General features: G+C 63.9%; 47 protein-coding genes, 1 other RNA gene and 1 pseudogene (1 of these 49 only partly in view). 28 read left to right on the top strand and 21 right to left on the bottom strand.

Going from position 1 to position 46,201, the window contains the following annotated elements:
- The 4 genes from ligA to AC0L16_RS03035 form a co-directional block, all read left to right on the top strand.
- A protein-coding gene (gene ligA, locus AC0L16_RS03020) for an NAD-dependent DNA ligase LigA (protein WP_473618919.1) crosses the window boundary here: on the top strand, positions 1-1,584 show its 3' portion. The gene continues 621 nt to the left of window position 1, outside the view; the window shows 1,584 of its 2,205 coding nt (coding positions 622-2,205); its start codon lies beyond the left edge, outside the window; it ends in the stop codon at positions 1,582-1,584.
- On the top strand, positions 1,584-2,276 hold the full coding sequence (locus AC0L16_RS03025) for a DUF2461 domain-containing protein (RefSeq protein WP_473619137.1): 693 nt from the start codon (positions 1,584-1,586) through the stop codon (positions 2,274-2,276). The genes ligA and AC0L16_RS03025 overlap by 1 nt, the downstream gene beginning before the upstream one ends.
- A gap of 229 nt (positions 2,277-2,505) precedes the next feature.
- The gene (locus AC0L16_RS03030) at positions 2,506-3,234 is read left to right on the top strand and encodes an AzlC family ABC transporter permease (RefSeq protein ID WP_128167158.1); all 729 of its coding nucleotides are present in this window, start codon (positions 2,506-2,508) and stop codon (positions 3,232-3,234) included.
- Positions 3,231-3,527 (top strand): AzlD family protein, encoded by a 297-nt coding sequence (locus tag AC0L16_RS03035; protein WP_287175268.1) that lies wholly within the window; start codon positions 3,231-3,233, stop codon positions 3,525-3,527. The genes AC0L16_RS03030 and AC0L16_RS03035 overlap by 4 nt, the downstream gene beginning before the upstream one ends.
- Before the next feature lie 24 nt (positions 3,528-3,551).
- Here the strand turns inward: AC0L16_RS03035 and AC0L16_RS03040 are convergent, their stop codons facing one another.
- The 6 genes and pseudogenes from AC0L16_RS03040 to AC0L16_RS03065 form a co-directional block, all read right to left on the bottom strand.
- The gene (locus AC0L16_RS03040; RefSeq protein WP_473618920.1) at positions 3,552-4,700 is read right to left on the bottom strand and encodes a DUF1501 domain-containing protein; all 1,149 of its coding nucleotides are present in this window, start codon (positions 4,698-4,700) and stop codon (positions 3,552-3,554) included.
- Positions 4,701-4,875: 175 nt separating this feature from the next.
- Positions 4,876-6,096 (bottom strand): annotated as a pseudogene (locus AC0L16_RS03045) (DUF1800 domain-containing protein); the annotation flags it as partial.
- A gap of 54 nt (positions 6,097-6,150) precedes the next feature.
- Entirely contained in the window at positions 6,151-6,618 is a 468-nt protein-coding gene (locus AC0L16_RS03050) for a periplasmic heavy metal sensor (protein ID WP_473618921.1), read from the bottom strand.
- On the bottom strand, positions 6,615-7,019 hold the full coding sequence (locus tag AC0L16_RS03055; RefSeq protein ID WP_473618922.1) for a hypothetical protein: 405 nt from the start codon (positions 7,017-7,019) through the stop codon (positions 6,615-6,617). The genes AC0L16_RS03050 and AC0L16_RS03055 overlap by 4 nt, the downstream gene beginning before the upstream one ends.
- Positions 7,016-7,564, bottom strand: coding sequence for an RNA polymerase sigma factor (locus tag AC0L16_RS03060; RefSeq protein ID WP_473618923.1), 549 nt, complete (start codon positions 7,562-7,564; stop codon positions 7,016-7,018). The genes AC0L16_RS03055 and AC0L16_RS03060 overlap by 4 nt, the downstream gene beginning before the upstream one ends.
- Before the next feature lie 202 nt (positions 7,565-7,766).
- The gene (locus tag AC0L16_RS03065) at positions 7,767-9,614 is read right to left on the bottom strand and encodes an aminopeptidase P family protein (RefSeq protein WP_473618924.1); all 1,848 of its coding nucleotides are present in this window, start codon (positions 9,612-9,614) and stop codon (positions 7,767-7,769) included.
- Positions 9,615-9,674: 60 nt separating this feature from the next.
- On the opposite strand from AC0L16_RS03065, the gene AC0L16_RS03070 reads away from it, so the two are divergent.
- Positions 9,675-10,049 carry a hypothetical protein gene (locus AC0L16_RS03070; RefSeq protein ID WP_473618925.1) on the top strand — a complete coding sequence of 125 codons (375 nt, stop codon included), beginning with the start codon at positions 9,675-9,677 and terminating at the stop codon, positions 10,047-10,049.
- Between the two features lie 35 nt (positions 10,050-10,084).
- Here the strand turns inward: AC0L16_RS03070 and AC0L16_RS03075 are convergent, their stop codons facing one another.
- Both AC0L16_RS03075 and AC0L16_RS03080 read right to left on the bottom strand, forming a co-directional pair.
- A complete protein-coding gene (locus tag AC0L16_RS03075) occupies positions 10,085-10,957 on the bottom strand; it encodes a 50S ribosomal protein L11 methyltransferase (RefSeq protein ID WP_473618926.1) in 873 nt (290 codons plus the stop codon).
- A gap of 86 nt (positions 10,958-11,043) precedes the next feature.
- Entirely contained in the window at positions 11,044-11,619 is a 576-nt protein-coding gene (locus AC0L16_RS03080; RefSeq protein ID WP_473618928.1) for an SCO family protein, read from the bottom strand.
- Between the two features lie 258 nt (positions 11,620-11,877).
- On the opposite strand from AC0L16_RS03080, the gene AC0L16_RS03085 reads away from it, so the two are divergent.
- The 3 genes from AC0L16_RS03085 to AC0L16_RS03095 all read left to right on the top strand — a co-directional run bounded on the left by AC0L16_RS03085 (position 11,878) and on the right by AC0L16_RS03095 (position 13,571).
- Positions 11,878-12,372, top strand: a complete 495-nt coding sequence (locus AC0L16_RS03085; protein WP_473619138.1) for a CreA family protein — start codon at positions 11,878-11,880, stop codon at positions 12,370-12,372.
- Between the two features lie 70 nt (positions 12,373-12,442).
- Positions 12,443-13,084 carry an LbetaH domain-containing protein gene (locus AC0L16_RS03090; RefSeq protein ID WP_473619139.1) on the top strand — a complete coding sequence of 214 codons (642 nt, stop codon included), beginning with the start codon at positions 12,443-12,445 and terminating at the stop codon, positions 13,082-13,084.
- A 73-nt stretch (positions 13,085-13,157) separates the two neighbouring features.
- Complete coding sequence (locus AC0L16_RS03095) at positions 13,158-13,571, top strand: low affinity iron permease family protein (protein ID WP_473618929.1); 414 nt, start codon at positions 13,158-13,160, stop codon at positions 13,569-13,571.
- 3 nt (positions 13,572-13,574) lie between these two features.
- Here AC0L16_RS03095 and AC0L16_RS03100 read toward each other — a convergent pair whose 3' ends face one another.
- Positions 13,575-14,441 carry an SDR family NAD(P)-dependent oxidoreductase gene (locus tag AC0L16_RS03100; protein ID WP_473618930.1) on the bottom strand — a complete coding sequence of 289 codons (867 nt, stop codon included), beginning with the start codon at positions 14,439-14,441 and terminating at the stop codon, positions 13,575-13,577.
- Between the two features lie 132 nt (positions 14,442-14,573).
- Between AC0L16_RS03100 and AC0L16_RS03105 the strand changes: the two genes are divergently transcribed.
- Positions 14,574-14,855: a hypothetical protein gene (locus tag AC0L16_RS03105; protein ID WP_128167136.1), complete on the top strand. Its 282-nt coding sequence runs from the start codon at positions 14,574-14,576 to the stop codon at positions 14,853-14,855.
- Positions 14,856-14,862: 7 nt separating this feature from the next.
- Here AC0L16_RS03105 and AC0L16_RS03110 read toward each other — a convergent pair whose 3' ends face one another.
- Positions 14,863-15,438, bottom strand: coding sequence for a TMEM175 family protein (locus AC0L16_RS03110; protein WP_077383227.1), 576 nt, complete (start codon positions 15,436-15,438; stop codon positions 14,863-14,865).
- Between the two features lie 137 nt (positions 15,439-15,575).
- Entirely contained in the window at positions 15,576-16,601 is a 1,026-nt protein-coding gene (locus AC0L16_RS03115) for a LacI family DNA-binding transcriptional regulator (RefSeq protein ID WP_473618931.1), read from the bottom strand.
- A 187-nt stretch (positions 16,602-16,788) separates the two neighbouring features.
- Between AC0L16_RS03115 and AC0L16_RS03120 the strand changes: the two genes are divergently transcribed.
- The 5 genes from AC0L16_RS03120 (at position 16,789) to AC0L16_RS03140 (ending at position 21,791) form a co-directional block, all read left to right on the top strand.
- Complete coding sequence (locus tag AC0L16_RS03120; protein ID WP_473618932.1) at positions 16,789-17,817, top strand: Gfo/Idh/MocA family protein; 1,029 nt, start codon at positions 16,789-16,791, stop codon at positions 17,815-17,817.
- A 2-nt stretch (positions 17,818-17,819) separates the two neighbouring features.
- A complete protein-coding gene (locus AC0L16_RS03125; RefSeq protein ID WP_473618934.1) occupies positions 17,820-18,725 on the top strand; it encodes a sugar phosphate isomerase/epimerase family protein in 906 nt (301 codons plus the stop codon).
- A gap of 149 nt (positions 18,726-18,874) precedes the next feature.
- Entirely contained in the window at positions 18,875-19,888 is a 1,014-nt protein-coding gene (locus tag AC0L16_RS03130) for a substrate-binding domain-containing protein (RefSeq protein ID WP_473618935.1), read from the top strand.
- Between the two features lie 56 nt (positions 19,889-19,944).
- On the top strand, positions 19,945-20,742 hold the full coding sequence (locus AC0L16_RS03135) for an ATP-binding cassette domain-containing protein (RefSeq protein WP_473618936.1): 798 nt from the start codon (positions 19,945-19,947) through the stop codon (positions 20,740-20,742).
- Positions 20,739-21,791 (top strand): ABC transporter permease, encoded by a 1,053-nt coding sequence (locus tag AC0L16_RS03140; protein ID WP_473618937.1) that lies wholly within the window; start codon positions 20,739-20,741, stop codon positions 21,789-21,791. The genes AC0L16_RS03135 and AC0L16_RS03140 overlap by 4 nt, the downstream gene beginning before the upstream one ends.
- A 9-nt stretch (positions 21,792-21,800) precedes the next feature.
- On the opposite strand, the gene AC0L16_RS03145 is transcribed toward AC0L16_RS03140, so the two are convergent.
- Positions 21,801-24,497: an ATP-dependent helicase gene (locus AC0L16_RS03145; RefSeq protein ID WP_473618938.1), complete on the bottom strand. Its 2,697-nt coding sequence runs from the start codon at positions 24,495-24,497 to the stop codon at positions 21,801-21,803.
- A 335-nt stretch (positions 24,498-24,832) separates the two neighbouring features.
- Between AC0L16_RS03145 and AC0L16_RS03150 the strand changes: the two genes are divergently transcribed.
- A complete protein-coding gene (locus AC0L16_RS03150) occupies positions 24,833-25,738 on the top strand; it encodes a dienelactone hydrolase family protein (RefSeq protein WP_473618939.1) in 906 nt (301 codons plus the stop codon).
- On the opposite strand, the gene AC0L16_RS03155 is transcribed toward AC0L16_RS03150, so the two are convergent.
- Positions 25,739-26,644 carry an EamA family transporter gene (locus tag AC0L16_RS03155; protein ID WP_473618941.1) on the bottom strand — a complete coding sequence of 302 codons (906 nt, stop codon included), beginning with the start codon at positions 26,642-26,644 and terminating at the stop codon, positions 25,739-25,741. It abuts the gene before it with no gap.
- An 89-nt stretch (positions 26,645-26,733) separates the two neighbouring features.
- Between AC0L16_RS03155 and AC0L16_RS03160 the strand changes: the two genes are divergently transcribed.
- Positions 26,734-27,213, top strand: coding sequence for an Lrp/AsnC family transcriptional regulator (locus AC0L16_RS03160; RefSeq protein WP_473619141.1), 480 nt, complete (start codon positions 26,734-26,736; stop codon positions 27,211-27,213).
- Between the two features lie 273 nt (positions 27,214-27,486).
- Here AC0L16_RS03160 and AC0L16_RS03165 read toward each other — a convergent pair whose 3' ends face one another.
- Entirely contained in the window at positions 27,487-27,684 is a 198-nt protein-coding gene (locus AC0L16_RS03165) for a hypothetical protein (protein WP_077383251.1), read from the bottom strand.
- Positions 27,685-27,800: 116 nt separating this feature from the next.
- Positions 27,801-28,307 carry a thioesterase family protein gene (locus AC0L16_RS03170; protein ID WP_473618942.1) on the bottom strand — a complete coding sequence of 169 codons (507 nt, stop codon included), beginning with the start codon at positions 28,305-28,307 and terminating at the stop codon, positions 27,801-27,803.
- Positions 28,308-28,507: 200 nt separating this feature from the next.
- On the opposite strand from AC0L16_RS03170, the gene AC0L16_RS03175 reads away from it, so the two are divergent.
- Positions 28,508-29,920, top strand: coding sequence for an FAD-binding oxidoreductase (locus tag AC0L16_RS03175; RefSeq protein WP_473618944.1), 1,413 nt, complete (start codon positions 28,508-28,510; stop codon positions 29,918-29,920).
- Positions 29,921-30,014: 94 nt separating this feature from the next.
- A complete protein-coding gene (locus AC0L16_RS03180) occupies positions 30,015-33,971 on the top strand; it encodes an AsmA family protein (RefSeq protein WP_473618945.1) in 3,957 nt (1,318 codons plus the stop codon).
- A gap of 19 nt (positions 33,972-33,990) precedes the next feature.
- Here the strand turns inward: AC0L16_RS03180 and AC0L16_RS03185 are convergent, their stop codons facing one another.
- The 4 genes from AC0L16_RS03185 to AC0L16_RS03200 form a co-directional block, all read right to left on the bottom strand.
- The gene (locus tag AC0L16_RS03185) at positions 33,991-34,218 is read right to left on the bottom strand and encodes a ribbon-helix-helix domain-containing protein (RefSeq protein ID WP_023798778.1); all 228 of its coding nucleotides are present in this window, start codon (positions 34,216-34,218) and stop codon (positions 33,991-33,993) included.
- 20 nt (positions 34,219-34,238) lie between these two features.
- Positions 34,239-34,484: a DUF4169 family protein gene (locus tag AC0L16_RS03190; protein WP_473618946.1), complete on the bottom strand. Its 246-nt coding sequence runs from the start codon at positions 34,482-34,484 to the stop codon at positions 34,239-34,241.
- Positions 34,485-34,503: 19 nt separating this feature from the next.
- Entirely contained in the window at positions 34,504-35,037 is a 534-nt protein-coding gene (locus AC0L16_RS03195; protein WP_473619142.1) for an SspB family protein, read from the bottom strand.
- A gap of 119 nt (positions 35,038-35,156) precedes the next feature.
- Positions 35,157-35,846: a TetR/AcrR family transcriptional regulator gene (locus tag AC0L16_RS03200; protein WP_473618947.1), complete on the bottom strand. Its 690-nt coding sequence runs from the start codon at positions 35,844-35,846 to the stop codon at positions 35,157-35,159.
- Positions 35,847-36,007: 161 nt separating this feature from the next.
- On the opposite strand from AC0L16_RS03200, the gene AC0L16_RS03205 reads away from it, so the two are divergent.
- Positions 36,008-37,213, top strand: coding sequence for a multidrug effflux MFS transporter (locus AC0L16_RS03205; protein ID WP_473618948.1), 1,206 nt, complete (start codon positions 36,008-36,010; stop codon positions 37,211-37,213).
- Between the two features lie 140 nt (positions 37,214-37,353).
- On the opposite strand, the gene ssrA is transcribed toward AC0L16_RS03205, so the two are convergent.
- Positions 37,354-37,710: a transfer-messenger RNA gene (gene ssrA / locus AC0L16_RS03210) on the bottom strand.
- A gap of 171 nt (positions 37,711-37,881) precedes the next feature.
- Between ssrA and AC0L16_RS03215 the strand changes: the two genes are divergently transcribed.
- From AC0L16_RS03215 to AC0L16_RS03240, 6 genes are all read left to right on the top strand, one after another.
- Positions 37,882-38,193, top strand: a complete 312-nt coding sequence (locus AC0L16_RS03215) for a DUF2853 family protein (protein ID WP_473618950.1) — start codon at positions 37,882-37,884, stop codon at positions 38,191-38,193.
- A gap of 157 nt (positions 38,194-38,350) precedes the next feature.
- Entirely contained in the window at positions 38,351-39,145 is a 795-nt protein-coding gene (locus AC0L16_RS03220) for a thymidylate synthase (protein WP_473618951.1), read from the top strand.
- 200 nt (positions 39,146-39,345) lie between these two features.
- Entirely contained in the window at positions 39,346-40,140 is a 795-nt protein-coding gene (gene modA / locus AC0L16_RS03225) for a molybdate ABC transporter substrate-binding protein (protein WP_473618952.1), read from the top strand.
- Between the two features lie 13 nt (positions 40,141-40,153).
- Positions 40,154-40,858 (top strand): molybdate ABC transporter permease subunit, encoded by a 705-nt coding sequence (gene modB, locus AC0L16_RS03230; protein ID WP_473618953.1) that lies wholly within the window; start codon positions 40,154-40,156, stop codon positions 40,856-40,858.
- Positions 40,855-41,967, top strand: a complete 1,113-nt coding sequence (gene modC, locus AC0L16_RS03235; RefSeq protein ID WP_473618954.1) for a molybdenum ABC transporter ATP-binding protein — start codon at positions 40,855-40,857, stop codon at positions 41,965-41,967. Before modB ends, modC begins: the two co-directional genes overlap by 4 nt.
- An 83-nt stretch (positions 41,968-42,050) precedes the next feature.
- Positions 42,051-42,392 (top strand): winged helix-turn-helix domain-containing protein, encoded by a 342-nt coding sequence (locus AC0L16_RS03240; protein WP_023798788.1) that lies wholly within the window; start codon positions 42,051-42,053, stop codon positions 42,390-42,392.
- Positions 42,393-42,420: 28 nt separating this feature from the next.
- On the opposite strand, the gene cobF is transcribed toward AC0L16_RS03240, so the two are convergent.
- Positions 42,421-43,194, bottom strand: a complete 774-nt coding sequence (gene cobF / locus AC0L16_RS03245) for a precorrin-6A synthase (deacetylating) (RefSeq protein ID WP_473618955.1) — start codon at positions 43,192-43,194, stop codon at positions 42,421-42,423.
- Positions 43,195-43,336: 142 nt separating this feature from the next.
- Between cobF and AC0L16_RS03250 the strand changes: the two genes are divergently transcribed.
- The 3 genes from AC0L16_RS03250 to hflK all read left to right on the top strand — a co-directional run bounded on the left by AC0L16_RS03250 (position 43,337) and on the right by hflK (position 46,150).
- Complete coding sequence (locus AC0L16_RS03250; protein WP_473618956.1) at positions 43,337-44,350, top strand: DUF4424 domain-containing protein; 1,014 nt, start codon at positions 43,337-43,339, stop codon at positions 44,348-44,350.
- Complete coding sequence (locus AC0L16_RS03255) at positions 44,350-44,868, top strand: dihydrofolate reductase (RefSeq protein ID WP_473618957.1); 519 nt, start codon at positions 44,350-44,352, stop codon at positions 44,866-44,868. The genes AC0L16_RS03250 and AC0L16_RS03255 overlap by 1 nt, the downstream gene beginning before the upstream one ends.
- 142 nt (positions 44,869-45,010) lie before the next feature.
- Positions 45,011-46,150 (top strand): FtsH protease activity modulator HflK, encoded by a 1,140-nt coding sequence (hflK, locus tag AC0L16_RS03260; protein WP_473618958.1) that lies wholly within the window; start codon positions 45,011-45,013, stop codon positions 46,148-46,150.
- Positions 46,151-46,201: the final 51 nt, after the last annotated feature.

Below are 46,201 nucleotides of genomic sequence, written 5' to 3' on the forward strand. Positions count from 1 at the left end.
TACGTCAATCCGCGCAATACGGCGGCCGGATCCTTGCGCCAGAAGGATCCGTCCGTTACCGCCAGCCGCAAACTCAAGTTCTTTGCCTACGCATGGGGCTATACATCCGAGGACCCAGCTCCGACCCAATACGATTCAGTGCAAAGATTCGCGGAGTGGGGGTTCAAGATCAGTCCGCTGATGGTGCGGGCGAAGTCGGTCGAGGAACTGGTCGCGCACTATCACCTTATCGAGGCCCAGCGCTCATCGCTTGGCTACGACATCGACGGCGTCGTCTACAAGATCGACCAGTTGGAGTTGCAGCGCAGATGGGGTTTCGTCACCGGCGAACCACGCTGGGCCATCGCCCACAAATTTCCGGCTGAACAGGCGATGACGACCGTGCTTAGGATCGACATTCAGGTCGGCCGTACCGGCACGCTGGCGCCCGTTGCACGGCTAGCTCCCGTCACCGTTGGCGGCGTGGTGGTCGAAAATGTCACGCTTCACAACGAAGACTACATCAAGGGTCTGGACAGCAACGGCCAGCCGATCCGCGACGGTTATGACGTACGTATCGGCGACACAGTCGTGATCCAGCGGGCAGGGGACGTTATTCCGCAGATCGTCAGCGTCGTTATCGACAAGCGTCCGCCTGATGCCGTGCCCTACGAATTCCCGCACAAGTGTCCGATCTGCGGCTCACCCGCAACGCGCGAGATCAACGAAAAGACTGGCAAGGAAGATTCCCGTCGACGCTGCACCGGCGAACTGATCTGTCCCGCGCAGGCCGTGGAAGGATTGCGCCACTTTGTGTCACGCGGCGCCATGGATATCGAAGGCCTGGGCGCTGAAAACATAGACCTGTTCTTCAATGCGGGGTTGATCAAAACAGCCGCCGATATCTTTACTCTCAGGGATCGCCGTCCCGCCGTCACCAAGGCTCTGGCTGAGCGGCGCGAGGAGCAGGCCAGACAGCGCGAGGCCGCATCGGGCAAGACGCGCAAGAATGTACGCGGTGTCGATGAACGCAACTACGAAGGTCTCGACAAGCTCTTCGCGGCCATCGACGCTCGTCGCGAACCGGAACTCGATCGCTTTATTTTTGCGCTAGGCATCCGCCATATCGGCGAAACCACGGCCGCTGTGCTTGCTCGAACCTTCTCGACCATCGAGGAGTTGATCCGCGTCAGCAAAGAGACAGCTGCGGCGGACGATCCACACACGGTTTTTCCATCGGTCAATGGCATCGGCGACACGGTGATAGGCGCGCTTCGCGATTTCTTCGGCAATGAACGTAATGACGACGTGCTTGCAGCGCTGCTCGCGCAGGTCCGGCCGAAGCCGTACATTGTCAACGTCTCAGCCGGCAGCGTGGTTGCCGGCAAGACGATCGTGTTTACAGGCACCCTGGAAAAGATGACGCGCCCTGAAGCCAAGGCGATGGCCGAACGTCTCGGCGCGAAGGTCGCGGGCTCGGTTTCCGCGAAGACCGATCTCGTGGTGGCGGGCCCAGGTGCTGGCTCCAAGCTCAAGCTTGCCACCGAACTCGACATCGAGGTGATCGACGAAGACGCTTGGTTGGCGCGGATCGGCAAGGCGTGATGGAAGGCGCGTTCACCGGTTTCGGCCAAAAGGCAATTCCCTTCCTCAAGGCGCTCGATTTTCATCAAAGCCGGGAGTGGTTTCTGGAAAACCGCGATCTCTTCGATGGCGAGTTGCGCGAGCCCTTCGGCGATCTGGTCGAAACGCTGTCCGAGCGCTTCGCGGCGGCAGGGCTGGGCTTGCGCGGCGACCGCAAGAAGTCGCTGTTCCGGATCAATCGCGACGTGCGTTTCGCCAGGGACAAACGACCCTACAACCGGCATTTGTCGGCAATCCTCTCGCCTGACGGCACCAAGATGGAACAGGGCGTGTTCTTCATCTATATCGGGCTTGAGCGGTGTTTTGCCGGCGTCGCCTGGTGGCAGCCCGGACCGGCGCTGCTGCTGGCAATGCGCAACGCCATCGCGACGCGGCCGGGTGAATTCCGGGCGCTGATCGAGGCGCTGAAGCAAAACCGCCTCGAACTCGATGCGGAAGGCTGCATGAAGCGCGCGCCACGCGGCTTCGAGCATGTCACGGCGGCCGATCTCGCGGCGGCCATCCGCAACCGGCATTTCGCCGTCCGGCACGAAATCGACCCTGCGGGAATCCACGGGCCGGCGCTGGTCGACGAGCTGGTCGATTTCGCCTTGCGGGCCAAGCCGCTGCTCGACTGGGGCAGGGCGATCGAAGCCAAGGTCCCGGTGGACTGAGCACTGGCCGAAACGCGCACGCCTGAACCTGCGACGAGGATCACTTCCGCTGATCGTTGGCTCAAGCGAATTGGTGTGACAAGGCTGACAGCGCTCCCTACATACCAGCTTTCCCCCGCATCGGCCCGAAAATCGGGATCGATTTTCGGATGGCCCGACGCGTGGATTCAAAGTGTTAGAGCGTCCTTTGCTCGTCCAAAAGGACGAGCGGCGCTCCGAGGAGTGGCTGATGTCGGCGGAAGCAATCTCCGAAAACCGCGCAAAAAGCGATTTCTGGCAAGGCGTGCGGCTCAGCATGCCCGTCGTGGTGGCGGCGGCGCCGTTTGGACTGCTGTTTGGGGCGCTCGCCGTCGACAACGGATTTTCGGTGCTTGAAGCCTTGCTGATGAGCGCCATGGTTTTCGGCGGCGCCAGCCAGATGGTCGGCATCGAATTGTTCGGGCAGCATGTCGCGCCATGGCTGATCGTGCTGTCGATCTTCGCCGTGAATTTCCGCCATGTGCTTTACTCCGCGGGCATCGGCCGGCGCATCGCGCACTGGCCGCCGGTGCAGCAGGCGGTCGGCTATTTCCTGCTCACCGATCCGCAGTTCGCCGTGGCCGAGCGCAAGGCGGAGGCTGGCGAGACGGTCGGCTTCGCCTGGTATATGGGGCTTGGCCTGCCGGTCTATGTGTTCTGGGTGACCGAAAGCGCGCTTGGCGCGGTATTCGGCAGGCTTATTCCCGATACCCATGCGCTGGGCATCGATTTTTTGCTGCCGATCTATTTCCTCGGACTGGTCATGGGCTTTCGCAAACGGCCACTGTGGCTGCCGGTGGTCGTCGCCAGTGCTGCTGCCTCCATCATCGCCTACAAGACGGTGGGCTCGCCCTGGCACGTCTCGATTGGCGCCGTGGCCGGCGTGCTGCTCGCGGTCATTCTGCCGCCGCGCCACAGCGGCGTGGAGGCGCGGCCATGAGCACGACCTTGTGGATCATCATCGCCGGCGCGATCGCGACCTATCTGACCCGCATCGGCGGCCATCTGGTGATCTCGCGCTTCGAAAACATCCATCCGCGCGTCGAGGCCGGGCTGAACGCCGTGCCTGCCGCGGTACTGACGACGCTTGTGGCGCCGGCAGCACTTGGCGCCGGGCCGGCGGAATGGGCGGCGTTGATCGTTGCCGGGCTGGTCTCGCTGCGCGGCGGGCTGATGGCGATGTTTTTGGCCGGCGCCGTCGTGCTGGTGCTGGCCCGGCAGTTCGTCGGGTAACCGGACCGGCTGAGTACGCCAGTCCTACTTGCGCACGATGTTGGAGATCGCGGGATCGAATCGACCTCCTGCAAAGAGCCTGCGCATCGTCTCTTGCGGATCGAGACCAAACGTTTCGGCTGATGTCACCGCAATCAGCGCGCCGAGGTCGAGCGTCGGTGCGAGGTCGCGTCCCTGGTAGAGCGCACCGGCAGACAGTCCCAGCCAGTCGGCCAGCACCCGCCCGCCATTCACCGCTCCGCCAGCGATCATCGCAGCCGATGCCGTACCGTGGTCGGTGCCGCCAGTGCCGTTGACGGCGACGGTGCGGCCGAACTCGGTGGCGACCAGCACGGTCGTATCCTTCCAGATATCGCCGAGGCCAACGTGCAACCCATCGATGAGCGCGTCGAGCGCTCTGAGCTGGTTGGCCAGCCTGGCTTGCTGGCCGCTATGCGTGTCCCAGCCGCTGGTTTCGATCATGGCAACGCGCGGTCCGTCGGCCTTGGCGAGGAAGCCCGCAGCGGTGCGGCCGACGCTCGCCGCGTCCTTGCGCTGCGTGTTCACCGCGACCAGCGCCCGTGTCTCCATCGCGCTGCTCCACAGCGCATGCAGCTGTTCGTCGGCGTCATAGAGCTTGCCGACGCGCATCGTCAGGTCGTCCGGCACCTCCGGCAGGGCGGACGGCGCATAGGAGGTGACGTCCGCCTGGCCTCGCAGCGCCAGCGGGACGGTCGGTGCAAAAGCGATTGCTTCGCCGCGGGACTTTGGCAGCATGCCGACCAGCCGGTTCAGCCAACCGTCCTTGCGCTCATAGGGCGAGGTGCCGCCGCTTTCGAGCACATTTTGACCGTCGAAATGCGAGCGCTCGCGATAGGGCGAAGCGACCGCGTGGACGAACAGCGCCTGCTTGTCCTGATGCAGCTTGCGGAGCCCGGTGAGCGAAGGATGCAGGCCAAACGTGCCGTCGAGCTTTATCGGATCGTCGATGGCCAATGAGCCGCGCAGGGTGCGGTATGCCGGCTCGGCATAGGGAACGATGGTGTCCAGCCCGTCCGCGGCGCCGCGCTGGATGATGAACACGAAGCGGCGGTCGGTTTCCACATTGGCGAAGACGATGCGCGGCGCGATCAGCATCGAGCCGAGGCCGGCGCCGGCAAGCGTAAGGAATTGACGGCGTTTCATGTTGGTCATCTCCTCTGAAAGTCATCTTCGCTGGAAATCGGGCGACACGAGCAGCAGCGCGATGCCGGTGCGCCGGCTCTCGGCGCGGCCGATTTCGGCCATTGTCAGGTCGCCGAGTGAGCCGGCAAAGAGTTTTTGCGCGAGATCTCGCGGATCGGTCACTCTGCGCGGCGAGGCGCTGCGCCGCCTCGACCCGGCGGACCAGTGCGTCGGGTGCGGCCCAGCTCCCCGCAACGTCGTCATAGCCGGCCGGCGAACGCGGCCGCCATACCGGTTGGCCGAGCTGGTTGAGCAGTTGCGCCAGGCGCGGCTTGCCGATATCGCTGCGGCCCAGGCCGCGCAGCGCCGAGATCGTCCATTCCCACGGCGTCTTGAACTTTGCCGCCGCTGGTTGCCAGGCTTCTGGACTGTCGAGGAGCGCGCGGTAGACGGCGACGAGATCGCCGTTCGACCGGCGAAAGGCTTCGGCGAGCCGCGTCACGACCGCAGCCGGCGGCTCGTCGGCAATGAAGTGGCGCGCCAGCTTGGTTGCGATGTGCGTTGCGGTCGCCTCGGCCGCCGCGAGGTCGCCGAGCACGGCAAGCGCCTGTTTCTCGCCGCGCTGGTCGTAGGTCTTGCCCATGATCATGCGTTGGCCCGGTTCGTGCAGCCCGGGTCGAAAGGTGAAGGCGCCGGCCTGGCCCCGCTCTTTAGCCCGTCCAGTGCTGAAACCGGTCAGCGCCAGTGCGAATTCGGTCACGTCGGCCTGGCTGTAGCCGGAGCGTGCACCGAGTGTGTGCAGCTCCATGATTTCGCGGGCCAGGTTCTCGTTGATGCCGGGCTTGCGCTTGGCGTTGCGTTTTGCGGGGCGGTTGGCAAATCTCGAGTTGGGGCCGACCGAGCGCACCTGGTCGAGATAGAACAGCATCGCCGGGTGGCGCTCGGCGGCGAGCAGCATATCCTCGAATCGGCCGAGCACATGTGGGCGGATCGCCTCGCGCTCAAAAGCGCCGGCGGTCAAGGTCACCTGCGGTTTCTCCGCCGAGATGGCGAAATGGTTCGACCAGAAATGCACGAGCCGTTCGACGAAGGGGGTCGATGTTTCGAGCGCCGCGCGTGCCCGCATGTCGACCTCGTCGCGATAGAGCGCTTGAGCCTCCTGGCGCGCCGCCTTGCGGGAGGCCATCTTTGCGGCCGTGTCGGCGTCCTTGGCCTCGAGCATCGCCTCGGCATAGCCGGCGCCGAGTGTGGCCGAGTCCTGCGCGCCGGAAAGCACCGCCGGGTTTGCGTCGTAGCTTTCGAACTGCGCTATCAGCCAGGATTTCGGGTCGGCCGGCGCCGCGTCGTCGGGCCGGGCGCCCAGGCCGAAGCGGTTGAGCGCAATCGCGACATCGCTCGGACTTGCCAATCGTGCCTCCATCAGCATTGCTTTTGGAGGCTTCAACGCCGCAGCGACTGGAATCCGTCGCTGTTTCCAGCTCTATTTTTCGCCCGCTCGGCGCAGCATGTTGCTGCGGCCGCGCAGACCGTCGACAAGTCGCGCCCTGTCGGCTGGCGTCAGTCCCGTCGCGAAGGTCACGATTGCCTGTTCGAGCCGGCCGCGCAGCGCCATATCGGCTTGCCGGACCGAGGCGAGCGTCTGATTGACCGCCGCTGCGTCGATCGGCTCAGCCTCGATCAGGCGCGCCACCGCCTCGCGGCCGGCCCGAGCCGCTTCGATGTCGGCAGCCGACTGGCGCCGCGCTTCAGCGAGCGCCTGGCGGAACGCCTTGCGCTGGTCGGGCGACAGGCCGGCCGCGGCGAAGCGCAGGCCGCGCTGGTCGCCCGCTCCGTCGCGCTGCCCCTGCTGCGCTTGCCATATGTAGCCGGCGCCGGCGGCGGCGCCGAGCACGAAGACGTTCAGTGCCAGCGAGACGGCAAGCAGGATCCTGATGCTGCGCTCGCTCATTGCACGTCCCCCTGCATGTCGCCGAATGCGGTCAGCGCATAGCTGTCGCCATCGTCAGGGGCGCTGTTGGGTGGCAGCAGCACGGCGACTGTCAGCACCCCGGCCAGCGCGCCCGCCAGTCCAATGCCGACCAATCCGGCACACCGCCAGACGAGCTGGGTGCGGCGCCACAGCGCAGACGGCGCCGTGGCGATGATCCTTCGCGCGAGCGCGCGGTCCGGAGCTGCGACCCGATGGCGCGACAGCAGATCGTCGAGCTCCGCCGCCGGTGCAAGTGCGACTTCGGCTTGAGCCGGATTGGCGGCGATGAAGTCCAGCGCCGCCGCGCGCTCGTTTTCAGGCCAGCGCTGCGGCGACCCGCCATAGGCGGCAACGAGCTCGGAAATCCTCTCTGGAGTCATATCATTTCGTCCCTGTCTCGTCCGAGCCTGGAGCGCAACTGCCGCCGCGCCCGCGACAACAGGCTTTCAAATGCCTCGATGCTGATCCCCATGACCTCTGCCGCATCGCTGTTCGAAAGCTCCTGATAATACTGCAGCACGATCGCCTCGCGCTGGCGCTCCGGCAGCTCGGCCAGCGCGCGCCGCACCTGGTGCTGATCGTCGGCCGCGAGCATATCCGCTTCCGCGCCCGGGCGCTCGTCGGGGCGATCGGGAAGTTCCGCCACCGGCGTCTCCCGCCGCCTGCGCAGCCGGTCGTAGCAGAGATTGAGCGCGACGCGATGCAGCCAGGTGTCGAACTTCGCCTCGCCGGCGCGCCAGCCCGGAGCCGCCCGCCAGATGCGCAAGAACGTCTCCTGCGTGACATCCTCGGCCTCGCCGCGGTCGCCCAGCATTCGCGTGGCGAGACGGATCAGCCGCGGCAGCTTGCGCTCGACCATGGCTTCCACCGCAGCCGCATTGTTCTGAGCGATCAGCGCCAGCAGCCGCTCGTCGGTTTCGCCCACGCTCTGCCTTCTCGTTCCACCACGCCAGACCTTGTGCCGACACAACCGTCATCCTGCACCCGTCATATGCCTTCAACGGGGTTTCGCTGCGAAATCCGTCGGCGACCCCGGGCTGAGGCGTTAGAAGGCAGTGATAAGGCTGCAGGCCATTCCCGGCAGACGGCATCCCGCGTCGATAGCTGAGCCGCCGTCTTGCCGAAAATCAGGACTTCTGGTCGTGCGGCAGCGGTGCGGTTGCGTTCTCCAGCCAGGCCAGCGTCTCGCCGTCGAGCATCGGTCCGATCTCGGCCAGCACGCGGGCGTGGTATGTGTCGAGCCAATGCAGCTCGTCGCGCGTCAAAAGGTCAGACCGCACCAGCCTGGTGTCGATCGGCGCCAGCGTTAGTGTCTCGAAACCGTGCATGGCGATGTCGCCGCCCTCTATCGGCTCGGCCGGCGTCACCAGGATGAGATTCTCGATGCGAATGCCGTAAGAACCCTCCTTGTAGTAGCCCGGCTCGTTGGAGACGATCATGCCCGCCAGCAGCTTTTCGGTGCCGGTCCTGGCGATGCGTTGCGGGCCCTCGTGCACGGCCAGATAGGAGCCGACGCCATGGCCGGTGCCATGGGCGAAATCGCAACCGTGTTTCCACAGGGCAAGGCGCGCCACGGCGTCGATCTCGGAGCCGCGCGTGCCCGGGGGAAAGCGCAGCATGGAAATGCCGATCATGCCCTTCAGCACCAGCGTGAAGCGTTCGCGCATTTCCTCGGTCGGTGTGCCGATCGGCACGGTGCGGGTGATGTCGGTGGTGCCGTCCTGATACTGCCCGCCCGAATCGAGCAGGAACAGTTCGCCAGACTGAAGCTTTCGGCTGGTGGCGCGGGAAACGCGGTAGTGCATGATGGCGCCGTTCGGGCCGGCGCCGGCGATGGTGTCGAAGGACACGTCGCGCAGCGGCATCTGCGTTTCCTCGCCGGTGCTGCGGCGGCACTCCTCAAGCTTGGTGACGACCGCGATCTCGTCGAGCTTGCCGGGTTCCTGGCGGTCGAGCCAGCAAAGCAGCCTGGCAACGGCGGCGCCATCGCGGCGATGCGCGGCGCGGGCGCCGTTGATCTCGGCCTGGTTTTTCGTCGCGCGCGGAATGCGGGCAGGGTCTGGCGCGGTGATGACGGTGCCGCCATTGTCCTCGACCAGCATCCTGAGCTTCTCCGCCGCCAGCACTGGATCCAGCGCGATCTTCGCGCCGCCCTTGGCCAGGGCTGCGATAAGAGCTTCGAATTCATCGGGTTCGTGCAATTCGGCGAGCTGCGTCAGATAGGCCGAGACGGTGCGTGAAAACTTACGCTGATCCATGAAAAGCAGATGCGACCGATCGGCGGCGAGCACGGCGAAGCCGAGCGCCAGCGGCGTGTGCGGCACGTCGCCACCGCGGATGTCGAAGGTCCAGGCGATGGAGGACGGGTCGGTCAGCACGGCATGAGTGGCGCCATCCCTGCCGATGGCCTCGGCCAGCCGCGCCAGCTTGTCCTTGGCCAATTCGCCGGCAAAGCCGATCGGATGGATTTCGACCGGCGCCAGCGGCGGTTCGGGCTGATCCTCCCAGATCGCGTCGATCGGATTCTTATCGAGCGGCACCAATGTCGCCCCCGATTTTTCGGCCGACGCTTTCAACGCTTTCACGTCGCCGATCGTCTGCAGCCACGGATCGAAGCCAAGCCGCACGCCCTTGCCGAGATTGTCCTTGATCCAGGTGGCGGGCGGATTGTCGACCAGGCTTTCGATCGAAAAGATGTCGAGATCGACCTCGTGGCGCGCCTGCAGCGTATAGCGGCCGTCGACGAACACGACGGCGCGGTCACCGCGCACGATGGCGACGCCGGCCGAACCGCTGAAGCCGGTCAGCCATTTCAGCCGCGCCGAGCGGTCGGCGACATATTCGCCCTGATGCTCGTCGGCACGAGGCACGATGAAGCCATCCAGCCCGTTGGCCGCCAGCCATTGACGCAGCAACGCCACACGCGGCTTGCCAACGGCGGGGTCGCCTGCGGAATCAAAGGTCTGGAACATCATGGCCTCTCCTTGGATGCTGGCGCGACCGTAGCGCATGACCCCGAAAATCGGAATCGACTTTTGCTGCGCCGAGCTTCGGCCGGATTCGATCCAACAGGGCAGAGGGGCGGCGCCGCCATCGACAGCGGCCATCGACGTGCGCTTTTGCGCATGGACGCCATGCAGAATCAGCGATTTAAAAAAAGGTCAGTAGACCTTACCTTTTCGACGTGGAGGAACGAGTCTTACTGCCCTGCGAAGGAGACCATCATGTCCACGATTTCAGCCAGACGCGGATTTTTCAGAAGCGCCGTGAACGCTCTCATCGAAGCGCGCCAGCGCGAAGCGAGCCGCTATGTGAGCGGCGTTTTGCTTGGCTTTGACGACGAAACGCTGAAAGCGCACGGCTACGATCGCGAAGAACTGAAGAAGGCGGCAAGGTCGCGCTACGTCTGAGCGATTTTGCGGCGTGCGATTGAAGGCGCTGCGCGTCACCGCTTGAGGTGGATCGTCACCCAGCCTTCGCGATGCAACGTCCTGACATGGCGGAACTGCTGGCCGACATAGGCCGAGATCACCGCGTCGCGTTGCCGGTCGAGGATGCCTGACAGCACGATCGAGCCGCCCAAACCGATATGCCCGGCCATTTCGGGCGCCAGCCGCATCAGCGGCCGCGCCAGTATATTGGCGACGATGAGGCCAAAAGGGCCGCGCGCGGCAAAAATCGGATGGTGGAAGCCCGGCGCCGTCACCGTTTCGACGAGCGCCTTGACGTGGTTGAGCCGCGCGTTGGCAGCGGCGACTTTTGTGGCGACCGGATCGATGTCGGTCGCCAGCACCGGAATATGGGCGAGCTTGGCCAGCGCGATGGCCAGCACCGCGCTGCCGGTACCGAGGTCGAGCGCGTTGCGCGGGCGCTCGCGCCGCACGACCTGTTCCAGCATTTCGAGGCAGCCGGCGGTGGTGCCGTGATGGCCGGTGCCGAAAGCCAGGCCCGCTTCGATCTCGATGGCGAGCTCGCCGCTGTGGCGCTTCCTGCGATCATGCGCGCCGTGGACGAAGAAACGGCCGGCGCGCACCGGCTTCAGTCCCTCCAAAGAACGCGTCACCCAATCGATATCAGGCACGGGCTCGCGCGCAATCGGCCTCGACAGGGCAAGCCCGGCAAGAATCTCCTTCAGGCGCGCCTCGACGGCCTCGACATCGCCGTCGGCATAGAGCGACACTTCATGGATATCGCGGTCCTCGTCGACTTCGACCAGGCCAATCGGCAGGCCCTCATCTTCGAATGCCGCTTCGAACGCCGCGAAGATACGGTCGGCCTCGATCTTTCCAGTGCTGAAATAAAGCCGCGTTTGGGTCATCAAACGATTTTCTTGGTGAGCATGATCTTGCCCGAAAACCGGTTCCCACTTTTCGCAGGCGCGGACCTTCGGTTCGGGATCATGCGCTAGCCTGCCGCCAGCCGCTTGAGCTTGGCGATGGCGGCGTCCGGGCTTTCGCCATACGCGATGGTGCCGGCGAAATCGCCCCTGGCGTTGAGCAGCAGCACCGAAGCGGTGTGGTCCATCGTGTAGTCGCCGTCGCCGGTATCGACCTTTTTCGAATAGATGCCGAAGGATTTGGCCATGGCGCGGACCTTGTCCGGGTCGCCGGTGATACCGAGGATGCGGTCGGAGAAGTTGCTGATATAGGCGTTCATGATTTCGGGCGTGTCGCGCTCCGGGTCGACCGTCACGAAATAGGCGCGCAGGTTCTTGCCATCGTCACCCATCGTCTTCAGCCACCCGGCCAGTTCGAACAGCGTGGTCGGGCAGACTTCCGGGCAATGGGTGAAGCCGAAGAAGACGACGCTGGGCTGGCCGCGAAAGGCAGCCTCGGTGATCGGAGCGCCCTTCTGGTCGACCAGCGTGAACGGTGCGCCGAACGGCTCGCCGCCATAGTGCCCACGGTACCACTCGAAGGTGAGCCAGCCGATGCCCGCCGCCATCAGGACGAGAATGCCGACCAGTATTGAACGCATCATCAATTGGGTGTCCGTCGCGATTTTCATCGGCGCCGTATCGGCGCCTTTGGAGCTTGTTGGGCGACACTCTTAACGGTTTGATCTCGCTCGCGCAAAGATGTCGCGTTGCCGCAACCGGCTTTCCCTTAAAAAATTGATCCGCTTGCAAAGTGCTGTCGCCCGTCCCACCTGAGGTCGGCAAAACTCGAACGGCAGGAGGCTTTGTTGCAACGTCTGATTGGGCGACGACTGATTGGGCAACGATTGATTGGGCAAGGACTGATTGGGCGAAAATTGATCGGCGGCGCTTTGGCCGCGTGCCTTGTCATCGGTGCTGGTGCGGCTGTCGCCCAGGAGGTCGGCAAGGTCGGCGTCGACTGGCTAGGCAACGACATCATCGTCGAGGCGATCAAGGACCCGAAGGTCGAAGGCGTGACCTGCCATGTCTCCTATTTCGACCGTGGCGTGATCGATCGCCTGCAAAAGGGCAACTGGTTCGAGGACCCGTCCGATTCCTCGATCGCCTGCCGCCAAACCGGGCCGATCACCATCGGCGACATCGACATGAGCGATGCCGGCGAGGAGGTGTTCAAGCAAGGCATCAGCCTGATCTGGAAGAAACAGGTGGTGAACCGCATCTACGATAAAGCCAACGAGACCCTGATCTATCTGTCGCATTCGCGCCAGGTGCAGGACGGTTCAGCGAAAATGTCGGTCACCACGGTGCCGCTCTATGGCCAGAACGTGGTGTGGACCAACGGCAAGCCGAAATAGGCTCTGGAAACAGGTGACGGACGACTGCTGCCGCTTGCGGGACCAGTCGCTCGGGCGTAAAGCCGCCGGCATGGACCGTCCCGAAAATCTTGTCCTGAAGGACCCCGAGCCGCGCATCCACCCGACCGCGGAATTGAAGGCATGCAAGCTTGGGCGCTACGCCTCGATCGGCGAGCGGGTCATCTTGCGCGAAGTCATAGTGGGTGACTTCTCCTATTTCGAGCGCCACGCCGAGGCGATCTACACGACAACAGGCAAGTTCTGTTCGATCGCCGCCAACAGCCGTATCAACGCGCTCGAGCATCCGATCGAGCGGTTGACCCAGCACAAGGTCAGCTACCGGCCAAACGAGTATTTTCGCTGGCTCGGCGTCGACGCGGCGTTCCGCGAACGGCGGCGGGCGACGTCCGTCACCATCGGCCACGACGTCTGGATCGGGCATGGCGCGGTGATCATGCCTGATGTGACCATCGGCAATGGCGCGATCGTCGGTGCCAATGCGGTGGTGACGCGCGATGTACCGGCTTATGCGATTGTCGCCGGGGTTCCAGCCAAGCCGCTGCGCCAGCGTTTTGCCGAGAAAACCGCTGCGCGGATTGAAAGCCTCGGCTGGTGGGACTGGTCGGTCGAAAAACTGGCCAAGGCAGTCCCCGACATGCAGGCAATGCCGATCGAGGCCTTTCTCGATCGCTGGGAGCACGAAATCCCCTGAGCTTTGCGGGTCTCTGAACGGCTACGTCGGTGAAAGGAGGGAACCTCAGCGGATGCTGGTTGTTTCTCCTGCCATGATAGAGAAGCTTTTCACCAGGATCGCCAACTATGTTGCGCATCTAGCTGGTCTGCCGTCGACATTCGCCGTCTGTTTCCTGATCATTGTTGCGTGGGGGGCAAGCGGACCGATGTTCGGGTTTTCCGATACGTGGCAGCTCATCATCAACACCGGCACGACGATCGTCACCTTCCTGATGGTGTTCCTCATCCAGAACACCCAGAACCGCGATGGCACGGCGATTCAGACGAAACTCGACGAGTTGATCCGGGTCGGCAAAGCTCACAATACGTTTATCGGCATCGAGCACCTGACCGAATCCGAGGTCGAGGAGATCCGCAAAAAATGTGAACAGGCGGCGAAACGGCACGATACAGCGGTCAAGAAAGCCACTGCGCAAAAGCGCGGCTCGAAGACACATGCGGCGTGAGCGTCAGCTTTCCATGAACGCCGCGAAAGCGTCCTTGTGGTCCGGGTGCCAGCGCGACAGAGCAGGGCGGTTCTCGATGATGTCGCCGATCGCCCAGGCCATGCGCTTTTCGTCCATGGGCCGCGTCGCTTCGTTGTCAGGACAAAGAATGTAGAAATCGCCACGCACCAGCGCGGCCAGCATGAAGTCGATCACCTGCTCGCCGGTCCAGGCGCCGGCGGGCTTTTCGGTCGCACCTTCGGTCAGGCCGGTAAAAGTGAACCCCGGAATGAGCAGATGCGCTGCGATGTTGGCACCGGCCTCGTTACGCAGCGCATGCGCCAGGCCTTCGGTAAAACTCTTCACGCCTGATTTGGAGACGTTGTAGGCAAGGTTGCCGGGCGGCGTCGTGATGCCTTGCTTGGAGCCGGTGTTGACGATCAGGCTCGGTTTTCCTGCAGCCAGCATGCGTGGCACGAAGGTCTCGATGCCATGGACGACACCCCAGAAATTGATGTCCAGCAGCCGCTTCCAGCCGTCGCGGTTCTCCCAGGGTTTGCCGGGATTGTTGCCGACGCCGGCATTGTTCATCAACAGCGACACGCCGCCGAAGGCATCGAATGCCTTTTCGGCCAGCCGGTCGACTTCGTCGGCTTTCGAGACGTCGGTCGCGACAGCAAGCACGGCGCTGCCGCCGGCAATCGTGGCAACGGTGCGGGCAGCCTCATCGAGCCGCGGGCCGGCGATGTCTGCAAGCACGATTTTCAAGCCCATTGCCGCCAGCCGCCTGGCCGCGGCAAGGCCGATGCCGCTTGCGCCGCCGGTGATGACGGCAACGTTGCCGGAGCCAAGGGCAGGCAAAGCGCTCTGGATTTCGGCGTCGGTGGTCATCGATAGTGTCCTCGTTCAGGTTGCGCCGAACTTAACGCGGCGACAGGCTCGCGCAAGCCCGTTTGGGCGTCCTTGGGTTGACCACATCGGCAGGCGCTGCGCATGCTGTCCGCGTAAGAAGGAGATTACCGATTGACCGACTGGATCGAGATCCTGAAAGAACAGACCGCCACCGGCGACCAGATGAGCCGCGAGGTGCCGCAAATGCTTGCCAATCCCGACATCAGCGAAGCGCAAGTGAGAACGCTGTTTTCGGCGCTCGAAAAACAGGCGGAGTTCGTCGAGAAGCTGCGCATGGCGCTGGAAAAATTCGGCCATGATTTTTCGGTGATCAAGGCGGCCGAGCGGCTGGAGGAGCGCTATGCCGACCTCGCCGCCTCGGTGGCGGAAAAGCTGAAGGCAATGCGGGGATAGGGCGGACCTATTTTTCGATCTGCCTTTCGAAACGCTTGTCCGGCACGAACCAGATCATGGCAACCAGCACATAGAGCGCGACGCTGATCCATTGATTGACGAAGGTCAGCGGAATGGCGGCGATGTAGAGGACCACCGAGATCTTTTCCTTGCGGTCGGTGCCTGCCGCTCTGGCGAAGGCAGTGTCGTTGCCATGCAGCCGATGCAGCATGACGACCAGAATGAAGTAGGCGGCCGCGCAAAGCGCCAGGACAACACCGTAAACGGCGACAGGCACCGGCGCGAAATGGTTTTCACCCATGAAGGCGGTGGTCACGGGCATCAGCGACAGCCAGAACAGCAGATGGAGATTGGCCCACAGCACGCGGCCATCGACCCGCTGCACGGTGTGGAACATGTTGTGCAGATTGTTCCAGTAGATGCCGACATAGATGAAGGACAGCACGTAGCTGAGAAAGGTGGGCCATAGCGGTGCCAGCGCGGAAAACTCCGCGCCATGCGGCACCTTCAATTCCAGCACCATGATGGTGATGATGATGGCCATGACGCCATCGGAAAATGCCTCGACCCGTCCCTTGCCCATGGATTCTCCCCTGCTGCGCTTGGCTCATCCTAGGCGATCGACGTGGCTGGAGGGAAGGCCTGCGCGCTGTCGTTCAGCCATTCGGCGTCTCAGGCGCCAGCGACGTGATCGAGCCGACCGGAGAGCTCCAGCCATCATCAATCGCTGTCGCGCGCGATCAACTCCAGCGGCCAGACCTCACGGATGATCCGCGCGCCTTCGGGGCCGGCGAAGGCCGGGATGGACGCCAGCAGCATTTCGGCCAGCCGCCGTCCCATCGGCTCCAGGCGAGGGCGGAAGCCGGTCAGTGCCGGTGAAAAATAGCGGCACAGCGGCGTGTCGACGATGACGATCACAGCAATGTCGTGGCCGGGCTTGATGCCCATCTCGGCCAGCGCCTTGCAGCCGCCGAGCGCCATCGCGTCATTGTTGAAGATGATGGCGGTCGGCGGGTCCTTGGAGCGCATGACCTGCGGCGTCACCGCGTCGCCGCCGGCCTCGTTGATGAAGCCTTTCGCGATCAGCCCGGGGTCGACCTCGATGCCATGCCGCCGCAAGGCCTTGCGATAGCCGGCCAGGAACAGGTAGCCGAAATTGAGGTTGAGGGACGGGCGGATGGCGGCGATGCGGCGGTGGCCGCGCGCCACCAGGCGGTCAACCGCGTCGGCCCCGGCTTTTTCGAAATCGAGGTCGAGCGACGGATAGGTCTTGCCGCCAGAGCGGCTGCGGCCGAGCGTCGCGAACGGGAAGCCGACCCTGGTCAGGTAATCGATGCGCTCGTCCTCGCGACGCGTATAGGCCAGCACCACGGCGTCGGCCCGGCGCGTCTCGACCACCCGGCGCAGGCGCTCCTGCTGGTAGTCGCCCGGCGCGCCCATCACCACGATCAGGTCGAGCCCGCCTTCGGCGAGTTTCGCCTGCAGCCCGGTCAGGAACGGAATGAAGAACGGCTCGCCATATTGCTGGTCGCCCGGGTGCGGCTGCAGCATGAAGGCGATCGAGTGGGTGGCGCCGCGCCGCAGGCTGCGGCCGGACTGGTTCGGCGAATAGTTCAGCTTTGCCGCCGCATCGAGCACGCGCTGGCGCGTATCGGCATTGACGTCGGCACGGCCGTTGAGCGCGCGCGACACGGTGCCGATCGAAATGTTCAGGTGACGCGCAAGGTCGTGGATGCTGGACGCCAAAGGACGGTTCTCCCCTTTCTTGGCTATCACCGGCCGCTCTTCAGGCCAAGGTGATAAAGCTGATTTTCGCGAGCGGCCAATTGACATTCTACGCCTTCGGGTGTGTTCTCGTAAACGTTTACGGAAAAACGTTTACGGTCATGCCGTGACGATCGGTCTGGAGGGCCGAGCGGAGGAGGAGCGCTGGATGATGAATGTCGTCCTGGTCGGCTGCGGAGCGATGAGCAAGCACTGGCTCGATGCGGCGAGGCAGATCGACGGGTTGGCTGTTGTCGGCCTTGTCGACCTCGATGCCGAGCGGGCGAAGGCAAGGGCGCGAGAATATGAGCTTGCCGGCGCCATTGTCGGAACCAGTCTTGACGCCGTGCTCGACCAGACCAAGCCCGACGCAGTGTTCGACGTCGTGGTTCCCGCGGCCCGGCGCGATGTCGCGCTTTCGGCCTTTGCCCATCATTGCCACCTCCTGACGGAGAAGCCGCTGGCTGACAGCCCGGAGAACGCGCGCGCCATCGTCGAGGCTGCCCGACGCGCCAAGCGCGTTCACGCCGTCGTCCAGAACCGCCGCTATGTCGCCAACGTCAGGCGCATCAGGCGTTTTCTCGATTCCGGCGCCATCGGTGCGCCAACCAGCATCCACGCCGAATTCTTCGTCGCGCCGCATTTCGGCGGGTTTCGCGAGGAGATGCGCCATGTCCTGCTGCTCGACATGGCTATCCATACTTTCGACGCCGCCCGTTACATGGTCGGCGGCGCGCCGGCCAGCGTCTACTGCCAGGAATGGGAGCCGGTCAATTCCTGGTACCGGCAGGGATCGTCGGCCACCGCAATCTTCGAGCTCGGCGGCGGCAAGCTGTTCACCTATGCCGGCTCCTGGTGCGCCGACGGGTTCCGCACCAGTTGGGAGAGCACATGGCGCATCGTCGCCGAGCACGGCAGCCTGGTCTGGGACGGTGAGGATGGGCTGAGGGCGGAAGTCGCGCGGCCTATCCGTGAAGGCCTGTTCGATCGCACGGAGCCGCTCGCCGTGCCGCCGCTCGATCCGAGAGACCGCATCGGCGGCCATCTCGGCATCATCCAGGATTTTGTGCGCGCCGTCGAAACCGGCAGCGAGCCGGAGACGCGCGGCGCCGACAACATCAAGAGCCTGGCCATGGTCTTTGCCGCGATCGAAAGCGCCGAAACCGTGCGCCGGGTCGCGATCGCACAGGAAGGGTGACGATGCCAAACCCGCTTCTCGACATCCGGATCGGCACCATGGTGCGGGCCAATCTCGATGACCCGGCCGCCTATATCAAGGCGATCCTGCCGCTCGGCTTCGAGAGCATCCAGCCCTTCTTCTGGCAGACGCTGGGCGGCAAGGATCTTCCGCGGCTGGCCGGCCAGATCCGCGAGGCGATCGGCGACGCCGACGTCGTCGTCTCCTCGCTCGGCGTCTTCGGCAATCCGCTGGAAAGTGGCGATGTCGATCGCGGCGTGCTTGATGCCTGGGAGACGGCCATCGACCATGCGCATCTGTTCGGCACCTCGATGGTCAGCGGCTTCACCGGCCGCCTCCGCGGCAAGCCGCTGCCTGACAGCCTGCCGCGCTTCCGCGAGGTTTGGGGACCACTGGCCCGGCGCGCCGCCGACAAGGGCGTGCGCATCGCCTTCGAGAATTGCGCGATGGACGGCAACTGGGCTGATGGAGATTGGAACATCGCCCACAATCCGGACGCCTGGGAGCTGATGTTCAACGAATTGCCAGATGACAATCTCGGCCTGGAATGGGAGCCCTGCCACCAGCTCGTCTATCTGATCGATCCGATCCCGCAGATCCGCAAATGGGCGCCGCGCATTTTCCATGTCCACGGCAAGGACGCGACGGTGCGCTGGGACGCGATCCGCGAGCATGGCGTGTTCGGCCGGCTGCCGTTCGTGCAAATGCGCACGCCTGGCTTCGGCGACAGCGACTGGACGCGGGTGATCAGCGAATTGCGGCTGGCCGGATACAAGGGCGCCATCGACATCGAAGGCTGGCACGACCCGGTTTATCGCGGCGACCTCGAAATTACAGGGCAAGTGCGGGCGCTGGACTACCTCAAGCAATGCCGGGGAGGTGCGACGTATCTGCCGAACCCGGCGTGAGGCTAATGCATGTCGCGCAAAAGTGTGCAGCGGTTTTGCGACAATGACATGCATCGAACAGGGAGCCGGCCAGCGAAGCAATGCGGCGAGAAGCCGAAGCATTCGTCGAAGACCCCTCGGCTTGCGAGGGAACAAAGGGAGGAACGTGCATGAGCATCACGATGAGAAGGACAGTTCTGCGCTCGACCGTCATGGCGGGCGCCACGGCGCTCGCCGCTGCAATCTCCACCTTGCCTGCCCAGGCGCTCGATGCCCAGTGGTGCAAGGACGTCCACATCCGCTTCTTCGTCGGCGGCGCCGAGGGCGACGCCTTCGGCACCATCGTCTACAATGGCGCCAAGCAGGCCGAGGCCGATCTTGGGCCGAAGGTCGACTACATCTTCTCCCAGTGGGATGTCGAGAAGATGGTGCAGCAATTGCGCGAGGCCGTCGCGGTCAAGCCCGGCGGCATCGCCATGATGGGCCACCCGGGCGATGCTTCGATCATGCCGCTGGCCGAACAGGCGCACAAGGACGGCATCAGCATGATGTACCAGAACGTGCCGGTGCCGAAGGTCACGGCATCGTTCGGCGGCGGCTATGTCGGCGCCCAGCAGGAAGAGCAGGGCCGCGCGCTCGGCGCCGAGGCGTTCAAGCTGGCCGGGCTCAAGGCCGGCGACAAGGCGATCATGATCGGCCCGTTCGAGAACGAGAGCCGCGGCGCGCGCGAGCGCGGCACGGTCGCCGCCCTGAAAGAGGCGGGCGTCGAGGTCATCCAGCTCTCCTCGCCGCCGAGCGGCGAATGGGCTTCCGATCCCAACCTGGCCATTCCGGTGATTACCGCAGCACTCCTCAACAATCCCGACGTCAAGGCGGTTGGCTATCCCGGCGGACAGATGCTGGGCAACGTCCCGACTTACATGCAGGCGGCGGGCAGGAAGGCTGGCGATATCTTCAATTTCGGCTTCGACACCAGCCCGCAGATCGTCGAGGGCTTCAAGGGCGGCTGGGTCCAACTGACGGCCGACCAGCAGCCGTTCCTGCAGGGTTATCTGCCGATCCTCAGCCTCTGCCAGCAGGTGGTGCTGGGCCTGGCGCCAATGAATGTCGACACCGGCGCCGGCTTCGTCACGCCTGACAATTACGAGATCGTCGCCGAGCTCGCCAAGCAGGCGCTGCGCTGACCTTTTGACACGGCTGCCGGTCTTGCGACCGCAGCCGGAACCAAGCGAGGATCGCCATGGCCGAACGCCTCATCGAACTGCGCGACATCAGCAAGTCCTACGGTCAGGTCTATGCGCTGGGCGGGGTCAATCTCAGCGTCGACCGCGGCGAGGTGGTCGGCCTGATCGGCGACAACGGCGCCGGCAAGTCGACGCTGATCAAGATCCTCTCCGGCGTGGTCAAGCCGACCAGCGGCGAGATCCTCATCCGCGGCCAGCCGGTGACCGGCTGGAGCGCCGCGCGCTCGCGCGACGCCGGCATCGAGACGGTATTCCAGGACCGGGCGCTGGCCGTGCAGCAGACGATCGTACGCAACATCTTCATGGGCCGCGAACTCACCGGCTTTCTCGGCTGGCTGAAGGTCAACAAGGAAATCGAGGAGGCGAGCCGGCTGATGCGCGAGATCGGCTTCACCTCGAAAGTGTTCACGCCGCAATCGATCGTCGGCCAGCTCTCCGGCGGCGAACGCCAGGGCGTGGCGATCGCCCGCGCCATCTACAAGCAGGCCGACCTGATCATCCTCGACGAGCCGACGACGGCGCTGTCGCTGACCGAGACCGCCAAGGTCTTCCATTTCGTGCGCCAGGTGCGGGCGAGCGGACGGTCGATCCTGTTCATCGGCCACAACATCCACCACGTCTTCGACATCGCCGATCGTTTCGTGGTGCTGGATCGCGGCAAGGTCGCGCTCACCGCCGACCGCAGCCAAGTCAAGTCGGCCGAAGACCTCGTCAACTTCATGGAAGACGTTGCACATCCGGGCGGATTGCCGGGACTGCACGACGCCGGCGACGCGGAGCAGAGAGCACGATGAGCAAGACGATGGAGCCCGATCTGCACGAGCCGTCCGCCGGCATCTCCCGTCCCGGCAATCCCCGGAAAGAGTGGAAACACCCATCCGATCACTGGGTGCGCGGCTTCATCCTCGACAACCGCGCCGCACTCGGCACGCTTGCCGTATTCGTGGTGATGATGACGGTGTTCATGATCGCCAACCCGACCGTCTTCACCACCTGGTATCTCTACAGTTCCGTGCTCACCACGCTGCCGGTTGCGCTGTTCGTGGTGGTGCCGCTGGTCTTCGTCGTCACCTGCGGCGAGATCGACCTGTCGTTTCCGGCGACGATGGGCTTTGCCTCATGGGTCTTCGCGCTGGTCGTGCAGGCCGGCTACGACCCGTTTCTGGGCATCGCCGCCGCCATTGCAACGGGCACGTTGCTCGGCTTCCTGGTCGGGTCGCTGGTCGTCTATGGTGGGCTGTCGTCGCTGATCGCCACGCTCGGCATGAACTTCCTGCTGCGCGGCCTGATCCAGATCATCAACGAAGGCAGGTCGACGGCGCTGACCAGCCTTGCCGACAGCTGGGCCTACAAGGTCTTCTCCAGCCAGCTCTACGGCATCCCGGTGCAGATCTTCTGGGCCATCGGCTTCGTCGTGCTGTCGGCGCTGCTCTACAACAGGCATCGCTTCGGCGCGCAGGTGAAGGTGGTCGGCGACAATCCCGACAGCGCCCAGCAGATGGGCATCGACGTCAAGCGCGTGCGGGTGAAAGTGTTCGTCTTCGTCGGCATCGGGGCGGCGATCGCCGGCACCTTCTCGGTGATGATCAACTTCACCTGGTGGCCGACGGCCGGCGACGGCTATTTGCTGCCGGTGCTGGCATCGGTGTTCGTTGGCGGCACGCCGACCTGGGGCGGCGTCGGCACCGTGGTCGGCGGCGCCATCGGCGCCGTCACCGTGTCGTTCATCCAGACCGGCGTCGTCGCGGCAGGCCTGAGCGGCTTCTATGTCCAGTTCTTCAACGGGCTGATCATCATCCTGTCGCTGCTCGGCCACAAATGGAACCAGGCGCGGTATCGGTGAGGGGGAGACTCACACCCCGGTGACAAACCCGTCCAGCACGCGTTTCTGGCCGGCCTTGTCGAAGTCGATGGTCAGCTTGTTGCCGTCGATGGCGGCAATGTTGCCGTTGCCGAATTTCTGGTGGAAGACGCGATCGCCGACGCTGAAGCGGGATGGCGTGTCGGCAACGGATTTGGCGACCAGCTCGCCGTCGATGGTGCGGCCCTTGATTGAGGTGCGGCCGGCGCCATAGCCACTGTCGGTCTCGCCATAGCCGATGCGCTCGACCTGGTGGCCGGAGCGCGAGCCCCAGTTGCGGTCGGTCGCCTCGGTGCGGTTCTGCTGCGCGCGCTGCCAGCCCGGCGTTGCATAGGTGCTGGAGAAGGCGCCGGATTTTTCTGCGCCGACATTGTCGAAGCGCGAAGCGCCGTAAGGATTCTGCCGTCCTGCCGCCTGGCCGCCCCGTCCGGAGGCGAAGGAGCCGCCGCCATAGGCATTGCCGTAACCGCCATAGGAGTTGCCGCTCTCGGCGATTTCGACATGGGCTTCCGGCAATTCATCGAGGAAGCGCGACGGGATCGTCGATTGCCACAGGCCGTGGATGCGGCGGTTGGAGACGAACCACAAATGCAGGTTCTTCTTGGCGCGGGTGAGCCCGACATAGGCCAGCCGCCGCTCTTCCTCCAGCCCGGAGCGGCCGCCCTCGTCGAGAGCGCGCTGATGCGGGAACAGTCCTTCCTCCCAGCCGGGCAGAAAAACCGTCTCGAATTCGAGGCCCTTGGCCGAATGCAGCGTCATGATGTTGACGGCGTCGAGCTCGGCGTTCTGCTCGGCGTCCATCACCAGCGCCACATGTTCGAGGAAGGAGCGCAGCGATTCGTACTCCTCCATCGACCGGATCAGTTCCTTGAGGTTTTCCAACCGGCCGGGCGCTTCCGCCGAGCGGTCGTTCTTCCACATGTCGGTGTAGCCGCTCTCCTCCAGGATGGTCTCGGCCAGCTCGGTGTGCGGCGTAGTCTCCAGCGCCTTCTGCCAGCGCTCGAAATTGGCGGCGACTTCGCGCAGTGCTGCGCGCGGCTTCGGCTTCAACTCGTCGCTCTCGGCGAGTTTTTCCGCAGCCTCCAGCATCGGGATGCGCAGCGCCCTGGCGGTGTCGTGGATCTGGCGGATGGTGGCTTCGCCCAGCCCGCGCTTCGGCACGTTGACGATGCGCTCGAAGGCGAGGTCGTCTGCCCCTTGCGCGACGACGCGGAAGAAGGCCAGGGCGTCGCGGATTTCGAGGCGCTCGTAAAAGCGCGGGCCGCCGATGACGCGGTAGTTGAGGCCGAGGGTGACGAAGCGGTCCTCGAACTCGCGCATCTGGAAGGACGCGCGGACAAGAATGGCCATGTCGTTGAGATTGTGCTTCTGCCGCTGGTAGGCCTCGATGGTTTCGCCAACGGCGCGGGCCTCTTCCTCGGAATCCCAGGCGGCATGGACATGCACCTTCTCGTCGTCCTCAGCGATCTTTTCGGTGAACAGCGTCTTGCCGAAGCGGCTTTCATTGTGGGCGATGAGGTGGGAGGCGGTGGCGAGGATGTGCGCGGTGGAGCGGTAGTTGCGTTCCAGCCGGATGATCGTGGCGCCGGGGAAATCCTTGTCGAAGCGCAGGATGTTGTCGACCTCGGCCCCGCGCCAGCCGTAGATCGATTGGTCGTCGTCGCCGACGCAGCAGATATTGACTTTGTTATCGCTCACGGGCTGTTCCGCGCCTGCCGGCGCGGGCCCGACCCCCCTTTTTTGCGCGCCTTCGGCGTCGCGGGAGGGGCCTCGCAAGGGCTCGGACGCCCGGTCGGGCTTGCGGCCTTCGACCGTTTGCAAACCTGTTGATGTTGAAGCTCGTCCGGCATCCGGCCGCTGCGCCAGCAGCCGCAGCCACATGTATTGGGCGGTGTTGGTGTCCTGGTACTCGTCGACGAGGATGTATTTGAAGCGCTTGTGGTATTCCTTCAGCACGTCCGGATTGGCGCGGAAGATGCGGATCGGGTGGCACAGGAGATCGCCGAAATCGCAGGCATTCAGCGTCTTCAGCCGCTCCTGATAGGACTTGTAGAGCTCACGGCCCTTGCCGTTGGCGAAGGCGCGGGCGTCGCCCTCGGCAATCTCGGCGGGGCCAAGCCCCTTGTTCTTCCAGCCGTCGATCATCTGGGCGAACTGCTTGGCCGGCCAGCGTTTGTCGTCCAGTCCTTCGGCCTGGATGAGCTGCTTGATCAGGCGCACGACGTCGTCGGTGTCGAGAATGGTGAAGTCGGATCTGAGCCCGGCAAGCTCGGCGTGGCGGCGCAGCAGCTTCACTCCAATCGAGTGGAAGGTGCCGAGCCACGGCATGCCTTCGACATTGCCTTCGCCGATCAGCAGGCCGATGCGCTGCTTCATCTCGCGCGCCGCCTTGTTGGTGAAGGTGACGGCGAGGATCTGCGAAGGGAAGGCCTTGCCGGTGGCGAGGATGTGGGCGATGCGGGTGGTCAGGACGCGCGTCTTGCCGGTGCCGGCGCCGGCCAGCACCAGAACCGGGCCTTCGGTGGTTTCCACGGCCAGCCGCTGCTCGGGGTTGAGACCGTTCAGATAATCGGGCGCATTGGCATGGCCGCTGCGGGCAGCCATGGCGCGCGCAGCAATGCCCGACGGGGCCACGGGCCGCGCGTTCGGTTCATCAAAAAAAGGCATATCTTCCGAAAAGCCGGACATCTCCTCCGAATGTAGTGATTCGGCAGCGAAAGGCCAGAAGTGTCTCCGTTTTGTTCTCTGTCCAGCCGGGGGAGTTGCAAATCCGATGGCACGCCAGCCAAAGCGCCGGCCTGCTCGACAGGCACGGCGGGTCGGAGAATGCAGGACGCAAATGCGCGGTTGCCCATGGGCGCGCCGCGGAGCGCACCGGTCGGAAGGAGTATCATCCTGGACCAGCCGCCGGTCTGGCGGACCTGCGCTTGCGCCACCAGCGGCTCACTGATCCGTGACTGGACCGTGCGGGCTTGTACCCTATCTTGCGCGGCGGACATGTTCCCGAAGCCGAGGAGAGCGCCATGACAAAACCGAGCCCTGCCAGCCCCGCCGTGAAGAGACCCGCCATTACCCAGGCGATGATCGACGCCTATGACGAATACACGCATCTGACGCTCGACCGGCGGCGCTTCATGGAACAGTTGACCAGGCTTGCCGGATCAGGTGCGGCGGCCGCCGCAATCGCACCGCTGCTGGCGGCGAATTCGGCCCGGGCGGCGGTTGTTGCCGAGGACGATGCACGCGTGACGGGCGAGGACATCAGCTACCCCGGCAGCGGTGGCGAGATGAAGGGCTATCTGGTCAAGCCGGCCGGCCAGTCAGGCAAGCTCGGCACCGTCATCGTCGTGCACGAGAACAGGGGGCTCAACCCGCATATACGCGATGTGACGCGGCGCGTGGCGCTGGAAGGCTTCGTTGCGCTGGCCCCGGACTTCCTGTCGCCGCTCGGCGGCACGCCGGCCGACGAAGACAAGGCGCGCGAGCAGATTTCTAAACTCGATCCGGCTCAGACCACCGCCAATGCGGTCGCAACGGTCGCTTTCCTTAGGGGCCGCGAGGATGGCAACGGCAAGGTCGCCGCGGTCGGCTTCTGCTGGGGCGGCGCCACGGTGAACACACTGGCTGCCAACGCGCCGGATCTGGCTGCGGCTGTCGCCTATTACGGCATGCAGCCGAAGGCCGAGGATGTGCCGAAGATCAAGGCGGCGCTGCTGCTGCATTATGCCGGGCTCGACACCCGCATCAATGCCGGTATCGACGCCTTCAAAAAGGAACTCGATGCAACCAAGGTCGAGCACACGATCCATATCTATGAAGGCGCCAATCATGCCTTCAACAACGACACGTCGGCGGCTCGCTACGACAAGAACGCGGCGGACCTCGCCTGGGGCCGGACGATCGCCTTTCTCAAGGAGAAGCTCGCCTGATCAGGCATTTGCCGGTTTGTGGAAAGCGACGCCGGCCACCACCAGAGCGATGCCGATGCAATCGGCAGGGCTGGGTATCTGGCGGAGCACAATGACGCCGATCAGCGTGGCGGTGACCGGCAGCAACGACAGCATCAGCGCGAAGCTCGATCGGGGCAGCCGCGACATGGCAAGCTGGTCGCAGATATAGGGGATGACCGACGAGCAGATGCCGACGCCGATGGCGGCGATGAGCAGTGGCGGCGCCGTGAAAGCCGGCAGCGCATCGGTGAAGCCGATCGGCAGCACGATGAGGAAGGCGACCGCCATGGCAGCGCCCAGGCCGCCGATGCCGTCGCCAGCGCCGGCGCGGGCAACGCGATGGCCAAGCACGATGTAGCCGACGAACAGCGCGCCGTTGAGGAAAGCCCAGAACAGGCCGATCGGGTCGCTTGACCATTTGACGTCGATGAGCAGCAAGGTTCCGGTGACGGCAATGGCAAGGGCCGCGAGATTGCGCGGGCTTCTGACGCCGACCAGCGCAACGCCGATGGTGCCGACGAATTCGATCGCCGCGACCAGCGAGATCGGCAAGCGGTCGAGTGCCAGGTAGAAGGAGCAATTCATCACGCCGAGGCAGGCGCCAAAACCGAGAAGCAACAGCCGTGTCGGCCGGTCGGCGCGGGCGAAGGCCGTCCAGGGCCGCGTCAGCGGCGCGAAGACAAGGGCGGCCGTGACGATGCGCAGCCAGGCCATGCCGAGCACGCCGACATGCGGGAAAAGCAGCACGGCGAAAGCCGGCCCGAGATAATGAAACACGGCACTGACGCCGAACCAGACATGCGGCGGCAGCGAGGCCGCCAGCCTGCCAAAAACAGGGCCGGCGAGGGAAGGGATTGCAGACGGGGATTGCGCTGGATCTTCCATGCGATCATCATCGCAGGCAGTCTTTCCGGTTTATATGGATAGTGATTAGTCAGAGAGATAATTAGCTTTCCGAAGCAAAGGAGTTTTCCCTGAAACGCCTTCGAAACGAAAATGCTGATCTGGATGCGGCGGATCTGAAAATCCTGCGCCTGCTGGAAAAGGATGCGCGCACCAGCACCGCTGAACTGGCGCGCTCGGTCGGCCTGTCGGCGCCGAGCGTGGCCGAACGCATCAAGCGGCTGCAGGAGAGCGGCGTGATCGAGGCCTACACGGTGCGGATCAACCCGGCCGCGCTCGGCATGAAGCTGTCGGCATGGCTGCGGATCAGGCCGGTGCCGGGGCAACTGGCTGTAGTGGCCGAGATCATCCGCGACTTGCCGGAAATCGCCCAATGCGATCGGGTGACCGGCGAGGACTGTTTCATCGCGCTGGCGCATGTCGGCTCGGTGGCCGAGCTCGAACGGGTGATCGACCGGATCATTCCGTTTGCGATGACCAACACCGCGATCATCCAGTCGTCGCCGGTGGTGGCGCGTTCGCCGCTGGCGGCAGTGACGCACCAGCCCTGATGGTTGAGGTGGTCGCTCGTCAGTACATCAGCTTGACTGGAAAACGTCGCGCCGCCCCTCATCGCCCTACCGGGCACTTCTCCCGTATAGTGACGGGGAGAAGGACGCCTTCGCGACGGGAAGTCGCTATTCTCCAGTGTTGCGGGAAGAGCGACAAGGCGGCGGCAAGCTCCCTTCTCCCCGGGGAGAAAGTGGCGGCATCCGGATGAGGGGCGGCGCAAACGCTCCAGAAAAATGCAACCGGAGGACAAGACCATTTCTTCCCGCACCCGATCAAGCGTGCCCGCGCTTCATCCGCGCTTGCTTCAGGATGGCGCGCCAGCGGATCATGGCGAAAGGGATCGGCTCGTTGTTGTTGGCGATGGTAAAAATTTCGTTGTTGAGGTTCTTCAGCGATCGCCAGAAATCATAGTCGCTGATGCGTGGGTCGGCAGCCAGCCTGTCCGCCTCGACCTTGATATCGGTTTTCATGCACGTTCCCCGAACCGCTTCAGCCCCCGCCGCCCGTATCGCAACTCGTCTTCGACCGCCGTACTGAGTCGTGCAACGCCTCAATTCGGCTTGTTCACGTTAAAACCCTGGTAAGGTTAACGGCGGTCTGACTGCGGCTCAAGCGTCTTGCGACGAATACCGATCGAACGGCCGGCGCGCTCAGGCATCGGCAGCGCCGCATGGGCGGCGCGCATGGCTTCGATCTTGGCCAGGACATCGGCCGGGAAGGGCGCCACCTTCGGCCCGGACATGTCGACATGCAGCGACAATGATTCGGACGTGGCAGCGAGCCAGCCGTCGATATGGCGGATTTCCTGGTAGGCTCTCAGCCGCTTGTCGTCATGGTCGAGGAGTTGGAACGAGACATCGACCTTGTGGTCGAGATGCAGCTCCCTGACATAGCAGACATGGACTTCCGCCGTGTAGATGGTCAGCCGGCGCTGCTTCGCATAATCCGGCCCCATCCCCATCATTTCGAACGCTTCGTCGGAGCAGCGGTCGAACAGCACGTTGTAGTAGGCCATGTTGAGATGGCCGTTATAGTCGATCCAGTCTTTTTCGATGGCCATGGGAGGAGAGACGAAGGGGGCGGCGGTGGACATCGAAACTTCCTTCTGGCTGGACAGCACGTGGTTGGTGAGACTAGAGCGACGTGCGTCCAATTGGACGCACAAGGTACGCTCTAGCACATTGAATCTTCGCATCGTGCTTTCCGAAAATCGATTTCGATTTTCGGGCCGATGCGATAGGCATCCATAAGTCCATAACAAGGGTGGACACTGGTCCATTCGCGGAGGAAACGATGGCTCTGAGCGACCTCAATCCGGTCGAGCGCAACGAAGAAGGCATCGCCACGGTGCTCGGCATCCTCAAGCAGCGGCTCGGCGAACGGTTCCAGACCGGGCAGGCGATCCGCGCCCAGCACGCGCATACCACCACCTACATTCCGACCCAGGCGCCAGATGGCGTGGCGTTTCCGGAGACGACGGCGGAGGTGCAGGAGATCGTGTCGACCTGCGCCGCGCACCGCGTGCCGGTGATCGCCTTCGGCGTCGGCTCCTCGCTGGAGGGCCATACCAACGCGCCGGGCGGCGGCATTTCTGTCGATACGTCGCGGATGAACCGCATCCTCGCCGTCAACCCGCAGGATCTCGACTGCACGGTCGAGCCCGGTGTGACGCGCGAAGATCTCAACCGGCATCTGCGCGACACCGGCCTGTTCTTTCCGATCGATCCGGGCGCCAATGCGTCGCTCGGCGGCATGGCGGCGACGCGGGCGTCGGGCACCAATGCGGTGCGCTACGGCACGATGCGCGAGAATGTGTTGTCGCTGACGGCGGTAATGGCCGACGGCGAGACCGTGACGACCGGCAAGCGCGCAAAAAAGAGCTCGGCCGGCTACGATCTGACGCGGCTGCTGATCGGCTCCGAAGGCACGCTCGGCATCATCACCCAGTTGACGCTTAAGCTGCAGGGCATTCCGCAGGCGATTTCCGGCGGCGTCTGTCCGTTTTCCAGCGTCGAGGCGGCCTGCAACGCGGTGATCGCGACAATCCAGATGGGTATTCCGGTGGCGCGCATCGAACTGGTCAACGCGCTGCAGATGCGGGCGATGAAGAGCTATTCGAAACTCGATTACCCCGAAAGCCCGTGCCTGTTCGTCGAATTCCATGGCAGTGATGCCGGCGTTGCCGAGCAGGCCGAAACTTTTGGCACGATCGCCGAAGAATATGGCGGCGGACCGTTCCTGTGGACCAGTGTCGCCGAGGAACGGACGAAACTGTGGAAGGCCAGGCACGACGCCTATTGGTCGTCGCTGACACTGCGGCCGGGCGCCAAGGGGCTGTCGACCGACGTCTGCGTGCCGATCTCGCGCTTTGCCGACTGCGTCACGCAAACCGAAGCCGACATCGCCGAGATGGGGCTGATCGCGCCGATCGTCGGCCATGCCGGTGACGGCAATTTCCATGTGCTGGTGCTGATGGACGCGGACGACCCGAGGGAAATCGAGCAGACGGAAGAGTTTGTCGCGCGGCTGAACATGCGGGCGATCGGCATGGATGGAACCTGCACCGGCGAGCACGGCATCGGACAAGGCAAGATCGGCTTCCTGCGCCATGAACTCGGCCACAGCGTCGACATCATGCGCACGATCAAGCAGGCGCTCGATCCGCAGAACATCATGAACCCTGGGAAGATACTGCCGGCCGACTAGAGCCTTTTGCTCCTGGGGCGATCGATTTGCCTCTTTATCGACACGCTGATGCGGGTAGAGTGCGGCTGATTTTCAATCAACTGCTTGGGGGTTGATGCTCGCACGCTTGTTCGTGTTCTTCGGTGGCTTTTTCGTGCTGGTGCTGTGTGCGGCGCTGGTAGTGCCGTATTTTATCGACTGGACGGGCTACCGGGCCGATTTCGAGCGCGAGGCGAGCGCCATTCTGGGCCGCAAGGTCACCGTTCAGGGCGATGCAACGGCGAAACTGCTGCCGTTTCCCTCGGTGACCTTTTCGAATGTCACTGTCGCCGGCGGCCCCGGCGGTCAGCCGGCAATGACCGTCGAGACCTTTTCGATGGATGCCGAACTGGCGCCCTTCCTGAGCGGCGCGGTGCTGATCTTCGACATGCGGCTGGTGCGGCCGAAGGCGACGATCGATATTGCCGCCGATGGCACGGTCGACTGGGCGATACGCCCGTCCTCGCCCTTCGATCCCAGCCATATCTCGATCGAGAAGCTGACGGTGACCGACGGAGAGGTCGCGCTGCGCCATGCCGCCGGCGGCCGCAGCCATCTTCTTTCCGAGATCAATTCGACAATCTCTGCCAGATCGCTGGCCGGACCCTGGCGGATGGATGGTTCGCTGCGGCTCGACGGCTTGCGCAGCACCGTCGTCGTCTCCACCGGCAAGGCTGGTGGCGACGGACAGTTGCGGCTCAGGCTCAAGGCCGATCCAGACGCCTATCCGTTGGTCATCGAAGCGGATGGCAATGCCGGCATTGTCGACGGCGCCGCGATCTATTCGGGCCAGTTCAAGGTCACAAGTTCTGACAAGAATGGCGCCGACAAGCGTTTGGCACAGCTTGACGGCACCGACGGTGAGATGATGAACGCCAGCGCGGTCAAGCCGGAGCCGGGGTTCAGGCTGAACGGCAAGTTCTCGCTCGACCACCGGAAGCTTGGTGTCGACGAATTCCGCTTCGAGACCGGGCCACTCGACAATCCCTATACCGCCGACGGCAAGGCTGCCGTCGACCTTGGGCCGAACCCTCGCTTTTCAATCGAGGCCGATGGCGCTCAGGTGCAGTTCGATGAAGCCGTCGGCGCCGCGACCGGACTGACGCTATCAGAGCGCGTCGCGGCGTTGGAGCAGGCGCTGCTCGCCCTGCCCAAGCCGACCATACCGGGCACCGTCGAGGTGAAGCTGCCGGCGGTGGTGGCCGGCGACACGACGGTTCGTGACGTGCGCCTTTCGGCCGAGCCGGCCGATGCCGGCTGGTCGGTGAAGTCGCTGGGCGCGACGCTCCCGGGCCGCGCCAGGCTGGAAGCAAACGGTATGCTCAATCTCGAGGATCAGTTCGGCTTCAGCGGTTCGCTGCTTCTGGCCGTGGGGCAGCCGTCCGGCTTCGCCGCCTGGCTGTCGAAGGATGTCGACGAGGCGATCCGCCGGCTTCCGGCCGCCGGCTTCAAGGCCAAGGTCGACCTGACCGGGAACCGCCAGGCCTTCAGCGACCTCGAGCTCGTTCTCGGCAAGGCGAAATTTTCCGGCCGCATCGATTCCAGCCAGGGCGAAGACGCAAGGCCGTCGGTGCTGATGCGGCTCGATGGCGGCGAACTCGACGTCGACGGGCTCGCCGCCTTCGCCGCGATCTTCATCAGCGACAAGGGCGCCAACCGTTTTTCCGACCGCGACCTCGATTTCCAGATCAAGGCCGGGCCGGTCAGTGCCGGCGGACTGACCGCCGATACGATCGATACGGCGCTCAGGCTGCGCGACGGTCTGCTCGAAATCGACCGGCTCTCGGTCGGCGGGCTTGCCGGCGCCTCGATCAGCGCCACCGGCCGGATCAAGGATTTCCCAGCGAGCCCGACTGGCAAGCTCGATGCCTCGGTGGTCGCCGTCGATCTCAAGCCGTTGGTCGATGTCGCGGCGAAGCACTATCCCGACAATGCCGTGCTGAGAGGGCTGGCGGGGCGTGTGGCCGCCTATCCCGAGCTGTTGCAGAATGCGCGCATCGATCTGGTGACGAGTGCCGCCGCCAATGGCGACGGCACGACGGGACTGGCGGTCAGCGCGCAAGGCAGGGCAGGCGGCTCGGCGTTTTCAGCATCGCTGTCCGGCAAAGGACTGGCCGATCGGCTTCTCGAGGCCCCGATGTCCGTGACCTTCAACGCCAGGAATACCGACGCCACCGCGCTTCTGGCGCTTTACGGCCTGCCGGCGCTGCCGCTCGGCATGGTTGGCGAGGCGACCACCGATGTTTCGGCGAAAGGCACGCTTGGCGGCGGCATGACGGCGAGCTTCAACCTGACCGGCGACGACTTCAAGGCCGGTTTCGATGGGACGATCGCCAGCACGCCACAAGGCGCCACAGCCAAGGGCAAGCTCAGCCTGGAAGCCGCCGACATCGAGCCGTGGTTGATGACGACAGGCATCGGCCTGCCGGGCCTGGGGACAGGCATGTCGACGTGGCTTGCGGCCGACGCCGATTTCGGCAACGGCCTTCTGGTGCTGTCCGGCCTCAGCGGCGCCATCAACGAGGCTGCGGTTTCCGGTGACCTCAATGTCGAAGTCACCGACGGACTGCCGCATCTTGCCGGCGCGCTGGCGCTCGACGAGCTGGATCTCGACCCGATGGCGGTGGCGCTGTTTGGCGACCAGGCCTTCCTGGGCGCCGGCAGGGCTTGGCCGACCGCCCCGTTCAACCAGAAGGCCAGCCCGCCGTTCACGGCCGAACTCGACCTGACCACGGCGTCGCTGGTCGCCGGCCCGTTGGCCGCGGCCTATGACGCGGCGCTTTCGCTGAAGCTCGACCACGAAGGCATCCGCGTTTCGGACCTTAGGGCAAAGTTCGCCGGCGGCGCGCTTTCCGGGCTGTTCGAGTTGAAGAACAATGACGGCACCGGACTTTTCTCCGGCCAGCTGAAACTTGCCGGCGCCGATCTGGCCGCCGTGCTGCCAGAGACTGGCCTCAGCGGAACCGGCGATTTCTCGGCGGCGCTTTCGACCAGCGGCAAATCGGTCGATGCGATGGTTGCGGCGTTGTCCGGTTCCGGCACGGCGGCGCTGAAAGGCTTGACCATTGCCGGCGTCAATCCCGACGCCTTTGGCGCCTTCATCGCCAAGGCCGACGCCATTGGGCGCGATATCGACGCGGCCGAGACCGCCGGCTTCGCGCCGCATATCGCCGCGGACGGCAGTTTTCCGGCTGGGGATGCCGACATCGCCTTCACAATCGCCGGTGGAACGCTGAGGGCACCGCCGGTCAATCTTGAAAATCCGGCGGCGACGCTGTCCGCCGACATCACGGCGGACCTGAAGGCCAGCATGGTCGCTGCCAGCGGTTCGATCACTTATCGGCCCGGCGACGAAGCGCTGGTCGGCTCCGGCCCGACCGTGAATTTCAGCGTCGACGGGCCGTTCGGCGCCGCCAAGCGGCGATTCGACAGTGAGCCGCTGGCGCAATTCCTGACCCAGCGCGCGCTGGAAAAGGAGCAGCAGCGGGTCGAGGCGATGCAGGCGGCGCTGCTTGAAAAACAGCGGTTGCGGCGCGAGGTGCGTTACTATGCGGCCCTGCAAGCCGAGCGCGACAGGGCAGCCGAAGAATTGCGCAAGCAGCAGGAGGCGGCGCGGCTGAAAGCTGAGACAGATGCCAGGGCGAAAGCCGAGGCAAAGGCTCAAGCTGAAGCCGAGGCCAGAGCCAGGGCGGATGCGCGGGCGAAGGCTGAAGCGGAGGTCAAAGCCAAGGCGGATGCGGAAGCGAGAGCCAAGGCGGCGCAACAAGCAGCCGACGAGGCAGCGAAGGCCGAAGAACAGCGACGCCGGAAAGCGGAAGAGGCAAAGCGGGCGGAAGAGGCGGCGCGGATCGCTGCGGAACGAAAGGCAAAGTTCGACGCCGAGCGCAGGGCCGCCGCTGAGCAGGCGCAGAAATTCGGGCGCATGCGTCAGCCGCCGGCCAATGACAACCCGGGGCCATCAGAATCCACGCCAAACCCCACGCTTGAACCTTCGGCGATCGACAATCTGCTTAAGTCGCTGGGCGGCGGATAGCCCCTACCTAGCTATCGGGCTAGACCGGTTTCATCCCTCGCTTCGCCCAATCCAGGACGTAGAGCCTGAGCGCCGAGGACAGGTTGGCATCGCGCGGCCGGGCCTCGTCAATTTCGGCGACGAGGGCGGCGAGAGTCAGTTTGCGTGCGGCGGCGATGGCGACGAGATCGTCGAAAAACGGCTTTTCGAGCGAATAGCTGGTGCGATGGCCGCGAATGGTCACCGAGCGTTTCTCGACCGGGCTCACCGGACCTGACTCATTTCACTTCAAGCATCGGACTTGTCCGAAAACCCCGTCGCATTTTTCGGTCTGACCTCCAGGGAATCCGCATCGCCCGAGGCCTCGTGGCGATGGCCGGCGACAAATTTTTCTGCCTTGTCGGCGATCGAACGGTCACGCTCCCGGTCGGCCTTGGAGCGGCCGTGCAGCGCCCGGTTCTGTTCGGCTAGGCGCTCGTGCTCGGCTCGTGCCTTTTGCTTGCGGGCCTGGCGGAGGTTGACGATGTCGGCCATGTCGCGCGGCCCCGTCGGACTACTTCTTGCGGAAGGCGTCGAGCGACACCACTTCGGCGCCCTTGGCGGCGGCGTCGGCTGTGGCAGGCTTCTTTTCGGCCTCAGCGGTCTTCTTCTTCTCAGGCTTTTTCTCGGCGACGACGGCCAGCGGTTCGGAAGCAGGCTTGCCGGCCAATTCCGCTTCTGCCGAGGTTTCCGTCTTCACGTCGAATTCGAGCTCGAAATTGACGGACGGGTCATAAAAACCGCGCACGGCCGAGAACGGGATCTCCAGCTTTTCCGGCACGTCGGAGAAAGACAGCCCGACCTCGAAGCCGGTGTCGGTCACCTTCAGGTCCCAATACTGGAACTGGATGACGATGGTCATCTGTTCGGGATAGCGCTCGCGCAAGCGGGAAGACACGCGCACGCCGGGGGCGCCGGTCAGGAAAGTGATGAAGAAATGATGGTTGCCGGGGAGGCCGGTGCGCGCCACTTCGGCCAGGACCTTGCGCATGACGCCGCGCAATGCCTCCTGGGCCAGAATGTCGTAGCGAATGTGGTCGTCGGCCATGTCGCTGTCGGGTTCCGTTGAATCGTCCCGCATAGCTGTAATCAAGCTTGAGCGCGGCGTAAACCGGATATAGATGCCGGCAGCACAGATGCGAGAGGGCATGCCTCAGATTTGATCGCTCAGGCGCCAGCGAGCGCTCTGCGCTTTTGCGCATCGGCCGCCGGCTGCCGCTTGGCGAAGGCGCGCAGGAAGGTGCGCACGCCATGTGTCGCGGATTGCAGCACTTCATCATCGGTCGGCGTGCCGCCGAGCATGAAGGTCGTCTGCAATTCGGCATTGGCGAGCGCCTGGAACTGGCGCGCCGCGACATCGGGGTCCTCGATGTCGAGGAAACCGGCATGGGCGAGGCGGGCGAAACGGGCGGCGATCGCCGGCCATGTCCTGCCCGGTCCCTGTTCGCGCCATTCGGCAAACAGTTCGGGATAGCGCTCGCCCTCGGTCTGGATCAGCTTGCGCAGGAATTTTCCGTCGCGGTTGCAGATACAGTTGCGGGTCATGCGCACAGCGAAGGCGATCAGATCGGCCTCGAGATCCTTCGGCTGGTCGGGAAAGGTTGAAATCGTGGCGAAGATACCGGCATTGCAGCGCTCGGTAAGGTCGCGGACGATGGCGACGAAGAGTTTCTCCTTGTCACCATGGTGGTTGTAGATCGTCTGGCGCGACACGCCGGCCTCGGCGGCAATCATGTCGATATTGGCGCCGGCGAAGCTTTCGCGGCAGAACACCTCGCCGGCAGCGTCCATGATCGAGGCGCGCTTTGCCTCATGGCCGCGTGGCGGGATGCTGTCAGGAGAAAGGTCGTGCTTCATGAAAACTATATAGAGGTGATTGACGAATTGGACAAGAGTGTCTAAATTTGTGGACTATCTTAAACGATTTCCGGCGCAGGAAATCGGAATTTCATGGGATGGAACGTCATAGGATTACCCGCCGATCGGCGGCAAACCAGATTTGAGAGAAGCCCGCTATCATGAGTCCCCAATTCCTCCGCATCGCGCTCGTGCTCGGTCTGTTGACTGCCATCGGCCCGTTCGCCATCGACATGTATCTTCCGGCGTTGCCTTCGATCGGCGCAGATCTGCAGGCCAGCACCGCTGCCGTGCAGATGAGCTTGCTGATCTTCTTTCTGTCCATGGGGTTTGGCCAGATCGTCGTCGGACCGATCTCCGACATGGTCGGACGCAAGCTGCCGCTCTATGGCGGCCTCGCCCTGTTCATGGTCGGCGGCATCGGCTCGGCGCTGGCGCCCTCGATCGAGTGGCTGATCGCCTTCCGTTTCCTGCAAGGGCTCGGCGCCAGCGCAGGCATGGCGGTGCCGCGCGCCATCGTGCGTGACCTGCACACCGGCACCGAAGCTGCCAAGCTGATGTCGCTCTTGATGCTGGTGTTTTCGGTGTCGCCGATCCTGGCGCCGCTGACCGGCAGCGTCATTATCGAAAATTTCGGCTGGCGTGCGGTGTTCTGGACGGTGACGGGTGGGGCGGTGCTCGCCACCATCCTGCTGGCGACCTCGCTCAAGGAGACGCGGCCGGTCGAGGCGCGAGCAGGCAGTTCGTTCGGCACCGCGCTGTCGGCCTATCGCTTCCTGATCGGCGACCGCAACTTCCTTGGCCTGGCGGCTATCGGCGGTTTTGGGCTGGCGAGCTTTTTCGTCTATCTGTCGAGCTCCTCTTTCATCCTGATAAATCACTACGGGCTGTCGCCGTCGGTCTACAGCGTGTTCTTCTCGATCAACGCGGTCGCCTTCATCGGCATGTCGCAACTGACGGGGATGCTGTCCGAAAGGTTCGGGCTACGGCCGGTGGTGCGGGTCGCGGTGGTCGGCTATGCGACGACGATGGTGGTGCTGTTTGCGGTGATGGCGTCCGGCGTCGACCGGCTCGACGTCATGGCGGCGCTGCTGTTCGTCGGTTACGGGTTCCTCGGCCTGGTGATCCCGACGACTTCGGTGCTGGCCATGGAGGAGCATGGCGCGATCGCCGGCACGGCCTCGGCGCTGATGGGCACCCTGCACTTCGCCATCGGCGCGGTCGCCATGGGCATCGCCGGGGTGTTCTTCGACGGCACGCCGCTGCCTATGGTGGCCGGCATCATGCTTTGCGCGGTGATCTCCTTCACGCTGGCCAAGGTGACGCTCGGCCGCGGGCGGCAGGTTGTCGAAGCGCCGGCAGAATAGAGGCTTTCCAGTGAGAGCAATGAAAAAGGCCGGGTCAGTCCCGGCCTTTTTCACGTCAGGGCGCGGCCAGCAAGCCTGTTGCCGTCACAGTATCGAGGGGAGATGGGGATCGGAGGGAGAATCGGAATCGAAGCCGGAGAAGTGGAGGTTTCTGTTGCCAGGTACCTCCGAACCCCGCCTAGAAGTGCGAACCACTAGGGCTTGAATTGAAGCTGTCGCACCGCTTACGCGGCGAGACGTGCTTCCGCATAGTTGTCGTTGGCAACTATAAGTTTAGCCCGATAACGGTGGTACAATGCCGGGCAAAAGTACGATCTTTACACCTTCGTCGATCCTATTTCGCCCCCAGCAAAAGCCGCTCTTCGCAGAGCGGTTTTTGGTGGAGGCGCCGGGTACCGCCCCCGGGTCCGAACGGCTTATTTCATCGCCTGTTTATCGCCATAGTCGGTCGAGCCGACGAAACAGATATAGGGACCGATCGTGGAAAATGAAAGGCCTCAATGATGCTTTGTCCGCTGTGTCAAACAGCAACGCCAAAGGCTTGACTTGCCAACGGTCTCAACCGAAGCTTTGCGGTGGTGAGGAGTTATCGATTAGCGCACAATTTGCGGCAGCACGCCACAACCCTCATCGACCGGATCCCGTGGCGCCGACGAGGGGAAAGTTTGATGGCCGATTATCTCGCAGACGTGAAGAAGTACGACGCCGCGGCGGATGCCGACGCGGTCGCCAAGATCGTGAAGCATTTGGGCATTGCGCTCAGGAATCGGGATTCCTCGCTGGTCTCCTGCACGGACCCCGACGAACTCGGTCGCGTCAAGGCCAGCTGGGTTGCCAAAAAGCTCGGCATCGCCGACGGCGGCAAGGCGGACGCGGCCATCGAAAAGACCTGCAAGGCGATGGAGGCCGACAACACCAAGAGCCGGGTGACCTTTTATTATCTGGTCGCCAAGGAGCTGGGCAAGCTCGCCAGCCTCTGACAGTCATCCTGCAGCGGCGGAATGCTGGCGCGATTTCCGCGCCGGCCCAGATGTGGTCGCTTGTTGGGACATTCCGCATTTTGACATGTTCGGCCGGCAGCCAGTCGGTTATGATCGCCGGTAACCCGAATCGAGCTCCCGAATCGAGCAGAAGCTGATGCGCCAATATCTCGACCTGTTGAAGCACGTGCTGGAAAACGGCGCCGATCGCGGTGACCGCACCGGCACCGGAACGCGCTCGGTGTTCGGCTACCAGATGCGCTTCGACCTCGCGCGCGGCTTTCCGGTCACCACCACCAAGAAGCTTCACCTGAAGTCGATCGTGCATGAACTTCTGTGGTTCCTGGCCGGCGACACCAATATCAAATATCTCAACGACTACGGCGTCTCGATCTGGGACGAATGGGCCGACGAGAATGGCGACCTCGGCCCGGTCTACGGCAAGCAATGGCGCTCCTGGCCGGACGGCCATGGCGGCGCCATCGACCAGATTGCCAATCTCTTGAAGGAGATACGCAAGAATCCTAATTCCCGACGGCTGATCGTTTCGGCGTGGAACCCGGCCGAAGTGGAAGCCATGGCGCTGCCACCCTGTCATTGCCTGTTCCAGTTCTATGTCTCGGAAGGCAGGCTCTCCTGCCAGCTCTACCAGCGTTCCGCCGACATTTTCCTCGGCGTGCCGTTCAACATCGCTTCCTATGCGCTGCTCACCTTGATGGTGGCGCAAGTGACGGGGCTGAAGCCCGGCGATTTCGTCCACACGCTGGGCGATGCGCATCTTTATGCAAACCATTTCGAGCAGGCGCGCGAACAGTTGCGGCGCACGCCCAAGGCGCTGCCGACGCTATGGATCAATCCGGAGGTGAAGGACCTTTTTGCCTTCCGCTTCGAAGATTTCCGGCTGGAAAACTACCTCGCCGATGCGACGATCAAGGCGCCGATCGCGGTGTGAGCCGCAAACATCGGGCTTTTTGCTTTCTCAAATTGCTCGCCGGTGCTGTGTCGTCCGCCCGCGACCCGTGGCGGTGTCATGCAATGCCGTCGGCGGGCTATTGGGCTGAGTCTGGCAAAAAACCTTTCCTTGTTATATTCAGGCGGATATATCGACTGGCAGGGTCGCGCCGATTGGATGTCAAGCCCCAGGAGAGTTTCATGCCGGTGCCCAACGGTTTTGGATTGAAGGCGGCCGCCATTGGCGGTCTTGCGATTTTGATCGCCGCCATGCCGGTTGCCCATGCGGATGACAGGCTGATCGTCTTTGCCGCGGCAAGCATGAAGAGCGCACTGGATGCCGTGAACACCGCCTGCGCCGCCGATGTCGGCGAGGCGGCGACCATTTCCTATGCCGCAAGCTCCGCATTAGCCAAGCAGATCGAGGGCGGCGCGCCGGCCGATGTCTTCATCTCGGCCGACCGCGACTGGATGAACTATCTGTCCGACAAGAAACTGACCAAGCCGGATACCGAAGTGGAGTTGCTCGGCAACCAGATGGTGCTGGTGGCGCCGGAGGGTTCGACGGTCGAAACCAGAATCGAAAAGGGTTTTGATCTTGCCGGGCTGATCGGCGACGGCAGGCTTGCGATGGGCGATTTCAAGGCGGTGCCGGCCGGCAAATATGGCAAGGCCGCACTTGAATCGCTCGGCGTCTGGTCCTCGGTCGAAGGCAAGTTGGCACAGGCCGAGAATGTGCGCGCCGCGCTCAAGCTGGTTTCGACCGGTGAGGCAGCGCTCGGCATCGTCTACGCCACCGACGCGCATGCCGAGCCCGGCGTCAAAGTGATCGGCACGTTCCCGCCGGGTTCGCACCCGCCTATCGTCTACCCGGTTGCCCAGATCGCGGATTCGAAGGACAAGGATGCGCCGGCATTCCTGAAATGCCTGCAATCCGCCAAGGCAGGCGAGCTCTTCAAGGCGCAAGGTTTTACGGTCCTTATGCCGAGCAACTGAGGCGCGCCAAAAGATGAATTGGTTGCTGGACCTCACTCCCGACGAATGGAACGCGGTCCGGCTGTCGATCAAGGTGGCGACGGTGGCGATGGTCGCCAGCCTGCCGCCCGGCATATTGATCGCGCTTGTGCTTGCGCGTGGCCAATTCTGGGGCAAGACGCTGCTCAACGGGCTGGTGCATCTGCCGTTGATCCTGCCGCCGGTGGTTATCGGCTATCTGCTGCTGCTCTCCTTCGGCAGGCGCGGCCCGGTCGGGGCGTTCCTGGCCGAGCATTTCGGCATTGTCTTCTCCTTTCGCTGGACAGGTGCCGCATTGGCCTGCGCTGTCATGGGCTTTCCCTTGATGGTGCGGGCGATCCGGCTGTCGATCGAGGCGGTCGACCGCAGAATCGAGGCGGCGGCCGGGACGCTTGGCGCCAATCCGCTGTGGGTGTTCGCGACGATCACGCTGCCGCTGATCCTGCCCGGCCTGATCACCGGCGCAATCCTGTCTTTCGCCAAGGCGATGGGCGAATTCGGCGCAACGATCACTTTCGTTTCCAACATCCCCAACCAGACGCAGACGCTGCCGTCGGCGATCTACACGTTCACGCAGGTGCCGGGCGGCGATGCCGGCGCGCTCAGGCTGACGCTGATCTCGATCGTCATCTCGATGGCAGCACTTGTCGCATCGGAGGTGCTGGCGCGGCGCGTCGGCAGGCGGATGGATATCGAATGACGGTCGTCGTCGATATCAGCCATCGGCTTGGCGACTTCGATGTCGACGCCCGCTTCGAGAGCGCCGGCCGGCTGACCGCGCTGTTCGGACCCTCGGGCTCCGGCAAGACGACGCTGATCAACATGATTGCCGGCCTGATCCGGCCGGACAAGGGGCGGATCGAGGCCGACGGCCGCGTGCTGGTCGAAACGGATGCTGGCCTGTTCGTGCCCAAGCACAAGCGCCGCATCGGCATGGTGTTCCAGGATGCGCGGCTGTTTCCGCATATGAGCGTGGCCAGCAATCTGCGCTACGGCCGCTGGTTCACGCCGACGGCGGAACGCTATGCGGATATCAATGCGGTGGTCGACCTGCTCGGCATCGGTCCTTTGCTCGACCGGCGGCCGGCAAAGCTTTCCGGCGGCGAGAAACAGCGCGTGGCGATCGGCCGGGCGCTGCTCGCCAGCCCGAAATTGTTGCTGATGGACGAGCCGCTGGCTTCGCTCGACGAGGCCCGCAAGGCAGAAATCCTGCCTTATATCGAGCGGCTGCGCGACGAGACGAAAATCCCGATCGTCTATGTCAGCCATTCGATTTCAGAGGTCGCGCGGCTGGCAAGCGACGTTGTCGTGCTGGCGCAAGGCAAAGTCGCTGCTTGCGGCCCGACCGGCGCGATCATGCAGCGGCTCGAACTGTTGCCGGCGGAGGAGCGCGGCGAGGGCGGCGCGGTGCTGGATGCCGCGGTGCTGCGCCACGACGATGTTTTTGGCATGACCGTGCTCGGCTCGGTGGCGGGCGAGATCCGGGTGCCGCTTCTGGCCGTGCCGGTCGGCGCGCCGGTGCGCATTCGCATCCGTGCCCGCGATGTGATGATCGCCACCGAACAGCCGACCGGTCTCAGCGCGCTCAACATCTTGCCGGGCACGATCGTGACGATAGCGCCGGGCGAGGGTCCTGCGGTCGAGATCGGCATCGACTGCCACGGAGCAACCGTGCTTGCCCGGATCACCGAGCAATCGCGACAGACGCTGAAACTCCGGCTTGGTCGAGAGGTCTACGCCGTGGTGAAGACTGTAAGCTTCGACCCGGCGAATATGAGCGCCGGCCTGCCAGTCGAGGCGGATGGATGACCGGCGGATGATTGCCGCTATATCATTTTGGAATAGCGGTATCGCCGGAGAGCATCTAGGATGGCGGGACTGCGGAGGAGCAAATGCCGTCGCTGAGCTTGCGGATAAACCTCGATCCAGAAGGGCGCATCGGGCCGGGCAAGATCGAGCTTCTGGAGCAGATCGCCGCCTTCGGCTCGATCTCGGCGGCGGCGCGCGGCATGGAAATGTCGTACAAACACGCCTGGGATCTGGTCGAGGACATGAACCGGGTGTTCGGCAAGCCGTTGGTCGCGGCGCAGACCGGCGGGAAAAAGGGCGGCGGCGCGCAGTTGACTCCGGCGGGGCTTGCGGTGGTCAGCCGCTTTCGCGCCATCGAACGGGCTGCGGCTTCCGCGGCGGCGGCGCATCTGGAGGCATTACAGGCGGAGATCGATGCCGGCTGAGGTCGGTGGAATCTGCTATCGGCCGAGCCTACTCCTCGGGCTCGCCCGGCTTGCGCAGCAGATAGATGTCCATGATCCAGCCTTTTTTCCCACGCGCCTCGTCGCGGATCCTGACGATCTCGTCGCCGACGTCGCCAAGGCGGCCGGAAATGATGATCTCGTCGGGCGTGCCGAGATAAGCGCCCCAGTGGATGAGGAGGTCGTTGTCGTCCAGCGTGTTGAAGGCGCATTTGCCGTCCAGCATGACGACGGTGCTGCCGGCATTGTCGGGCAAGCCTTCCTCGGTGAGCCGGCGGCCGGTGGTGATCTGAACCGCATCGCCGATGCGGTTCAGCGCCATCTTATGGCTGGCGGCGAGCGCCTGGACGGCAGTGATTCCGGGGATCACCTCGAGCTCGAACGCGACATTGCCTCGCATGCGCACCCGCTCCAGGATGCGTAGCGCACTGTCGTAGAGCGAGGGATCGCCCCAGATCAGGAAGGCGCCGCAGCCATCTTGCGAAAGCTCGTCGCGGATCAGGCTTTCATAGATCGCGGCGATCGCCTCGTGCCAGTCATCGACGGTCGAGCGATAGGAGGGCGCCGGCTCGGCCCGCACCGGCACATCGAATTCGACGCGGCGCGAGTCTGGATTGGTGACGAATCGGTCGCAGATCCGGCGGCGCAGTTCTGCAAGATCGTTCTTTTTTGCGCCCTTGTCGGGAATGAACAGCACGTCAGCGCGGTTCAAGCCGTCGACCGCCTGCACGGTCATGTGGTCGGGATTGCCGGCGCCGATGCCGATGACGAGAAGCTTGCGCATGTGCGATCTCCTGCCCGATCGGAACGTCGCTGTCCAGACTGGCCCGGCAGGTGGGCACGGCATGTGCGCAAGCGTGGAAGGGCTTTGAAACTCCACATTGAAACGGCTAGAGTTCTAGCGGCATGTCGCCAAGGGAGCTTCCATGTTCCGTTATGTTCTGACGGCCGCGCTGGCGCTTTCGGCCACGCCAGTATTCGCCAATGATTCGATCGCCGAATTGGGGACGGGCGGCCTGATCCTGTCGCGCAGCGACGCGGTCGCCATGGAGAGCGAGGACCTCTACATCTCGCCGGAAAAGGTGACGGTCGACTATGTCTTCCGCAACAACACCGACAAGGATGTCGACGCGATCGTCGCCTTTCCGATGCCTGACATCGAAGGCGATCCGAACGAGATGCCGGCAATTCCCGCCGGCCAGAGCGACAATTTCCTTGGCTTCGAGGTGACGATCGACGGCGTGACGGCAAAGCCGCAGCTCGAGCAGAAGGCGTTTGCGCTCGGCATCGACGTCAGTGCCGATCTCAAGTCGCAGAACGTGCCGTTCTACCCGTTCGGCGATGCGGCCAGGGCGGCATTGGCGAAGCTGCCGCAAGCGGTTGCCGACGACTGGGTCGACCGCGGTCTCATCATCGAGGACACCGCCGACGACGGTTCAGGCATGAAGTCAGTCTATGTGCCGTTCTGGCAATTGCGCTCGACCTATTGGTGGCGCACGACTTTTCCAGCCAACAAGGCAGTCCGCGTCGCCCATCGCTACAAGCCCAGCGTCGGCGGCACCTCCTCGGTCAGCTTCTTCTATGACGGCCAGTTCCAGGGCCAATACGCCGCCTACAAGACCCGTTATTGCATGGACGGCACGTTCGAAAATGCGATTCGCAAGGCGGCGAAGGGCAATCCCGACGGCACTCCGAGATATTTCGAAAACCGCATCGCCTATGTCCTGACCACTGGCGGCAACTGGGCGACGGGCTCGATCGGCAAGTTCAAGCTGACCGTCGACAAGGGCGATCCGAAGAACCTGGTCTCGTTCTGTGGTGAAAACGTCAGGAAAGTCGGGCCGACGCGTTTCGAGATGACGGCAGAGAATTTCTACCCTGAGCACGACATCGACATATTGCTGCTGGCACCTTCGGGCGATGGCGGGAGCGGCGGCTGATGGACGTCGCGATCTATGTCGCCATCGCCGAAAACGGGGTGATCGGGCGCGATGGCGGTTTGCCGTGGCGGCTTTCCAGCGATCTCAAGCGGTTCAAGGCCGACACGATGGGCAAACCTATCATCATGGGTCGCAAGACCTACGAAGGCATCGGGCGGCCTCTGCCTGGCAGGCTCAATTTCGTGGTGACCCGTGACAAGGCTTGGCGCGCCGAAGGCGTCGAAGTCGCGCATTCGCTCGACGAGGCGATCCGCCTGGCGAAGGCGCGCGGGCGCTGCATGGCCGGCGCCGACGAAATCTGCGTCATCGGCGGCGGCGAGATCTATGCCCAGGCGCTGCCGCTGGCCGACCGCCTGCATGTCACCCATGTCCTTGCCGCGGTCGACGGCGACGCGCATTTCCCGCCGATCGACCCGGATTTGTGGCGCATCGGCCGCTCGCAGGACGTTCCGGCCGGTGAAAAGGATAGTCATGCGACACGCTATTCGGTTTACGAGCGACGCCGCGACGTGCATTGAGAGACGGTAAAGGGTCGCGACGGTCCAAAACGGACGGTGACGACGACCGATCGCGTTGAAAGCGCGCCGTCGCATCCCTATAGAAGGACAACACTGGATTTTGCGTCGTCAGGCCGGCGCGTGAGGGAGCGAAAGGACATTCATGCCCTGGAACGACAAAAGCGGCGGAGGCGGCGGCCCATGGGGCGGCGGCAACAATCCAGGACCCTGGGGGCAGGGACCAAAGGGGCCTAGCGGTCCGCAGGGCTCACCTCCCGATCTCGAAGACATCATCCGGCGCGGCCAGGACAGGTTGCGGCGTGCTTTGCCGGGTGGCGCTGGCGCCAGCCCAGCCGTGTTCGGATTGATCGCGGCAGCGCTTATAGCGCTGTGGGCGTTCAAGGCGGTCTATACCGTGCAGCCCGACGAGGTTGCGGTCGAACTCAGATTCGGCGTGCCAAAGGCGGAGTTCTCGCAGCCAGGCCTGCATTTCCATTGGTGGCCCATCGAGACGGTCGAGACGGCCAACATTGCCGAACAACTCGTCAACATCGGCGGCGGCACGGCCTCCGGCAACGGTTCAGGGCTGATGCTTTCGGGCGACCAGAACATCGTCAACGTCCAGTTCTCGGTGGCCTATCAGGTCTCCGATCCGAGGGCCTATCTGTTCGACGTGTCCGATCCCGACGGCATGCTGCGCCAGGTCGCCGAAAGCGCCATGCGCGAAGCGGTCGGCCGGCGGCCGGCGCAGGACATCTTCCGCGACGATCGCGAGGGCATTGCAGCGTCCGTGCGCGAAATCATCCAGACGACGCTGGACGGCTACAAGGCCGGCCTGAACGTCAACGCGATCTCGATCGAGGATGCCGCACCGCCGCGCGAAGTGGCCGACGCCTTCGATGAGGTGCAGCGCGCCGAACAGGACGAGGACAAGTTCGTCGAGCAGGCCAACCAGTATTCCAACCAGAAGCTCGGCCAGGCGCGCGGCGAGGCCGCACAGATCCGCGAGGAGGCGGCCGGCTACAAGAACCGGGTCGTGCAGGAGGCCGAAGGCGAGGCGCAGCGCTTCATCTCGGTCTATGACGAATACGCCAAGGCGCCGGATGTGACGCGCCAGCGGCTTTATCTGGAAACGATGGAGAGGGTTCTGAGGGATTCCAGCAAGGTCATTATCGAGCAAGGCAGCGGACCAGGGGTCGTCCCCTATCTGCCGCTGCCGGCATTGCAGCAGAAGGCGCCGGCGCCGGGGGCCGGGCCGGGGGTGGGGGGGAAACAGGGGTTGGCCACCGGGGTGCCCGAATAGCGGGGATAGGCGGGGGGGGGCGGGTGGGGGGGGTTTTATGGGGGTTGGGTT

The organism is Mesorhizobium sp. WSM4848 (assembly GCF_055811375.1).

Bases quoted from the DNA above. Each gene is read 5' to 3' on its own strand.
- AC0L16_RS03025 (WP_473619137.1), top strand. From the start codon at position 1,584: ATGGAAGGCGCGTTCACCGGTTTCGGCCAAAAGGCAATTCCCTTCCTC.
- AC0L16_RS03030 (WP_128167158.1), top strand. From the start codon at position 2,506: ATGTCGGCGGAAGCAATCTCCGAAAACCGCGCAAAAAGCGATTTCTGG.
- AC0L16_RS03035 (WP_287175268.1), top strand. From the start codon at position 3,231: ATGAGCACGACCTTGTGGATCATCATCGCCGGCGCGATCGCGACCTAT.
- AC0L16_RS03040 (WP_473618920.1), bottom strand. From the start codon at position 4,700: ATGACCAACATGAAACGCCGTCAATTCCTTACGCTTGCCGGCGCCGGC.
- AC0L16_RS03050 (WP_473618921.1), bottom strand. From the start codon at position 6,618: ATGAGCGAGCGCAGCATCAGGATCCTGCTTGCCGTCTCGCTGGCACTG.
- AC0L16_RS03055 (WP_473618922.1), bottom strand. From the start codon at position 7,019: ATGACTCCAGAGAGGATTTCCGAGCTCGTTGCCGCCTATGGCGGGTCG.
- AC0L16_RS03065 (WP_473618924.1), bottom strand. From the start codon at position 9,614: ATGATGTTCCAGACCTTTGATTCCGCAGGCGACCCCGCCGTTGGCAAG.
- AC0L16_RS03075 (WP_473618926.1), bottom strand. From the start codon at position 10,957: ATGACCCAAACGCGGCTTTATTTCAGCACTGGAAAGATCGAGGCCGAC.
- AC0L16_RS03080 (WP_473618928.1), bottom strand. From the start codon at position 11,619: ATGATGCGTTCAATACTGGTCGGCATTCTCGTCCTGATGGCGGCGGGC.
- AC0L16_RS03090 (WP_473619139.1), top strand. From the start codon at position 12,443: ATGGACCGTCCCGAAAATCTTGTCCTGAAGGACCCCGAGCCGCGCATC.
- AC0L16_RS03095 (WP_473618929.1), top strand. From the start codon at position 13,158: ATGATAGAGAAGCTTTTCACCAGGATCGCCAACTATGTTGCGCATCTA.
- AC0L16_RS03100 (WP_473618930.1), bottom strand. From the start codon at position 14,441: ATGACCACCGACGCCGAAATCCAGAGCGCTTTGCCTGCCCTTGGCTCC.
- AC0L16_RS03110 (WP_077383227.1), bottom strand. From the start codon at position 15,438: ATGGGCAAGGGACGGGTCGAGGCATTTTCCGATGGCGTCATGGCCATC.
- AC0L16_RS03120 (WP_473618932.1), top strand. From the start codon at position 16,789: ATGATGAATGTCGTCCTGGTCGGCTGCGGAGCGATGAGCAAGCACTGG.
- AC0L16_RS03125 (WP_473618934.1), top strand. From the start codon at position 17,820: ATGCCAAACCCGCTTCTCGACATCCGGATCGGCACCATGGTGCGGGCC.
- AC0L16_RS03130 (WP_473618935.1), top strand. From the start codon at position 18,875: ATGAGCATCACGATGAGAAGGACAGTTCTGCGCTCGACCGTCATGGCG.
- AC0L16_RS03135 (WP_473618936.1), top strand. From the start codon at position 19,945: ATGGCCGAACGCCTCATCGAACTGCGCGACATCAGCAAGTCCTACGGT.
- AC0L16_RS03140 (WP_473618937.1), top strand. From the start codon at position 20,739: ATGAGCAAGACGATGGAGCCCGATCTGCACGAGCCGTCCGCCGGCATC.
- AC0L16_RS03145 (WP_473618938.1), bottom strand. From the start codon at position 24,497: ATGTCCGGCTTTTCGGAAGATATGCCTTTTTTTGATGAACCGAACGCG.
- AC0L16_RS03150 (WP_473618939.1), top strand. From the start codon at position 24,833: ATGACAAAACCGAGCCCTGCCAGCCCCGCCGTGAAGAGACCCGCCATT.
- AC0L16_RS03155 (WP_473618941.1), bottom strand. From the start codon at position 26,644: ATGGAAGATCCAGCGCAATCCCCGTCTGCAATCCCTTCCCTCGCCGGC.
- AC0L16_RS03165 (WP_077383251.1), bottom strand. From the start codon at position 27,684: ATGAAAACCGATATCAAGGTCGAGGCGGACAGGCTGGCTGCCGACCCA.
- AC0L16_RS03170 (WP_473618942.1), bottom strand. From the start codon at position 28,307: ATGTCCACCGCCGCCCCCTTCGTCTCTCCTCCCATGGCCATCGAAAAA.
- AC0L16_RS03175 (WP_473618944.1), top strand. From the start codon at position 28,508: ATGGCTCTGAGCGACCTCAATCCGGTCGAGCGCAACGAAGAAGGCATC.
- AC0L16_RS03180 (WP_473618945.1), top strand. From the start codon at position 30,015: ATGCTCGCACGCTTGTTCGTGTTCTTCGGTGGCTTTTTCGTGCTGGTG.
- AC0L16_RS03190 (WP_473618946.1), bottom strand. From the start codon at position 34,484: ATGGCCGACATCGTCAACCTCCGCCAGGCCCGCAAGCAAAAGGCACGA.
- AC0L16_RS03195 (WP_473619142.1), bottom strand. From the start codon at position 35,037: ATGGCCGACGACCACATTCGCTACGACATTCTGGCCCAGGAGGCATTG.
- AC0L16_RS03200 (WP_473618947.1), bottom strand. From the start codon at position 35,846: ATGAAGCACGACCTTTCTCCTGACAGCATCCCGCCACGCGGCCATGAG.
- AC0L16_RS03205 (WP_473618948.1), top strand. From the start codon at position 36,008: ATGAGTCCCCAATTCCTCCGCATCGCGCTCGTGCTCGGTCTGTTGACT.
- AC0L16_RS03215 (WP_473618950.1), top strand. From the start codon at position 37,882: ATGGCCGATTATCTCGCAGACGTGAAGAAGTACGACGCCGCGGCGGAT.
- AC0L16_RS03220 (WP_473618951.1), top strand. From the start codon at position 38,351: ATGCGCCAATATCTCGACCTGTTGAAGCACGTGCTGGAAAACGGCGCC.
- modA (WP_473618952.1), top strand. From the start codon at position 39,346: ATGCCGGTGCCCAACGGTTTTGGATTGAAGGCGGCCGCCATTGGCGGT.
- modB (WP_473618953.1), top strand. From the start codon at position 40,154: ATGAATTGGTTGCTGGACCTCACTCCCGACGAATGGAACGCGGTCCGG.
- modC (WP_473618954.1), top strand. From the start codon at position 40,855: ATGACGGTCGTCGTCGATATCAGCCATCGGCTTGGCGACTTCGATGTC.
- AC0L16_RS03240 (WP_023798788.1), top strand. From the start codon at position 42,051: ATGCCGTCGCTGAGCTTGCGGATAAACCTCGATCCAGAAGGGCGCATC.
- cobF (WP_473618955.1), bottom strand. From the start codon at position 43,194: ATGCGCAAGCTTCTCGTCATCGGCATCGGCGCCGGCAATCCCGACCAC.
- AC0L16_RS03250 (WP_473618956.1), top strand. From the start codon at position 43,337: ATGTTCCGTTATGTTCTGACGGCCGCGCTGGCGCTTTCGGCCACGCCA.
- AC0L16_RS03255 (WP_473618957.1), top strand. From the start codon at position 44,350: ATGGACGTCGCGATCTATGTCGCCATCGCCGAAAACGGGGTGATCGGG.
- hflK (WP_473618958.1), top strand. From the start codon at position 45,011: ATGCCCTGGAACGACAAAAGCGGCGGAGGCGGCGGCCCATGGGGCGGC.